The 54,749-nt window shown below is 66.3% G+C and carries 56 protein-coding genes and 1 tRNA gene (1 of these 57 only partly in view); 32 read left to right on the forward strand and 25 right to left on the reverse strand.

Annotated elements, in window-relative coordinates; all coding sequences use genetic code 11:
- The first annotated feature begins 262 nt into the window (after window positions 1-262).
- The 7 genes from RCAP_RS16720 (at window position 263) to RCAP_RS16750 (ending at window position 6,623) form a co-directional block, all read left to right on the forward strand.
- Entirely contained in the window at window positions 263-757 is a 495-nt protein-coding gene (locus RCAP_RS16720) for a hypothetical protein (protein ID WP_013069075.1), read from the forward strand.
- Window positions 758-836: 79 nt separating this feature from the next.
- Complete coding sequence (gene smpB, locus RCAP_RS16725) at window positions 837-1,310, forward strand: SsrA-binding protein SmpB (protein WP_013069076.1); 474 nt, start codon at window positions 837-839, stop codon at window positions 1,308-1,310.
- Between the two features lie 65 nt (window positions 1,311-1,375).
- Complete coding sequence (gene sseA, locus RCAP_RS16730; protein WP_013069077.1) at window positions 1,376-2,233, forward strand: 3-mercaptopyruvate sulfurtransferase; 858 nt, start codon at window positions 1,376-1,378, stop codon at window positions 2,231-2,233.
- Window positions 2,233-3,414 (forward strand): amino acid aminotransferase, encoded by a 1,182-nt coding sequence (locus RCAP_RS16735; protein ID WP_013069078.1) that lies wholly within the window; start codon window positions 2,233-2,235, stop codon window positions 3,412-3,414. Before sseA ends, RCAP_RS16735 begins: the two co-directional genes overlap by 1 nt.
- A gap of 112 nt (window positions 3,415-3,526) precedes the next feature.
- Window positions 3,527-3,988 (forward strand): MarR family winged helix-turn-helix transcriptional regulator, encoded by a 462-nt coding sequence (locus RCAP_RS16740; protein WP_023910737.1) that lies wholly within the window; start codon window positions 3,527-3,529, stop codon window positions 3,986-3,988.
- Window positions 3,978-5,060: an HlyD family secretion protein gene (locus RCAP_RS16745; RefSeq protein WP_013069080.1), complete on the forward strand. Its 1,083-nt coding sequence runs from the start codon at window positions 3,978-3,980 to the stop codon at window positions 5,058-5,060. Before RCAP_RS16740 ends, RCAP_RS16745 begins: the two co-directional genes overlap by 11 nt.
- Before the next feature lie 3 nt (window positions 5,061-5,063).
- Complete coding sequence (locus RCAP_RS16750) at window positions 5,064-6,623, forward strand: DHA2 family efflux MFS transporter permease subunit (RefSeq protein ID WP_013069081.1); 1,560 nt, start codon at window positions 5,064-5,066, stop codon at window positions 6,621-6,623.
- Between the two features lie 57 nt (window positions 6,624-6,680).
- On the opposite strand, the gene RCAP_RS16755 is transcribed toward RCAP_RS16750, so the two are convergent.
- Window positions 6,681-8,042 (reverse strand): ammonium transporter, encoded by a 1,362-nt coding sequence (locus tag RCAP_RS16755; protein WP_013069082.1) that lies wholly within the window; start codon window positions 8,040-8,042, stop codon window positions 6,681-6,683.
- 23 nt (window positions 8,043-8,065) lie between these two features.
- Complete coding sequence (locus RCAP_RS16760; RefSeq protein WP_013069083.1) at window positions 8,066-8,404, reverse strand: P-II family nitrogen regulator; 339 nt, start codon at window positions 8,402-8,404, stop codon at window positions 8,066-8,068.
- 259 nt (window positions 8,405-8,663) lie between these two features.
- Here RCAP_RS16760 and RCAP_RS16765 point away from each other — a divergent pair, with 259 nt between their 5' ends.
- The gene (locus RCAP_RS16765; RefSeq protein ID WP_013069084.1) at window positions 8,664-10,934 is read left to right on the forward strand and encodes a transglycosylase domain-containing protein; all 2,271 of its coding nucleotides are present in this window, start codon (window positions 8,664-8,666) and stop codon (window positions 10,932-10,934) included.
- 50 nt (window positions 10,935-10,984) lie between these two features.
- On the opposite strand, the gene RCAP_RS16770 is transcribed toward RCAP_RS16765, so the two are convergent.
- The gene (locus RCAP_RS16770; protein WP_238530210.1) at window positions 10,985-11,590 is read right to left on the reverse strand and encodes an MlaC/ttg2D family ABC transporter substrate-binding protein; all 606 of its coding nucleotides are present in this window, start codon (window positions 11,588-11,590) and stop codon (window positions 10,985-10,987) included.
- Window positions 11,580-12,326: an MlaA family lipoprotein gene (locus tag RCAP_RS16775; protein WP_013069086.1), complete on the reverse strand. Its 747-nt coding sequence runs from the start codon at window positions 12,324-12,326 to the stop codon at window positions 11,580-11,582. Before RCAP_RS16775 ends, RCAP_RS16770 begins: the two co-directional genes overlap by 11 nt.
- Window positions 12,327-12,549: 223 nt before the next feature.
- Between RCAP_RS16775 and RCAP_RS16780 the strand changes: the two genes are divergently transcribed.
- Complete coding sequence (locus RCAP_RS16780) at window positions 12,550-14,286, forward strand: type I secretion system permease/ATPase (RefSeq protein ID WP_013069087.1); 1,737 nt, start codon at window positions 12,550-12,552, stop codon at window positions 14,284-14,286.
- Window positions 14,283-15,749 carry an HlyD family type I secretion periplasmic adaptor subunit gene (locus RCAP_RS16785; protein ID WP_013069088.1) on the forward strand — a complete coding sequence of 489 codons (1,467 nt, stop codon included), beginning with the start codon at window positions 14,283-14,285 and terminating at the stop codon, window positions 15,747-15,749. Before RCAP_RS16780 ends, RCAP_RS16785 begins: the two co-directional genes overlap by 4 nt.
- On the opposite strand, the gene RCAP_RS16790 is transcribed toward RCAP_RS16785, so the two are convergent.
- Complete coding sequence (locus tag RCAP_RS16790; protein WP_013069089.1) at window positions 15,750-16,916, reverse strand: lytic murein transglycosylase; 1,167 nt, start codon at window positions 16,914-16,916, stop codon at window positions 15,750-15,752.
- Window positions 16,917-17,094: 178 nt separating this feature from the next.
- On the opposite strand from RCAP_RS16790, the gene RCAP_RS16795 reads away from it, so the two are divergent.
- Window positions 17,095-17,445, forward strand: coding sequence for a hypothetical protein (locus RCAP_RS16795; protein WP_013069090.1), 351 nt, complete (start codon window positions 17,095-17,097; stop codon window positions 17,443-17,445).
- A gap of 3 nt (window positions 17,446-17,448) precedes the next feature.
- On the opposite strand, the gene fmt is transcribed toward RCAP_RS16795, so the two are convergent.
- The 3 genes from fmt to def (RCAP_RS16810) are packed head-to-tail and all read right to left on the reverse strand — an operon-like array spanning window position 17,449 to window position 19,382.
- The gene (fmt, locus tag RCAP_RS16800; protein ID WP_013069091.1) at window positions 17,449-18,342 is read right to left on the reverse strand and encodes a methionyl-tRNA formyltransferase; all 894 of its coding nucleotides are present in this window, start codon (window positions 18,340-18,342) and stop codon (window positions 17,449-17,451) included.
- A complete protein-coding gene (gene def / locus RCAP_RS16805; RefSeq protein WP_013069092.1) occupies window positions 18,342-18,851 on the reverse strand; it encodes a peptide deformylase in 510 nt (169 codons plus the stop codon). The genes fmt and def (RCAP_RS16805) overlap by 1 nt, the downstream gene beginning before the upstream one ends.
- Window positions 18,852-19,382 carry a peptide deformylase gene (gene def / locus RCAP_RS16810; RefSeq protein WP_037090894.1) on the reverse strand — a complete coding sequence of 177 codons (531 nt, stop codon included), beginning with the start codon at window positions 19,380-19,382 and terminating at the stop codon, window positions 18,852-18,854. It abuts the gene before it with no gap.
- A gap of 184 nt (window positions 19,383-19,566) precedes the next feature.
- Here def (RCAP_RS16810) and RCAP_RS16815 point away from each other — a divergent pair, with 184 nt between their 5' ends.
- The 6 genes from RCAP_RS16815 to RCAP_RS19725 all read left to right on the forward strand — a co-directional run bounded on the left by RCAP_RS16815 (window position 19,567) and on the right by RCAP_RS19725 (window position 22,690).
- Window positions 19,567-20,745 (forward strand): MalY/PatB family protein, encoded by a 1,179-nt coding sequence (locus RCAP_RS16815; protein ID WP_013069094.1) that lies wholly within the window; start codon window positions 19,567-19,569, stop codon window positions 20,743-20,745.
- An 81-nt stretch (window positions 20,746-20,826) separates the two neighbouring features.
- Window positions 20,827-21,063 (forward strand): GlsB/YeaQ/YmgE family stress response membrane protein, encoded by a 237-nt coding sequence (locus tag RCAP_RS16820; RefSeq protein ID WP_013069095.1) that lies wholly within the window; start codon window positions 20,827-20,829, stop codon window positions 21,061-21,063.
- Window positions 21,064-21,219, forward strand: coding sequence for a hypothetical protein (locus tag RCAP_RS19720; protein WP_013069096.1), 156 nt, complete (start codon window positions 21,064-21,066; stop codon window positions 21,217-21,219).
- A 69-nt stretch (window positions 21,220-21,288) separates the two neighbouring features.
- Window positions 21,289-22,164 carry an SPFH domain-containing protein gene (locus RCAP_RS16825; RefSeq protein WP_031320700.1) on the forward strand — a complete coding sequence of 292 codons (876 nt, stop codon included), beginning with the start codon at window positions 21,289-21,291 and terminating at the stop codon, window positions 22,162-22,164.
- 2 nt (window positions 22,165-22,166) lie between these two features.
- Window positions 22,167-22,439 (forward strand): NfeD family protein, encoded by a 273-nt coding sequence (locus RCAP_RS16830; protein WP_013069098.1) that lies wholly within the window; start codon window positions 22,167-22,169, stop codon window positions 22,437-22,439.
- Between the two features lie 95 nt (window positions 22,440-22,534).
- Window positions 22,535-22,690, forward strand: coding sequence for a hypothetical protein (locus RCAP_RS19725; protein WP_013069099.1), 156 nt, complete (start codon window positions 22,535-22,537; stop codon window positions 22,688-22,690).
- Window positions 22,691-22,758: 68 nt separating this feature from the next.
- Here RCAP_RS19725 and pyrF read toward each other — a convergent pair whose 3' ends face one another.
- Window positions 22,759-23,469, reverse strand: a complete 711-nt coding sequence (gene pyrF / locus RCAP_RS16835; protein WP_013069100.1) for an orotidine-5'-phosphate decarboxylase — start codon at window positions 23,467-23,469, stop codon at window positions 22,759-22,761.
- A 68-nt stretch (window positions 23,470-23,537) separates the two neighbouring features.
- Window positions 23,538-23,741 (reverse strand): hypothetical protein, encoded by a 204-nt coding sequence (locus tag RCAP_RS16840; protein ID WP_013069101.1) that lies wholly within the window; start codon window positions 23,739-23,741, stop codon window positions 23,538-23,540.
- A 204-nt stretch (window positions 23,742-23,945) separates the two neighbouring features.
- On the opposite strand from RCAP_RS16840, the gene clpB reads away from it, so the two are divergent.
- Both clpB and RCAP_RS16850 read left to right on the forward strand, forming a co-directional pair.
- The gene (gene clpB / locus RCAP_RS16845; RefSeq protein ID WP_013069102.1) at window positions 23,946-26,561 is read left to right on the forward strand and encodes an ATP-dependent chaperone ClpB; all 2,616 of its coding nucleotides are present in this window, start codon (window positions 23,946-23,948) and stop codon (window positions 26,559-26,561) included.
- A gap of 170 nt (window positions 26,562-26,731) precedes the next feature.
- Entirely contained in the window at window positions 26,732-27,994 is a 1,263-nt protein-coding gene (locus RCAP_RS16850; protein ID WP_013069103.1) for a DNA polymerase IV, read from the forward strand.
- Here RCAP_RS16850 and RCAP_RS16855 read toward each other — a convergent pair whose 3' ends face one another.
- Window positions 27,995-28,855 (reverse strand): N-formylglutamate amidohydrolase, encoded by an 861-nt coding sequence (locus tag RCAP_RS16855; RefSeq protein ID WP_013069104.1) that lies wholly within the window; start codon window positions 28,853-28,855, stop codon window positions 27,995-27,997. It lies immediately after the preceding gene.
- Window positions 28,856-29,012: 157 nt separating this feature from the next.
- Between RCAP_RS16855 and RCAP_RS16860 the strand changes: the two genes are divergently transcribed.
- Together RCAP_RS16860 and ykgO are read left to right on the forward strand one after the other, a co-directional pair.
- Window positions 29,013-29,087 (forward strand) — tRNA-Val (locus tag RCAP_RS16860).
- Between the two features lie 63 nt (window positions 29,088-29,150).
- A complete protein-coding gene (ykgO, locus tag RCAP_RS16865; RefSeq protein WP_013069105.1) occupies window positions 29,151-29,276 on the forward strand; it encodes a type B 50S ribosomal protein L36 in 126 nt (41 codons plus the stop codon).
- Between the two features lie 73 nt (window positions 29,277-29,349).
- Here ykgO and RCAP_RS16870 read toward each other — a convergent pair whose 3' ends face one another.
- Genes RCAP_RS16870 through RCAP_RS16880 form a run of 3 tightly spaced genes read right to left on the reverse strand, consistent with a single transcriptional unit; the run spans window position 29,350 to window position 31,756 of the window.
- A complete protein-coding gene (locus tag RCAP_RS16870) occupies window positions 29,350-30,000 on the reverse strand; it encodes an HAD family hydrolase (protein WP_013069106.1) in 651 nt (216 codons plus the stop codon).
- Window positions 29,997-30,560 (reverse strand): 16S rRNA (guanine(966)-N(2))-methyltransferase RsmD, encoded by a 564-nt coding sequence (rsmD, locus tag RCAP_RS16875; RefSeq protein ID WP_013069107.1) that lies wholly within the window; start codon window positions 30,558-30,560, stop codon window positions 29,997-29,999. Before rsmD ends, RCAP_RS16870 begins: the two co-directional genes overlap by 4 nt.
- Entirely contained in the window at window positions 30,557-31,756 is a 1,200-nt protein-coding gene (locus RCAP_RS16880; protein WP_013069108.1) for an NAD(P)/FAD-dependent oxidoreductase, read from the reverse strand. The genes rsmD and RCAP_RS16880 overlap by 4 nt, the downstream gene beginning before the upstream one ends.
- 76 nt (window positions 31,757-31,832) lie before the next feature.
- Between RCAP_RS16880 and RCAP_RS16885 the strand changes: the two genes are divergently transcribed.
- Window positions 31,833-32,321, forward strand: a complete 489-nt coding sequence (locus tag RCAP_RS16885; protein WP_013069109.1) for a peroxiredoxin — start codon at window positions 31,833-31,835, stop codon at window positions 32,319-32,321.
- A 145-nt stretch (window positions 32,322-32,466) separates the two neighbouring features.
- Here the strand turns inward: RCAP_RS16885 and RCAP_RS16890 are convergent, their stop codons facing one another.
- From RCAP_RS16890 to smc, 5 genes are read right to left on the reverse strand one after another with little or no spacing between them, the layout of a single operon-like run.
- Window positions 32,467-33,636 carry a GNAT family N-acetyltransferase gene (locus RCAP_RS16890; protein WP_013069110.1) on the reverse strand — a complete coding sequence of 390 codons (1,170 nt, stop codon included), beginning with the start codon at window positions 33,634-33,636 and terminating at the stop codon, window positions 32,467-32,469.
- Window positions 33,637-33,685: 49 nt separating this feature from the next.
- Window positions 33,686-34,444: a glycerophosphodiester phosphodiesterase family protein gene (locus tag RCAP_RS16895; protein WP_023910740.1), complete on the reverse strand. Its 759-nt coding sequence runs from the start codon at window positions 34,442-34,444 to the stop codon at window positions 33,686-33,688.
- Window positions 34,441-34,902 carry a RidA family protein gene (locus RCAP_RS16900; protein ID WP_013069112.1) on the reverse strand — a complete coding sequence of 154 codons (462 nt, stop codon included), beginning with the start codon at window positions 34,900-34,902 and terminating at the stop codon, window positions 34,441-34,443. The genes RCAP_RS16895 and RCAP_RS16900 overlap by 4 nt, the downstream gene beginning before the upstream one ends.
- A 9-nt stretch (window positions 34,903-34,911) precedes the next feature.
- Window positions 34,912-35,370, reverse strand: coding sequence for a YbjN domain-containing protein (locus tag RCAP_RS16905; protein WP_013069113.1), 459 nt, complete (start codon window positions 35,368-35,370; stop codon window positions 34,912-34,914).
- A 54-nt stretch (window positions 35,371-35,424) separates the two neighbouring features.
- Window positions 35,425-38,883, reverse strand: a complete 3,459-nt coding sequence (gene smc, locus RCAP_RS16910) for a chromosome segregation protein SMC (RefSeq protein ID WP_013069114.1) — start codon at window positions 38,881-38,883, stop codon at window positions 35,425-35,427.
- A gap of 185 nt (window positions 38,884-39,068) precedes the next feature.
- Between smc and RCAP_RS16915 the strand changes: the two genes are divergently transcribed.
- Both RCAP_RS16915 and RCAP_RS16920 read left to right on the forward strand, forming a co-directional pair.
- Window positions 39,069-39,425 carry a CidA/LrgA family protein gene (locus RCAP_RS16915; protein ID WP_013069115.1) on the forward strand — a complete coding sequence of 119 codons (357 nt, stop codon included), beginning with the start codon at window positions 39,069-39,071 and terminating at the stop codon, window positions 39,423-39,425.
- Window positions 39,418-40,134 (forward strand): LrgB family protein, encoded by a 717-nt coding sequence (locus RCAP_RS16920; protein WP_013069116.1) that lies wholly within the window; start codon window positions 39,418-39,420, stop codon window positions 40,132-40,134. Before RCAP_RS16915 ends, RCAP_RS16920 begins: the two co-directional genes overlap by 8 nt.
- Before the next feature lie 230 nt (window positions 40,135-40,364).
- Here RCAP_RS16920 and rnhA read toward each other — a convergent pair whose 3' ends face one another.
- The 5 genes from rnhA to RCAP_RS16945 all read right to left on the reverse strand — a co-directional run bounded on the left by rnhA (window position 40,365) and on the right by RCAP_RS16945 (window position 45,062).
- Window positions 40,365-40,826 (reverse strand): ribonuclease HI, encoded by a 462-nt coding sequence (gene rnhA, locus RCAP_RS16925; protein WP_013069117.1) that lies wholly within the window; start codon window positions 40,824-40,826, stop codon window positions 40,365-40,367.
- A complete protein-coding gene (locus tag RCAP_RS16930; protein WP_013069118.1) occupies window positions 40,826-41,428 on the reverse strand; it encodes a LysE family translocator in 603 nt (200 codons plus the stop codon). Before RCAP_RS16930 ends, rnhA begins: the two co-directional genes overlap by 1 nt.
- Before the next feature lie 6 nt (window positions 41,429-41,434).
- Complete coding sequence (ispH, locus tag RCAP_RS16935; protein ID WP_080514704.1) at window positions 41,435-42,385, reverse strand: 4-hydroxy-3-methylbut-2-enyl diphosphate reductase; 951 nt, start codon at window positions 42,383-42,385, stop codon at window positions 41,435-41,437.
- Window positions 42,386-42,447: 62 nt separating this feature from the next.
- Entirely contained in the window at window positions 42,448-43,161 is a 714-nt protein-coding gene (locus tag RCAP_RS16940; protein ID WP_013069120.1) for a response regulator transcription factor, read from the reverse strand.
- Window positions 43,158-45,062, reverse strand: a complete 1,905-nt coding sequence (locus RCAP_RS16945; RefSeq protein ID WP_013069121.1) for a PAS-domain containing protein — start codon at window positions 45,060-45,062, stop codon at window positions 43,158-43,160. Before RCAP_RS16945 ends, RCAP_RS16940 begins: the two co-directional genes overlap by 4 nt.
- A 186-nt stretch (window positions 45,063-45,248) precedes the next feature.
- Here RCAP_RS16945 and RCAP_RS16950 point away from each other — a divergent pair, with 186 nt between their 5' ends.
- The 8 genes from RCAP_RS16950 (at window position 45,249) to RCAP_RS16985 (ending at window position 54,204) form a co-directional block, all read left to right on the forward strand.
- Entirely contained in the window at window positions 45,249-47,411 is a 2,163-nt protein-coding gene (locus tag RCAP_RS16950; RefSeq protein WP_013069122.1) for an AMP-binding protein, read from the forward strand.
- On the forward strand, window positions 47,408-48,226 hold the full coding sequence (locus tag RCAP_RS16955) for an ABC transporter ATP-binding protein (protein WP_013069123.1): 819 nt from the start codon (window positions 47,408-47,410) through the stop codon (window positions 48,224-48,226). The genes RCAP_RS16950 and RCAP_RS16955 overlap by 4 nt, the downstream gene beginning before the upstream one ends.
- Window positions 48,219-49,205, forward strand: a complete 987-nt coding sequence (locus RCAP_RS16960; protein WP_013069124.1) for a branched-chain amino acid ABC transporter permease — start codon at window positions 48,219-48,221, stop codon at window positions 49,203-49,205. The genes RCAP_RS16955 and RCAP_RS16960 overlap by 8 nt, the downstream gene beginning before the upstream one ends.
- A 163-nt stretch (window positions 49,206-49,368) precedes the next feature.
- The gene (locus RCAP_RS16965; RefSeq protein ID WP_013069125.1) at window positions 49,369-49,554 is read left to right on the forward strand and encodes a hypothetical protein; all 186 of its coding nucleotides are present in this window, start codon (window positions 49,369-49,371) and stop codon (window positions 49,552-49,554) included.
- A gap of 49 nt (window positions 49,555-49,603) precedes the next feature.
- The gene (locus RCAP_RS16970) at window positions 49,604-50,680 is read left to right on the forward strand and encodes a branched-chain amino acid ABC transporter permease (RefSeq protein ID WP_013069126.1); all 1,077 of its coding nucleotides are present in this window, start codon (window positions 49,604-49,606) and stop codon (window positions 50,678-50,680) included.
- Window positions 50,681-50,744: 64 nt separating this feature from the next.
- Entirely contained in the window at window positions 50,745-52,031 is a 1,287-nt protein-coding gene (locus tag RCAP_RS16975) for an ABC transporter substrate-binding protein (protein ID WP_013069127.1), read from the forward strand.
- Window positions 52,032-52,081: 50 nt separating this feature from the next.
- On the forward strand, window positions 52,082-52,903 hold the full coding sequence (locus tag RCAP_RS16980; RefSeq protein WP_013069128.1) for an ABC transporter ATP-binding protein: 822 nt from the start codon (window positions 52,082-52,084) through the stop codon (window positions 52,901-52,903).
- An 80-nt stretch (window positions 52,904-52,983) separates the two neighbouring features.
- Entirely contained in the window at window positions 52,984-54,204 is a 1,221-nt protein-coding gene (locus RCAP_RS16985) for a phenylacetate--CoA ligase family protein (protein ID WP_013069129.1), read from the forward strand.
- A 93-nt stretch (window positions 54,205-54,297) separates the two neighbouring features.
- Here the strand turns inward: RCAP_RS16985 and map are convergent, their stop codons facing one another.
- Window positions 54,298-54,749 carry the 3' portion of a type I methionyl aminopeptidase gene (map, locus tag RCAP_RS16990; RefSeq protein ID WP_013069130.1) on the reverse strand. 358 nt of this gene lie beyond the right edge of the window, so the window shows 452 of its 810 coding nt (coding positions 359-810); its start codon lies off the right edge, out of view; it ends in the stop codon at window positions 54,298-54,300.

A 54,749-nucleotide genomic window follows, 5' to 3' on the forward strand; every position in this document is an offset into this window, starting at 1 on the left:
CCTCCGCAACCCCCTTTTTCAAAAATTCCCAAACTTTCTCCCTCAACTCCAAAAATGCCCAGAAAACAAAGGCCCAAACCCCAAGCGACCCAACCCCAGACCCAGCCCTCCCCCGGCAACGCCCCCCCCGAATCCCGCCACCCGAGCGAAAGAATCTCCCCCGAACACCGGAATCAAGGCGCGGGATTGGCACATGCGCGGGAATCTCTATGCTCGACATCGGAGGCTGGGTCAGTCGGACCCGCCCCGAGGGAGATGGAAGATGATGAGACGCGGTTTGCGCAGCCTGATGGTGGCTGCCCTGTGCATGGTGCCTGCGGCCGGGATGGCGCAGGATCTGGTGACGGTCGGGACGGTCGGTGTCTGGGATGTGCTGGTCGATCCGACCATCGGCAACGGCTGCCTGATCAATGCCGAATTCGAGGATGGCTCGGATGTGCGGATCGGCTTCGACCCGGAAAAGGGCAATGGCTATCTGATGGCGATGAATGCCGACTGGGGCGACATCGAGGATGACAAGACCTATCCGGTCTCCTTCGATGTCGATGGCCAGGTCTATCAGGGCGAAGGCAAGGGCCTGCATCTGGACGGGCTGCCCGGGCTCGACATCGCCTTCGACAGCGCCGACTTCCTGATGGACATCGCGCAGAAACAGACGCTGACCCTGTCGAATGCGGAAGGCGAGGTGATGTCGATCGACCTGACCGACAGCTATGCCGCGCTGGAAGCGGCGGTGGCCTGTCAGCAGAATCAGTAAGAGGCTTTGGGGGCGGTGCAGCAGCGCCGCCCCGGCCGCACTGGACAGCCCGCCGCCTCTCGCCTATCTCAGTACCATCATGGCGCAGAAATCCGACCCCAATTCCAAGCTTATCGCCGAGAACCGGCAGGCCCGTTACCATTATGCCATCGAGAGCGATCTCGAGGCGGGGATCATGCTGCTTGGCTCCGAGGTGAAGGCGCTGCGCACCGGCCAGTCGAACATCGCCGAAAGCTATGCCAGCATCGAGAATGGCGAGCTGTGGCTGATCAACTCTTATATCGCCGCCTATCAGCAGGCGAGCGTCTTCGGCCATGAGGAGCGGCGGCACCGCAAGCTTCTGGTCTCGAAGAAGGAGCTGGCGCGGCTCTGGACGGCGGTCGGCCGCGAGGGGATGACGCTGGTGCCGCTGGCGCTTTATTTCAATGATCGCGGCAAGGTGAAGTTGAAGCTGGGCGTCGCCAAGGGCAAGAAACTGGCCGACAAACGCGAAACCGAGGCCAAACGCGACTGGAACCGGCAAAAACAGCGCCTTTTGAAGCAGAACGGATAGGCCCTCTGCCCTTGCCCCGCTGCGCGCGTGCGTCTAAGCACGAAGCGATGACGGGAGGGTGCGCAATGGCTTTGGACGATCCGAAAACACTGGTTTCCACCGACTGGCTCGAGGCGCATCTGCGCGACCCGGATTTGCGGGTGCTCGATGCCTCGTGGTTCCTGCCTTCGATGGAACGCGATGCGAAGGCGGGCTATGCAGCCGCCCATATTCCGGGGGCGCGGTTCTTCGACATCGACGAGATTTCCGACACGCGGTCCGAGCTGCCGCATATGGCGCCGCCGGTCGAGAAATTCATGTCCCGGATGCGGGCGATGGGCGTGGGCGACGGCCATCAGGTGGTGATCTATGACCAGATGGGCATCTTTTCCGCGCCGCGGGTCTGGTGGCTGTTCCGGCTGATGGGCAAGACCGATGTCGCCGTGCTGGATGGCGGTTTGCCGAAATGGCTGGCCGAGGGCCGCGAGACCGAGGACATGGCGCCGATCCCGCGCGACCGGCACATGACGGTGCAGCGCCAGGCGCATCTGATCAAGGATGTGACGCAGGTCGCGCATGCCTCGAAGCTGGGCGATCACGAGATCATCGACGCCCGCCCGCGCGGCCGGTTCCTGGGCACCGATCCCGAACCGCGGCCCGGCCTGCGGTCCGGGCATATTCCGGGCGCGAAGAACGTGCCGTGGAACAGCGTTCTGACCGAGACGAACACGATGAAATCGCCCGAGGACCTGCGCGCGGTCTTCACGGCGGCGGGCGTGGACCTTGCGAAACCGGCCATTGCCACCTGCGGCTCGGGGATTTCCGCCGCCGTGCTGGTGCTGGCGCTGGAACGGATCGGCCACCGCAATCACGCCCTTTATGACGGCTCCTGGGCCGAATGGGGCATGTTCAACGACCTGCGCGTCGCAACCGGAGAAGCATGATGTTCAATTCCCTCAAAGCTCAGGCGCCTGACAAGATCTTGGCGCTGATGGGCCAGTTCCGCGCCGATCCGCGGACGGACAAGATCGACCTTGGCGTCGGGGTCTATAAAGACGCCGAAGGCCGGACCCCGGTGATGCGGGCGATCAAATCGGCCGAAAAGCAGCTTTGGGAAACGGAAACCAGCAAGACCTATACCGCGCTGGCGGGCGAGCCGGCCTTCCATGCCGCGATGGCGGAAATGGTGCTGGGCGCGGGCTATCCGGCGGATCGTCTGTCCTGCCTTGCGACCGTGGGCGGCACCGGCGCCTGCCGTCAGGCGTTCGAGCTGGCGCGGCTGGCGAACCCGGGCTGCACCGTCTGGGTCTCGGACCCGACCTGGCCGAACCACCTGTCGATCCTTGCCTTCATGAAGCAGGACACCAAGCTTTATCGCTATTTCGACAGCGCCGCCCGTGCGGTGGCTTTCGACGCGATGATGGAAGATCTGCAGGCGATCAAGGCGGGCGATGTCGTGCTGCTGCACGGCTGCTGCCACAACCCGACCGGCGCGAACCTGACGCTGGAGCAATGGGCGGCCGTGGCCGACCTTTTGGAAGCCAAGGGCGCCGTGCCGATGATCGACCTGGCCTATCAGGGCTTCGGCGACGGTCTAGAAGAGGACGCCGCGGGCACCCGGCTGATCGCCTCGCGCCTGCCCGAGGTGATGATTGCCGCGTCCTGCTCGAAGAACTTCGGCATCTACCGCGAACGCACCGGCTGCCTGCTGGTCCTGTCCGATGCGGCGTCGAAGGACGTGACGCAGGGCACGCTCGCCTATCTGAACCGGCAGAACTACTCGTTCTCGCCCGATCACGGCGCGCGGCTGGTGACGATGGTGCTGACCGATCCGACCCTGCGGGCGGAATGGATGACCGAGCTTGAGGAAGTCCGCAAGGGCATGCTGGGCCTGCGCGAGCAGCTGGCGGCGGAGCTGCGGCAGCTGTCGAATTCGGACCGCTTCGATTTCGTCGCCCGCCATCGCGGCATGTTCTCGCGGCTGGGCGCCAGCCCCGAGCAGGTCGAAAAGATGCGCGTCGACAATGCGATCTACATGGTCGGCGATTCGCGGCTGAACATCGCCGGGCTGAACGCCAAGACCGTGCCGATCCTTGCCCGGGCGATCATCGCCGCCGGGGTGTGATTTCGCACACAGACTGTGCAAGGGCGGCCCCCCCGGGGTCGCCCTTTTGCATGTTCTGTCACTTGATATCATAAGCACGCTTATAATATACCTGCTCATCTCCACGGGAGGGATGATGAGCGACTGTGACATACCCCGCGAAAGCCTCGGCTTTCTGATGCAGGACGTGACGCGGCTTCTGCGCAAGCGGTTCGAGGGCCAGGCGGCCGCGCTTGGCCTGACCTCGGCGCAATGGCGGCTGCTGGTCAATCTGATGCGGCACGGCCCGCTGCCGCAGGCGCGGCTGGCGGAACTTCTGGAAATCGAGCCGATCTCGCTCTCGCGCCTGGTCGACCGGATGGCCGAGGCGGGCTGGGTGGAACGCCGCCCCGATCCGAATGACCGGCGCATCCGCATCGTCCATGCCACCGACCAGACCCGCGCCCAGATCGGTGCCGCCCGCCACATCGCCGACAGCATCTATGCCGAGGCCTTGGCGGGCCTTCCCCCCGACGCTTCCGAGACGATGACGGCGATGCTGCGCCGGATGATCTGCAACCTTTCGCAACCGACCGAGACCGACCATGACCGCTGAGACGCAAGCCCCGAAGAAATCGCCGAAGAAACTGCTGATGGCCTCGCTGCCGGTCGTGCTGGTGCTGGCGGGCGGCTGGGTCTGGCTCGATTCGGGCCGCTACGAATCGACCGAGAATGCCGCCGTGCAACAGGCGCGGATTTCCGTCGCCTCGGACATCTCGGGCCGGGTGACCGAGGTTTTCGTGAAGGACAACGACCGGGTGACTTCGGGGCAGCCGCTCTTTCGCGTCGATCCCGAGCCCTACCGGATCGCCCTGGCCCAGGCCGATGCGGCGCTGGCCCAGGCACGGTTGCAGGTCGCCCAGCTGCGCGCCGCCTATAATCTGGCGCAGGCGCAGGAACAGGTGGCGCAGGACACCGCCGATTATCTGGCGTCAGAGCTGAAGCGGCAGGAGGCGATCACCGGCCGCGGCGCGGGCACCGAATCGGCGCTGGATGCGGCCCGGCATGATGCCAGCTCGGCGCTGGAAAGCCTGGCGGCGGCGAAACAGGGCGTGGCGGCGGCGCTGGCCGCGCTGGGGGGCGATCCGAAGGTCGAAACCGACACTCATCCGACCGTGATGGCGGCGCTGACCGCCCGCGACAAGGCCGCCTACAATCTGGGCCTGACCGAGGTGAAAGCCCCCGCCGATGGCGTGGTCTACAAGGCCGACAGCTTCAAGCCCGGCCAGTTCGTCGCCGCGGGCGCGGCGCTGTTCTCGCTGGTTGAGACCGGCGACACCTGGATCGAGGCGAATTTCAAGGAAACCCAGATCGGCAAGATGGCCCCGGGCCAAAAGGCCGAGGTGGAATTCGACACTTTCCCGGGCAAGGAGTTCGAGGCGGTGGTCGAAGCCGTCGGCGCGGGCACCGGGGCGGAATTTTCGCTGCTGCCCGCGCAGAACGCCACCGGCAACTGGGTCAAGGTCACCCAGCGCGTGCCGGTCACGCTGCGTCTGACCGGGACGACCGACCTGCCCGCCCTGCGCACCGGGCTTTCGGCCGCCGTGACCGTCGACACCAGGGCGAAGACCAATCTGGACGCGCTGGTGATGCGGGTCGAGGGCCAGCCCGCGACCGCCGGGAACTGAGCCATGCAGGGCCCCGTTCCGGTCAAGCATCACGGGCTGATCACCGCCTCCCTGATGCTGGCCACGATCATGCAGGTGCTCGACACCACCATCGCCAATGTCGCCCTGCCCTCGATGCGCTCGGATCTGGGCGCCTCTTCGGACACGATCAACTGGGTGCTGACCTCCTATATCGTCGCCTCGGCGATCGTCACGCCGCTCTCGGGCTGGATGTCGGAACGCTTCGGCCGGAAAGAGGTCTTCATCGCCTCGGTGGCGGGGTTCGTCGTGACCTCGATGCTCTGCGGTATCGCCTGGAGCCTTGAATCCATGGTGTTCTTTCGCATGGCACAGGGGGTCTTCGGCGCCGCCATCGTGCCCTTGAGCCAGACCTTCCTCCTCGACATCAACCCGCGCGAAAAGCACGGTCAGGCGATGGCGATCTGGGGCGCGGGGATCATGGTCGGGCCGATCATCGGGCCGACGCTTGGCGGCTATCTGACCGAGACGCTGAACTGGCGCTGGGTGTTTTTCATCAACCTGCCTTTGGGCATCATCGCGCTGGCGGGGCTGGCCGCCTATCTGCCGCAGATGCCGCGGCGGGTCCGGCTGTTCGATTTCGTCGGCTTTGCCGCGCTGGGGCTGGGCGTCGGCGCGCTGCAACTGATGCTGGACCGCGGCGGCGAGGTGGACTGGTTCAACTCGGTCGAGATCTGGATCGAGCTGGCGATCTCGCTTTGCGGCTTCTGGGTCTTCGTGATCTGGATCATGGGGGTGGAGCATCCGTTTCTGGACCCGAAGATGTTCGCCGACCGCAATTTCGCCACCGGGCTGGTGCTGATCTTCATCGTCGGCATCGTGCTTCTGGCCTCGCTGGCGCTGTTGCCGCCGATGCTCTCGGCACTCTTTGGCTATCCGGTGATCACCACCGGCATGGTGATGGCGCCGCGCGGCGTCGGAACGATGATCATGATGATCGCGGCGGGCAAACTTCTGCGCATCGTCGATGCCCGCAAGCTGGTGATCACCGGGCTTCTGTTCACCTCCTGGTCGCTTTACATCATGACGGGCTTTGGTCCGCAGATGAACGCGGTGCCGATCATCGTCTCGGGCTTCATTCAGGGGCTCGGGCTGGGGCTGGTCTTCGTGCCGCTCTCGACCGTGGCCTTTGCCACGATCGCACCGCAGTTCCGCGGCGATGCGACGGCGCTGTTCAGCCTTGTGCGCAACATCGGCTCTTCGATCGGGATTTCCATTGTCACGCTTTTGCTGACCCGCAACACCCAGATCAGCCACACCGAGCTGGTCGCCAACATCTCGCTTTACGATCCGAATTTCAGCGGAATGATGAGCGGCGCCGGGGGGGCGATGTTGCAATCGATGACCGCGCAACATGGCGAGGGCGCGTTCTGGGCGGTGGTGAACCAGATCGTCACCGCGCAGGCGGCGATGGTGGCCTATGTCGATGATTTCGAGGCGCTGATGTGGATCACGCTGGCCGCGCTGCCGCTGGCCCTGCTTTTGCGCCGTCCGGTCGCCGCGCCGCCCGGGGTCAGCGCGCCCCCCGCGGCCCATGCGGATTGAGATGGGAAAAGGCCCGGGGCGCAAACCCCGGGCCTTTCGATCTTGCGGACCAACCCCTTACGAGTGGTAGGCGCTTTCGCCATGGGTCGTCAGGTCAAGGCCCTGACGTTCGTCATCGGTGGCCACGCGCAGGCCGGTGACGGCCTTGACGATGTACAGAAGGATGATCGAGCCGATCCCCGCCCAGGCGATGGTCACGACGACCGCCTTGATCTGGATGATCACCTGCGACACGATCGAGAAATCGTCGCCGCCGGTGCCGCCGAAGCCGGGGGCCATCAGAACGCCCGTCATCACCGCGCCGACGATCCCGCCGATGCCATGCACGCCGAACACGTCCAGGCTGTCGTCGTATTTGAACATCGCCTTCACCTTGGTGACGAAGAAGTAGCACACCGGCGAGACGATCAGGCCAAGCAGGATCGCGCCGACCGGGCCCGAGGTGCCGCAGGCCGGGGTGATCGCCACCAGACCGGCGACCATGCCCGAAGCCGCGCCCAGACCCGAGGCCTTGCCGCGGAACAGCGCTTCGGTGGCCGACCAGCTGACGACGGCCGCGGCGGTGGCAACAAAGGTGTTCAGCATCGCCAGCGTCGCGCCCGAGGTCGCCTCAAGGTTGGACCCGGCGTTGAAGCCGAACCAGCCGACCCAGAGCATCATCGCGCCCACCATGGTCAGCGTCATCGAATGCGGGGCCATGTTCTCGCGGCCGAAACCGACGCGCGGCCCCAGAACGATCGCCGCCATCAGACCGGTGATCCCGGCGTTGATATGCACCACGGTGCCGCCGGCAAAGTCGATGGCGCCCCAGTTGAAGATCAGACCCGAGGCATCCCAGACCATGTGGGCGATCGGGAAATAGACCACGGTGACCCAAAGCACGGTGAAGAGGATCACCGCCGAGAATTTCATCCGCTCGGCAAAGGCGCCCACGTAAAGCGCGGGCGTGATCGCGGCAAAGGTCATCTGGAAGGCGATGAACACATATTCCGGCAGCATCACGCCATCGGTGAAGGTCGCCGCCAGGCTGTCGCCGGTCACGCCGGCCAGGAAGACCTTGCCCAGACCGCCCCAGAACGGGTTGGTGCCGCCGCCAAAGGCGAAGGAATAGCCCCAAAGCACCCAGACGATCATCACCACCGAGGTGATCATCGTCGTCTGCATCAGCACGGAGAGCATGTTCTTGCTGCGCACCAGACCGCCGTAGAAAAGCGCCAGGCCCGGAATGATCATGAACAGCACAAGAAGCGTCGAGGTCATCATCCAGGCGACATCGCCCTTGTCGACGATCGGCGCCGCGGCTTCGGTGACGGTGGCAACGGCTTCGGCGACCGGAGCGGCCGCTTCCTGCGCAAAGGCAGGCAGGGCCGCAGCAGCCAGCGCCGCCGCAAGACCCGTCAGTTTGGTCAGATTGTTCATTGTCCCTGTTTCCCCTGTGGTTCTTACAGCGCTTCGTCGCCAGCTTCGCCGGTGCGCACCCGCACGGCCTGATTCACGTCGAGCACGAAGATCTTGCCGTCGCCGATCTTGTCGGTCTTGGCCGCTTTCAGGATCGTCTCGACCACCTCGTCGGCCAGATTGTCGGCCACGACGATTTCAAGCTTCACCTTCGGCACGAAATTCACCGCATATTCGGCGCCGCGATAAATTTCCGTATGCCCCGACTGCGCGCCGAAGCCCTTGATTTCCGTCACCATCATCCCGCGCACGCCGATGCCGGTCAGCGCCTCGCGGACCTCCTCGAGCTTGAACGGTTTGATCGCTGCAATGATGAGTTTCACGTTATGTCCCTTCCTATTGTCAGCCGCTCCGATGCCCGGGGCACCGTTATGAGCGTATCAAGGCGCGGGCAAAGCGCTTCGCACAAGGAAAGCTGCTTAAACCCGCGGCAGTCAAAAACCGATTCCAGCCGAAAAACGCACAAATTGTGCGCAGAGCCTTATATTTAAGCTTTCGAAAAACCGAATCGTGACGCGAGGCGTCTCCACATCCCGTTTTCGGCGGTGTAAGTTGCGCGGCGGAACAGGCACCGGGGCGGAAATGGCAGGAACAGGCGGGCGGCAAAGGCCGCTGGTGGCGGACAGGCGCTACGCATCACGGCAGGCGACGCAGTCCGGGGCGAAGACGCCGCCGCCGGGCAAGCCGAAGACGCCGCGCAAGCCCCGCAGCCCGCGACCGCCGCGGCGGGGCGGCGGCCTCTCCGGGCTGGTGCTGGGGCTGTTCGGCTTCCTGTTCGCGGTGATCTGGGGCGCGGTCTGGCGCGCGACCGCCGTCGTCGGCATCATCCTTGGCCTTGCGACCTTCTATTTCTACAGCCAGCTGCCCGATTACACCGCGCTTCTGGATGGCCGCAACCGCGGCTCGGTCACGCTGATCGACACCAACGGGCAGGTCTTTGCCTGGCGCGGCGAGACCTTCGGCGGCCAGACCACCGCGGAAAACGTCTCGCCCTTCCTGAAGAACGCGATCATCGCCACCGAGGACAAGCGCTTTTACCGCCATTTCGGCGTCAGCCCGCGCGGCATCGCCTCGGCCATCGCGATCAACCTCTCCGAAGGCCGCGGCCCGCTGGAGGGCAACGGCGGCTCGACGATCACCCAGCAGGTGGCGAAGCTTCTGTGCCTGGGCACCGCCTATGATCCGAAACGCTGGAAGACCGAGGCCGATTACGAGACCGACTGCCGCTCCGGCGGGATCAAGCGCAAGATCAAGGAAATTCCCTATGCGCTGGCGATGGAGGTCAAGTATTCCAAGAACGAGATCCTGACGATCTATTTCAACCGCGCCTATCTGGGGGCGGGGGCACGCGGTTTCGAGGCCGCCGCGCAGCGCTATTTCGGGATTTCGGCGACGAATGTGAACCCGCAGCAGGCGGCGATGCTCGCCGGGCTGCTCAAGGCGCCCTCGACCTATGCGCCGACGACGAATCTGAAACGCTCGCAGGAGCGGGCCGGGATGGTTCTGGCGCTGATGCATGAGCAGGGCTATCTGACCGACGCGGAGTGGCAGGACGCCCGCGCCCATCCGGCGACGCTCTCCGAAGCGGCGCAGGCCCGGGCGGGCGGCTATTTCGCCGATTGGGTGATGGACAGCATCCCCGATTACTTCGGCAAGAATGCCACCGCCGATGTGGTGATCCGCACGACGCTGGATCAGCGCATCCAGACCGCGGCGGAAGAGGCGCTGAAATCGATCTTTGACACCAAGGTCAAGGACGGTTCCACCGCCGAGGCGGCGATCGTGGTGATGTCGGCCGATGGCGCCGTGCGGGCGATGGTGGGCGGGCGCAAGACCAAGGTCTCGGGCGCGTTCAACCGCGCGACCCAGGCGAAGCGGCAGACCGGCTCGACCTTCAAGCCCTTCGTCTATGCGGCGGCGCTGGATCTGGGCTGGACGCCGGATTCGATCGTCGACGACGCGCCGCTGACGATCAACGTGCGCGGTTCGGGCCCGTGGTCGCCGAAGAATTACGAAAAGGAGTTCCTGGGGCCGATCCCGATCTGGCGGGCCTTGGCGAAATCGATCAACACCGCGACGGTGCGGGTCAGCCAGTCAGTCGGGCTGGATGCGGTGCGCAAGGTCGCCTCGGATTTCGGTTTCGCCTCGGATCTGGCCGAGGGGCCGGCGGTGGCGCTTGGCGTGTCGGAATCGACGCTGCTGGAAATGACCGGCGCCTATGCCGGGATTTTGAACGGCGGCTCCTCGGTGCGGCCCTATGGGCTGACCGACCTGCGGCTGAAGGGCGAGCAGGAGCCGCTGTTCGGTGCGGAAACCGGCATCGGCGAGCGGGTGATTTCCGAAAAGGCCGCGCGCGAGCTGATGTGGATGATGCATCAGGGCGTCGAGCAGGGCACCGGGATGCGGGCGCGGCTGGACGGGCGGCAGGTGGCGGGCAAGACCGGCACCACCCAGGCGGCCCGTGATGCCTGGTTCATCGGCTTCACCGCCGATTACGTGGCGGGCGTCTGGATGGGCTATGACGACAACCGGCCGCTGACGGGCGTCACGGGCGGCGGTCTGCCCGCGCAGATCTGGCACGAGGTGATGGCCCGGGTCGAGGAAGGCCAGCCGGTGACGCCCCTGCCGATGGCCCTGCCCGAGGAATGGCGCGGCCAGCCCGATCCGCGCAATGTCTATCCGGGGCAGGCCTGGTCCTCGGGCGATCCGATCCCCGAGGGCGGCGTGCCGGTGGTCGATGGCCAGCTGGTGACCTCGGACCGGCCGGTGCCGCAGGCGCCGCAACCGCCCGCCCGGCAGGGGCCGCAATCCTTCGGCGAGGCGATCGATTCGATGCTGCGCCAGCTGTATTAAGCAAAAACGCGGCCCCGAAGGACCGCGTTTCATGCTCTGTCAACGGCCGCTCAGTCGGCCGTTTTCAGATCCGCGATCAGCTGGTCGAGATTGCCGCGCCGGGCGTCGATCATCGCGCCGATTTCCGTGCGCTCGGCCGCGAGCATGTTGACGCCCTCGATGATCATGTTGAAGAACAGGTTCTTGCCCGACTTGTCCGAGACATGCCACAGCACCTCGAAGGGCGCCTCGCCCGGCATGTAGGCGATCGACTTCACCTCGATGAAGCTTTTCACCTTGCGGGCGCCGACGACCTCGAAGCGGGTGGCGCTGAACTCGCGGAAGCGCTTGCCGTATTTGCGCGAGACATAGCCGCGGAAGGCAAGGGTAAAGGCCTGCATCTGCGCCGGGCTGGCCGTGCGCGCCGCCGTGCCCAGAACCGAACGCGCGATCGTCGGCACGTCGGCGTAACGCATGTAGAGGTCTTCGAACATCGCATAAAGCGCCGGGCCGGTCTTGCCCGAGGCGATGGCGGCGTTCACGTCGGTCACCGCCTTGCCGATCAGCGCCTTGGCCTGATCCTCGGTCAAAGCCAGCGCGGCGCCCGGGCGCAGCACGACGGCCGCGACCAGGGCCGCGGCCCCGCCCAGCAGCAGATGGCGGCGATCACTGCGCATAAGGGTCTTCATAGGGGTCCCAGGCCTGTGCATCGTCATTCTCCTTGCCTGCAAGCTGGTGGCGGCGCATCTGCAGATAAAGCAGCCGCGATTGCGCGTAGCTGTCCGCGCTGTCGTAAAGCACCGATTCGATCACGCCGCCGAAGCGCTTGCGGTCGGCGACCTTGCCCGCGACCCGGGTCGCCGAGGCGGCGGTGGCATCGGCGCCTTCCAGCACCTGCCCGACCGGGTTCATCGCGATGTCGACGACCCGGCCCAGCGCGTCGCGCGCGGTCGAGGGACCGTAGACCGGCAGTTCCACATAGACCCCCTCGCCCATGCCCCAGACCGCCAGCGTCTCGCCGAAATCGGTGTCCTGTTCGGGCAGGGCAAAGCTTGTGCCCGCCGGGTCGAAAAGCCCGGCCAGGCCGATGGTCGAGTTGATGACGAAGCGGAACGTGTTCTTCACCGCGGGCTCGGGGCGGCCCTGCAGCAGCGAATTGACCACCTTGCCGGGCAGCGACAGGTTCGAGCCCGCATGCGACACCGCCCGGGTGAAGCCGTTGTCGATGCTGCGCGGCTGACCGGGACGGGCCTTGAACAGCAGCGTGTCGACGCCCTTGTTGAACCCGTGCACCTTGCGGTTGACCCCTTCCATCGGGTCGTTCACTCCGTCGGATCCGGCCGCCTGCGGCCCTCCGGCACAACCGGAAAGCGCAAGACCTGCGATCAGGACGAGGCCAAATCTCTTTTCCATCAACCCCTCGTGTCTTCTCGGGTGCGGCCGGGGCTCGTCTTCGGCGCGCTGCGTCAAGACAGGTGACATCCGTCTCGATTTCGGTAAAACCCCAAGAAGCAATAAGGAGACAGAGGCGCAGAAACAAGGCGCCGCACGCGATTTTGTGGTCCCGATGCGTTAACGTTTTTGCGTTCAGGCAAGATTTGGGCAGAAGGTCCTGTCCCGCGACAATGAGGGCGGAATGAAACGAGATGAACTTGCCGCCGGCAAGGCCGAATTGCGGGCCGCAAGATCGGCCAGCGCGCGTCTGTTGCTGAGTGTGGGCGTGTTTTCCGCTTTCGTGAACCTGCTGATGCTGACCGGGCCGATCTTCATGCTGCAGGTCTATGACCGCGTTCTGGGCGCGCGCTCGGTCGAGACGCTGACGGCGCTGTTCCTGCTGGTGGTCTTCCTGTTCGCGGCGATGGGTCTTCTGGATCTGGCGCGGGCGCGGCTGATGGCGCGGGTGGGGGCGCGGTTTCAGGCCGATCTCGAATCGCGCGTCTTCGAGGCGGCGCTGCGCCGCAACGGCATGGTGCCGAACGATCCGGTGGCGATGGCCGGGCTGCGCGATCTTGACGCGGTGAACAAGCTGCTGGCCTCGCCGGTGTTTCTGGCGCTGTTCGACATTCCCTGGGTGCCGGTCTTCCTCTGCGCGATCTTCATCTTTCACCCCTATCTCGGTTTCCTGTCGATCGCGGGCGGGGCGCTTCTGATCGGGGTGACGCTGCTCAACCAGTCGGTGACGGCAAAACCGCTGCAGACCGCGACCGGGGCGCAGATCGGCTCGGACCGGCTGGCCGACCAGCTGCGCGACGAGGCGGAACTGGTGCAGGCGCTCGGCATGCGCGGGGCCTCGTTCCTGCGCTGGCGCAAGGCGCGCGAACGCGCGGTCGATGCGATGCTGAGCGCCACCGATCTGGGCGGCAGCTTTTCCACCTTCACCAAGACCTTCCGCGCCTTCCTGCAATCGGCGATCCTTGCCATGGGCGCCTATGTCGTTCTGAGGGGCGAGATGACCGCCGGGGCGATGGTGGCGGGCTCGATCCTGATGGGGCGGGCGCTCGCGCCGGTCGAACAGGCGGTGGGGGGCTGGGCGCTGGTCGCCCGCGCCCGCGAGGGCTGGGGACGGCTGGCGGTGCTGCTGACCTCGATCCCGCGCGAGATGCCGCGCACCCCCCTGCCGCGTCCGCGCGCGCTGCTCGAGGCGCAGGCGCTGACGGTGGTGCCGCCGGGCACGCAAAGCGCCACCCTGCGGGCGGTGTCCTTTCGCGTCGAGCCCGGGCAGGCGCTTGGCATCATCGGCCCCTCGGGGGCGGGAAAATCGACGCTGGCGCGGGCGATCTGCGGCGTCTGGCGGCCTGCCAATGGCGCGATCCGGCTTGATGGCGCGGCGCTGGATCAATACGATCCGGACGTGCTGGGCGGGCTGATCGGCTATCTGCCGCAGCGGGTGACGCTGTTCGACGGCACGATCGCGGAAAACATCGCCCGGCTGTCGCCCACCCCCGACCCCGAGATGATCGTCGATGCCGCGAAACGGGCGGCGGCGCATCAGCTGATCCTCGATCTGCCCGAGGGATATGACACCCGGGTTTCGCAGGCGGGCGGCCGGCTCTCGGGCGGGCAGATCCAGCGCGTCGGCCTGGCCCGGGCGCTTTACGGCAACCCGGTGCTGCTGGTGCTCGACGAGCCGAATGCGAATCTCGACAACGAGGGCTCGATGGCGCTCAACACGGCGGTGCGGGGGATGAAGGCGGCAGGCGGCGCGGTGCTGATCATGGCGCACCGGCCCGCGGCGATTGCGGAATGCGACACGCTTCTGGTGCTGGAAGCCGGGATGCGGCGGGCGTTCGGCCCGCGCGAGGACGTGTTGAAAGCGATGGTGCAGAATGCCGCCGATCTGAGCCGCGGCGCCGGACCGGGAGGAGTGGCATGACCCGCAAGCCGAATTCCGAGGCCGAGGCATCCGAGGCGGCGGCGGCCCTGCGCCGGGCAATCCCCAGCCGCAAGCCCCCCGCCCCCCTCGGCCCGACCGCGTTGCAGGCGGCAGAGACCGGCCTTCCCGCCCCGGCCCGCCGGAGCGAACCGGAAGCCCCCCCCCCGGCCGAGGCGCGGATCTCGCCCCGGGTGGCGCTGCTGATCGGCTATGTCACGCTTGCGGTTCTGGTCGGGGGCTTCGGGCTTTGGTCGGTGGTCTCCTCGATCGCGGGGGCGGTCATCGCCTCGGGGCAGATCGAGGTCGATCAGCACCGGCAGGTGGTGCAGCATCCCGATGGCGGCGTGGTCGCCGAAATCCATGTGCACGAGGGCGATAGCGTCAGCGCCGGGCAGCTGTTGATCCGGCTTGACGGCGATCTGGTGCGGTCGGAACGCGCCATCGTCGAGGGGCAGTTCTTCGAGCTGCTGGCCCGGCGCGGGCGGCTGGAGGCGGAACGGGCGGATGCGCCCGAGATCCGGTTCCATCCCGAACTGCTCGAGGCGGCCCAGACCCGTCCCGATGTGGCCGAGCTGGTCGAGGGGCAGCGGCGGCTGTTCGAGGCGCGGGCGCAGACCCTGCGCAAGGCGCTTGATCAGGTGACCAAGCGCGCCGAGCAGACCCAGGCGCAGATCGGCGGCATCGAGGCGCAGCGCATCGCCACCGAGGAACAGGAAGCGCTGATCGCGCGGGAACTGGCCGATCAGCAGCAATTGCTGGACAAGGGGCTGGCGCAGGCCAGCCGGGTGCTGGCGCTGCAGCGCGAGGCGGCCAGTCTGGCCGGCGAGGTCGGCGCGCTGGTGGCGCAAAAGGCCCAGGCCGAGGGCAAGGTGACCGAACTGGATCTGGAGGCGCTGCGGCTGACCTCGCAGCGGCGCGAGGATGCCGAAACCGAGCTGCGCGACATCGGCTACCGGGAGCTGGAACTGGCGGAACGGCGCCGGTCACTGACCGAACAGATCGAGCGGCTGGACATGCGCGCGCCGGTGGGCGGGATCGTCTATGCGATGACGGTGACGACGCCGCGCGCGGTGATCCGGGCCGCGGAGCCCGTGCTTTACATCGTGCCGCAGGACCGGCCGCTGCTGGTGGCGGCAAGGATCTCGCCGATCAACATCGACGAGGTGCGAATCGGGCAGCCGGTGGCGCTGCGGTTTCCGGCCTTTGCCAGCCGCACGACGCCTGAGCTGTTCGGCCAGGTGACGCAGATCTCGGCCGATGCGCTGATCGACGAGGCCTCGCGGCTGTCCTATTTCCGCGCCGAGGTGATGCTGAACCCGGGCGAGGCGGACAAGCTGGGCGCGTTGCAACTGCTGCCCGGCATGCCCGCCGAGGTCTATATCCGCACCGGCGACCGCAGCCCGCTGGCCTATCTGACCAAGCCCTTCACCGATTATTTCACCCGCGCCTTCCGCGAGGATTGATCAGAGCCGGTCCAGCAGCGCAGGCGTCGGCCAGGCATCGGCGGGCAGGCCCAGACGGCCCTGTTCGATCTGCACGGCCTCGCGGGTCTTTTCGCCCAGAATGCCGTCGATCGGGCCGACATCATGGCCGCGCGCCTGCAGCCGCGCCTGCAGCGCCTTCATCTGCGCGGGCGCCAGACCGGGTTCGGCCGCGCGCGGATCGACCCGGGGGGCGCCCTCCAGCCGCGTCGCGAAATAGGCGGCGGTGGTGACATAGACGAAGCTCTTGTTCCATTCGAAGAGCACGCGGAAATTCGGATAGGCCAGGAAAGCCGGGCCCTTGCGCCCCATCGGCAGCAGCACCGACCCCTGCGCGCCCGCGAATTGCCCCGACCGCGGCACCACCCCCATCCGCGCCCAATCGGCGGTGGACAGGCTGCGGTCAAGCCCGGTCTGCGCCCAGTCCATGTCCGCAGGCACGATGATTTCCTGCAACCAGGGCTCGCCCGGGCGCCAGCCCATCGACGCGATCATCTTCGCCCCCGACATCAGCGCATCGGCGCTGGAGCCCTTGAGGTTCACATGCCCGTCGCCATCGCCATCGACGCCGTTGCGCAGGATGTCGGCGGGCAGCATCTGCACCTGCCCGATCTCGCCCGCCCAGGCGCCGATGGTCCGTTGCGGGTCGAAATCGCCGCGCGCGTAAAGCTCGGCCGCGGCCAGAACCTGCGGGCGGAACAGATCCGGGCGGCGGCAGTCATGCGCCAGCGTCACCAGCGCATCGCGGGTGTTGAAATCGCCCTGCACCTTGCCGAAATCGGTCTCGAGCGCCCAGAACGCCAAAAGCACCCCGCGCGAGACGCCGTATTGGCGTTCCGCGGCGTCAAAGACCGACGCGTATTTCTGCGCCATCGCCGCGCCTGTCTGCAGCCGGTTCTTCGAAATCACCGAAGCCTGAAAATCGAGGAAGCTTTTCCGGAACACGCCCTGCGCCCGGTCGGCTTTCAGCACCCGGCCATCCTGCCGCACGCCCGCGAAAAACGAATCGGCCGTCGCGGCGGAGAGGCCGTTGCGCTGCATCTCGGCCTTCAGCCCCGCGACGAAGCCGGAGAAGTTTCCGCCGCATTCGGCATGGGCGGCAAGGGGCAGGCACAGGCTGAACAGCAATGGGGCAAGAGGGGATCGCATCGGCTTCTCCGGAAAGGATCTTTCCGCAGGGTAATCGGCACCGGGCCGCGGGGCAACCGGGCGTTGCGTTTACGGCACGTCAGCGCGGCGTCATACCGTATTCACTTGATTTTTACGTCTCACATCACACACTTGGCACGAGGGTTGCCCAGGGAGGGGTGACCCGCTGGAGGGTAAGATGGAGTTCTTGTCGAAGGAAATTCTGGCCGGCTTGCGCGAGGCGACCCGGCGCGACAGCAAACGCCCGGCGCGGCTGACCGTGCATGCCGGGGGCCGTGTCTGGCCGATCCTGAAACGCTGGTCGGGCGGCTTTTCGCTGGATGCGGCGCAGGTCACCAATCTGCGCGGCCATGTCCAGATCTTCGACGGCGAACGCCCCGTTGCCACCGCCCTGATCGTCGCCGCCGAGGTGGATGGCTTCGAGCTGATCTGTTCGACCAAGCGCGAAACCCCGGTGCGCCATGGTCCCGCGCTGGATTTCGAACGCGAGGACCGCACGCCGCCGCTGGGCTTCATGCCCCCCGCGTAAACGTCAAAGCCGCGCGGGCAGCGCCAGACCTTTGAGAATTTCGGCGGAGGGCATCGGTTTCTTGCCCTCCCGTTGCGCTTCCAGCACCCGAAGCGCCCCCGTGCCGCAGGCGATGTCGAAGCCGTGCAGCACCGTTCCGGGGTCACCGCAGCCCTCGGCTGGTTCGGCCCGCAGCAGCTTCACCCGCTCGCCCGCCACCTCGCACCAGGCCCCCGGAAAGGGCGAGAGCCCGTTCACCAGCCGCACCAGCTCTGCCGCCGGGCGGGTCCAGTCGATCTTCGCCTCGGCCTTGTCGATCTTGGCGGCATAGGTCACGCCCGCCTCGGACTGCGCTTCGGGGGTCAGATCGTCGAGCCGTTCGAGCGTCTCGCAGATCATCCGCGCGCCCATCGCACTCAGCCGGTCATGCAATTCGCCCGTCGTTTCGGTCGCGCCGATGGTCAGGGCCTCGCGCAGCAGCACCGGGCCGGTATCCAGCCCCGCCTCCATCTGCATGATGCAGATCCCGGTTTCCGCATCGCCCGACAGGATGGCGCGATGAATCGGCGCCGCCCCCCGCCAGCGCGGCAACAGCGAGGCGTGGATGTTCAGACAGCCGCGCCGGGGCGCATCCAGAATCGCCTGCGGCAGGATCAGCCCATAGGCAACGACAACCGCGATATCGGCGTTCAGCGCGGCGAAAGCCTCGCGATCCTCGGGCGCCTTGAAGTTCAAGGGATGGCGGACCGACAGACCCAGGGCCTCGGCGCGGGCCTGCACCGGCGAGGGCCGCAAGGCCTTGCCACGCCCGGCGGGCCGGGGCGGCTGGCTGTAGACGGCCACGACCTGATGCCGGACGGCGAGCGCCTCCAGCACCGGCACCGAAAATTCGGGCGTTCCCATGAAGATGACGCGCATCAGGCTTTCTTCGCGAATTTGGCCGATTTCGCCACCAGCATCTTGCGTTTGAGCATGCTGAGGTGATCGACATAGGTCTTGCCGTTCAGATGGTCGATCTGGTGCTGCACCGAGGTCGCCCAGAGATGGACGAAATCGCGCTCTTCAATCTCGCCCGCCGCATTCAGGAACCGCACCGTCACCGCGCGCGGCCGCGAAATCGTCGCCCAGACGCCGGGCAGGTTCGGGCTGGCCTCGTCATGCTCGCGCATCTGGCCCGAGGCATGCAGCACCTCGGGATTGGCCATCAAGATCGCCTGCCCCCGCGCTTCCGAGGCATCGACCACGGCCAGCCGCAGCATCACCCCGATCTGCGGCGCGGCCAGACCGACACCCTGCCCCGGCATCGCCTCCATCGTGTCGACCATGTCGGCCCAGATCGCGCGGATCTCGTCGGTGATCGCCTCGACCGGCGCGGCGGCGGTATGCAACCGCTTGTCGTCAAAACGAATGAAGGGACGGACGGCCACTTAGCCCCGCCCCTCGCGCGCCCATTCCCGCTTCAGCTTTTCCAGCTTGCGGGTGACCATCTGCCGCTTCAGCGGCCCCAGATGATCGATGAAGAGCTTGCCGTTCAGGTGGTCAAGTTCATGCTGCGCGCAGGTCGCCCAGAGCCCGTCGAACTGTTCCTCGTGCATCTGGCCGTCAAGGCCAAGCCAGCGCATCCGCACCTCTTTCGGGCGGGTCACATCGGCATATTGCTCCGGCAGCGAGAGGCAGCCTTCCTCGTGCACGTTCTTTTCCTCGGAGACCCAGGTGATTTCCGGATTGATCATCACCATGGCTTCGGGGAAACCGGTCTTTTCCTTCGCGCAATCCATCACGAAGATGCGCGACATGACGCCGATCTGCGGCGCGGCCAGGCCGACGCCGGGGGCATCATACATGGTTTCCAGCATGTCGTCGGCCAATTGGCGAATGGTGTCGTCCAGCGCTGCGACGGGGTCGCAAAGCTTCTTGAGCCGGGGATCGGGATGGATCAGGATGGGGCGCGTTGTCATGCGCATTTTTTATTGGATGCGGGCCGGTCGCGCAATGGCGACCTTTGCGCGCAGGGTCGTTCTGCAAAATGGCAAAATTTCGGGAAGAAGTTCCAAATATTACATCTTCACTGGAACATTGGACCGGAATATCAATCACATCAAGAACGATGCCCCAAACCTGCCATACGCTCAGGAGCCTGCCATGACCGCCCTTCCCGACTTCGACGAAGTCATCGACCGCATCGGCACCCATTCGGTGAAATGGGACTGCATGGAGAGCCTTTATGGCGTTTCCCCGCAGGAGGGAATCGCGATGTGGGTGGCGGACATGGACTTTCGCCCGCCGCAGGCGGTGCAGGACGCGCTGCAGACGCTGCTGCATCAGGGTGTTTATGGCTACTGGGGCGACGAGCGCGCCTATCAGGCCGCGATTCAATGGTGGATGGCGAACCGGCAAGGCTGGAAGATCCAGCCCGAATGGATCTTCACCACGCATGGGCTGGTGAACGGCACGGCGCTGTGCCTGCAGGCCTTCACCCAGCCGGGCGATGGCGTCGTTTTGATGACGCCGGTCTATCACGCTTTTGCCCGGGTCATCCGCGCTTCGGGGCGCAGGGTGGTCGAATGCCCGCTGGTGCAAATCGACGGCCGCTATGAAATGGATTTCGACGCCTGGGAGGCGAAGATGGACGGGACGGCGAAGATGCTGATCCTGTGTTCGCCGCACAATCCGGGCGGGCGCGTCTGGACCGAGGCCGAGCTGAAGGCAACGGCCGACTTCGCGCGGCGCCACAACCTGATCCTTGTCTCGGACGAGATCCACCATGATCTGGTGATGCCCGGGCACCGCCACATCCCGATGGCGGTGGCCGCGCCCGATCAGCCGGTGGTGATGATGACGGCGACGACCAAGACCTTCAACATCGCGGGCGGCCATTCCGGCAATGTGATCATCGCCGATCCGGCGCTGCGGGCGCGGTTTGCGGCCACCATGGCGGCGCTCGGGATCTCGGCGAACAGCTTCGGCATCGCCATGGCCACCGCCGCCTATTCCCCCGAGGGCGCCGCCTGGGTCGATGCGCTGAACACCTATCTGGACGGCAACCGCCACGCCTTCGACGCGATCGTGAACACGATCCCGGGCGTCAGGTCGATGCCGCTTCAGGCCACCTATCTGGCCTGGGTCGATTTCTCCGGCACCGGCATGGACACGGCCGAATTCATCGCGCGGGTGGAAAAGACCGCGAAGATCGCCGCCAATCACGGCGCCACCTTCGGCCTTGGCGGCAACGGCTTCCTGCGCTTCAACCTCGCCACGCCGCGGGCGCGGGTGATCGAGGCGGCCACCCGGTTGAAACAGGCCTTCGCCGATCTGCAATGACCGCGACCGCATGCCTGACGGGGGGCCTTTCCAACCGCCCTGCCCGCGCCCATATTGCGCGGGCATGAACGGGAGGCCCCCATGCCCATCATCACCTTTCTGATCATCGGCACCGCCGCAGGCTATCTGGCGACGCGGCTGATGAAAGTGAACACCGACATTCCGACGACCATCGCCCTTGGCATCTTCGGCGCGCTGATCGGCGGCTTCGTGCTGCGGTTCCTGATCTCGATCATGGGGCTGATGGCGGGTTTCGTCGGCGCCGTTCTGGGCGCCATGGTGCTGATCTGGGCCTGGCAGACCTGGGGCCGCCGCTAGATGTGGGGCCCCTTCCTCGGCTTTGCCGGCACCGCGTCCTTGCGGCTGATCTGGGCGCTTGCGGCGATCGGGATCTGGCTGATGAGCCGCCCGGGCGGTTGGGCCGTCGTCGTCGTCGCCATCCTGGTCGGCCTGAAACTCGTCCCCGAGCCCTGACCCCTTCCCAGCCCGGCGTCGGCCCCCCATATTGGAGCCAGTTTCAAACCGGAGGCTCCCTTGGACCCGATCACTCCTTCCGATTTCATCGGCGGCAATGCGATCATGCTGGCCGTCGCCTTTTTCCTGATCCTGTCGATTTTCCTGGGCGTGCGGATCGTGCCGCAATCCGAAAAACACGTGGTCGAGCGGTTCGGCCGGTTGCGCGCCGTGCTGGGCCCCGGCATCAACTTCATCGTCCCCTTCCTTGACCGCGTCGCGCACAAGGTCTCGGTGCTGGAACGGCAGCTGCCCACGACGCGGCAGGATGCGATCACCGCCGACAACGTGCTGGTGCAGGTCGATACCTCGGTCTTTTATCGCGTCATCGAGCCGGAAAAGACCGTCTACCGGATCCGCGACATCGACGCCGCCATCGCCACCACGGTTGCCGGGATCGTGCGCTCGCAGATCGGGCAGATGGAGCTTGATACGGTGCAGTCGAACCGCTCGCAGCTGATCACCCATATCCGCGACAATGTCTCGAATGTCGTCGATGACTGGGGGATCGAGGTGACCCGGACCGAGATTCTGGACGTGAATCTGGACGAGGCGACCCGGGCCGCGATGTTGCAGCAGCTCAACGCCGAGCGGGCGCGGCGCGCGCAGGTGATGGAGGCCGAGGGCCGCAAACGGGCGGTGGAGCTGGCGGCGGATGCCGATCTTTACGCCGCCGAACAGGCCGCCAAGGCGATCCGCGTCACCGCCGAGGCCGAGGCTTTCGCCACCTCGGTGATCGCCGAGGCGATCGCGAAGAACGGCCTTGAAGCGGCGCAATATCAGGTGGCGTTGAAACAGGTCGAGGCGCTGGCCAAGGTCGCGACGGGCGCGGGCAAGCAGACGGTGCTGCTGCCGACCTCGGCGATCGAGGCCTTTGGCGAAGCCTTCAAGATGTGGAAGAAGTGATCATGTGGTGGCAAGAACCCTGGGTCTGGGTGGTGGCGGCGGCGGTGATGGGCGGCGCCGAAATGCTGCTGCCGGGCTTTTTCCTGCTTGGCTTCGCCGCCGGGGCGCTTTTGGTGGCGGGTCTTCTTTGGCTTGGGCTTCTGGGCGGCAGCCTGCCCGCGCTGATTCTGGTGATGACCGTCGCGGCGATCGCGGTCTGGCTGATCGCGCGCAAGCTGGCCGGGGTCCGGGCGGGGCAAACGCGGATCTGGGATCGGGACATCAACGAAAACTGAAAAATTGTCACATTCAGGAAGTGGAATTGATCTAAGTTATGGACGACTCGGTTGCTGCGGCGTAGAGACGCAGGTGGCAAATCAGGAGAGATGACATGTATGATGATTTCCCGAAAGAAGCGAAAAGCTTCAAGTACTTCCTTGTTAGCGTAACCGTTTGTCTGGTCGGCCTTGTGGCCTGGCTCTCCTTTGCCCAGCCGATGGGTCTTGGACACGGGGCCGGGGCGGCGGAGGCTTCCACCCACCAGTGACGGATGTCACATCATGCACGAAAACGGCGGCCCGGTCGGAGCCGCCGTTTTCGTTTGCGCCTGCGAGATCAGATCCCGGCGATCTCGCGCAAGATCGCCTGCGCGGCGGCCTGCGGATCGGCGGCCTGCCAGATCGGACGGCCGACCACCAGATGATCGGCGCCCGCCTGCAACGCCGCAGCCGGGGTTTCGACCCGCTTCTGATCGCCCAGCGCCGCCCCCGCGGGCCGCACGCCCGGGGTGACGATCAGCTTGCCCGCCGCCTCGGGCAGGGCGCGGATCAGCGCCGCTTCCCGGGGCGAGGCAATCACCCCGTCCGCCCCGGCCAGAAAGGCCCGCCCGGCGCGTTCGACGACCAGATCGGCCACGGCGCCGTCGCGGATCAAGGCGGCATCCAGATCGGCGCGATCCAGCGAGGTCAGGATGGTGACGGCCAGGATCTTCAGATCCTTGCCCGCAGCGCCCTGTTTCGCCGCCGTCACCACATGGGGGTCGCCATGCACGGTCAGGAGATCCAGATCATAGCGGGACAGACCGCGCACCGCCGCTTCGACCGTCGCCCCGATGTCGAACAGCTTCATGTCGAGGAAGATCTTCTTGCCCTGCTCGCCCTTCAGCTCATTCGCGAGCGCCAGCCCGCCGCCGGTCAGCATGCCAAGGCCGATCTTGTAGAAACTGACCGAATCGCCCAGTTGTTTCGCCAGCTCCAGCCCCGCAAGGGCGTTCGGAACATCCATCGCGACGATCAGGCGATCATCGGCGGGAAGAAGATCGGTCATGGCAGCCCTCCTGCGGTGCAAACGCCGGGGTTTTGCCCCTGATGCCGCAGGCGGTCAAGCGAATTGGGTCAGACGATCCCGCCGCGCCGCCGCGCCTCGCGGGTCAGGGCCCGGACCAGCCGCCGGTGCCCCATGTCGGGCGTGGCCTGCACCCGCACCGGAACCCGCATGGGCGCCGGCAGGCCGGGGGCGAAGAACTCCACCACCGCTTCGAACTGACGAAGCGCGGCGTTGTAGATCAGATGCGCGATGCGGACGGCGACATGCTGCATGGGATGACCTCGCGTGTTGAGCCTTCAGCATGAACGTGAAGTCTTGGCGAATGGTTTCCAACCCTGGCTCACGGGAATTTTTTTCGCGACCCGCCGCCTCCTCTTGAACCGCGAAAATCGCCCAACCACCTTTGCAGCAAGACCCGGGAGCGGCGTGCCATGGTGGGCGCCAGGATCTCGGGGGCTTTACCAAGGAGAGACCCGATGAACATGGAGAAGTTCACGGAACGGTCGCGCGGCTTCCTGCAGGCGGCGCAGACGATCGCGATGCGCGAGGGCCATCAGCGGGTGGTGCCCGAACATCTGCTCAAGGCGCTGATGGATGACGATCAGGGGCTTTCGGCCAATCTGATCAAGCGCGCCGGGGGCGAGCCCGCCCGGGTGCAGGAAAGTGTCGATCTGTTCGTCTCGAAGCTGCCGAAAGTCTCGGGCGGCGACGGACAGGTCTATGTCGAACAGGCGCTGGTGCGGGTTCTGGACGAGGCCGAGAAACTGGCAAAGAAAGCGGGCGACAGCTTCGTTCCGGTGGAGCGGATGCTGATGGCCTTGGCGATGGTGAACACCCGCGCCAAGGATGCGCTCGATGCGGGCGCGGTGACGGCGCAAAAGCTGAACACCGCGATCAACGACATCCGCAAGGGCCGCACCGCAGACAGCGCCAATGCCGAGCAAGGCTATGATGCGCTGAAGAAATATGCCCGCGACCTGACCGCGGCCGCCGAGGAAGGCAAGATCGATCCGATCATCGGCCGCGACGATGAAATCCGCCGCACCATGCAGGTGCTGTCGCGTCGTACCAAGAACAACCCGGTGCTGATCGGGGAACCCGGCGTGGGCAAAACCGCCATTGCCGAGGGGCTGGCGCTTCGCATCATCAACGGCGACGTGCCCGAAAGCTTGCGCAACAAGAAACTCCTCGCGCTCGACATGGGCGCCTTGATCGCGGGCGCGAAATACCGCGGCGAATTCGAGGAACGGCTGAAGGCGATCCTGAAGGAAATCGAGGCCGCGGCGGGGGAAATCATCCTCTTCATCGACGAGATGCACACGCTGGTCGGCGCGGGCAAATCCGAAGGCGCGATGGATGCGGCGAACCTGATCAAACCGGCGCTGGCGCGGGGCGAGTTGCATTGCGTCGGCGCCACTACGCTCGATGAATACCGCAAATATGTGGAGAAAGACGCGGCCTTGGCGCGGCGGTTCCAGCCGGTGATGGTGAATGAGCCGACGGTCGAGGACACGATCTCGATCCTGCGCGGCATCAAGGAGAAATACGAGCTGCACCACGGGGTGCGGATCTCCGATTCGGCGCTCGTCGCGGCGGCGACGCTCTCGCATCGCTACATCACCGACCGCTTCCTGCCCGACAAGGCGATCGACCTGGTCGACGAGGCGGCCTCGCGTCTGCGCATGGAAGTCGACAGCAAGCCCGAGGAACTTGATGCGCTGGATCGCCAGATCCTGCAGATGCAGATCGAGGCCGAGGCGCTGAGACGCGAGGATGACAGCGCCTCGAAGGATCGTCTCGAGAAACTCGAGAAGGATCTGGCCGATGTGCAGCAGCGCGCTGCCGAGATGACGGCGAAATGGCAGGCCGAGCGGGACATGCTGGAGGCCTCGCGGTCGGTCAAGGAGCAGCTCGATCAGGCCCGGGCGGCGCTGGAACAGGCCAAGCGCGAGGGCAATTTCGCCAAGGCGGGCGAGCTGCAATATGGCCGCATCCCGGAGCTGGAACGGGTGCTGGCCGAGGCCGAGACCGTGGCCGAGGGCAAGATGGTCGAAGAGGCCGTCCGCCCCGAGCAGATCGCCGAGGTGGTGGAACGCTGGACCGGCATTCCGACCTCGAAGATGCTCGAAGGCGAGCGCGAGAAGCTCTTGAAGATGGAGGAGGAACTGCACAAGCGGGTGATCGGGCAGGATGCCGCGATCACCGCGGTGGCCAATGCCGTGCGCCGTGCCCGCGCCGGGCTGAATGACGAGAACCGGCCGCTCGGCTCGTTCCTGTTCCTCGGGCCGACCGGGGTGGGGAAGACCGAACTGACGAAGGCGGTCGCGAATTATCTCTTCGACGACGACGCGGCGATGGTGCGGATCGACATGTCGGAATTCATGGAGAAACACTCCGTGTCCCGGCTGATCGGCGCCCCGCCCGGCTATGTCGGCTATGACGAAGGCGGCGTGCTGACCGAAGCCGTGCGGCGGCGCCCCTATCAGGTGGTTCTGTTCGACGAGGTGGAAAAGGCGCATCCCGATGTCTTCAACGTGCTGTTGCAGGTGCTCGACGACGGCATGCTGACCGATGGTCAGGGCCGCACCGTCGATTTCAAGCAGACGCTGATCGTGCTGACTTCGAACCTCGGAAGCCAGGCGCTCAGCCGCCTGCCCGAGGGCACGGACGGCTCCGAGGCCAAGGCCGAGGTGATGGAGGCGGTGCGGATGCATTTCCGCCCCGAATTCCTGAACCGGCTGGACGAGATGGTGATCTTCGACCGGCTGACGCGCGAGAACATGGACGGGATCGTGACGGTCCAGCTCAAGCGGCTGGAAGCGCGGCTGGCGCAGCGCAAGATCGCGCTGGCGCTGGACGAAGCGGCGCTGAAATGGCTGGCCGACGAGGGCTACGACCCGGTCTTTGGCGCCCGGCCGCTGAAACGGGTGATCCAGCGCGCGCTGCAGGACCCGCTGGCCGAGCTGATCCTGGCCGGGACGGTGAAGGACGGCGAGACGCTTCCGGTGACCGCCGGTCCCGACGGGCTGGTGGTCGGCGGCAAGGTCTCGGCCAGCCAGCGCGTCCAGACCGAACCGCGCGTGCTGAACTGATACGGGAGTGGGGGCTCTGCCCCCGCTTCGCTCCCCCCGGGATATTTGGGCAAGGTAAAAGCATTGCCCTTTATCTTGCCTCAGATATCCCGGGGGTGAATTTTGGCGCAGCCAAAAGAGGGGCAGCGCCCCCTCCCCCACGGCCGGGTCCTGCGTTAGAATTGATCACCATGCCCGCGCTTTGCCGTGATTGCCTTGCCACCTTCGACACCGCCCCCGCACGCTGTCCGCGCTGCGGGCGACCGCGTCTGCTGCGTCATCCCGAGCTGTTCACCCTTTCCGTCGCCCATGTCGATTGCGACAGTTTCTATGCCTCGGTCGAAAAGCTCGATGACCCGAGCCTGGCCGACAAGCCGCTGATCGTCGGCGGTGGCACCCGCGGCGTCGTCACCACCTGCTGCTACATCGCCCGCATCGCCGGGGTCCGCTCGGCCATGCCGATGTTTCAGGCCCGCAAGCTCTGCCCGGAGGCGGTGGTGCTGCGCCCGCGCAAGGACCGCTATGCCGAGGTCTCCGCCCTGATCCGGGCGAAATTCGCCGCGCTCACGCCGCTCGTCGAACCGCTGTCGCTGGACGAGGCGTTTCTGGACCTGACCGGCACCGCCCGGCTGCATCATGCGGCCCCCGCCGTCAGCCTGGCCCGGGTGATCCGCGAGATCGAGACCGAAATCGGCGTCACCGCTTCGGTCGGGCTCTCGCACAACAAGTTTCTGGCGAAGATCGCCTCGGATCTCGACAAGCCGCGCGGCTTTTCGGTGATCGGGCGGGCCGAGACGGAGGCCTTCCTGCGCGACAAGCCCGCCTCGATCCTCTGGGGCGTGGGCGAGGCGACGCGGGCGGCGCTGGCGCGCGCGGGGCTGCGCAGCCTCGCCGAGATCCGCCGCGCCGGTCAGGATGCGCTCGAAAGCCGGTTCGGCGCCACCGGGCTGCGGCTTTACGAACTGGCGCAGGGGATCGACCGCCGCCGCGTCATCCCCGATGCCGAGATCAAGTCGGTCTCGCACGAGACCACGTTTGACAGCGACATTTCCGACCGCGACCGGCTGGCCGACATCCTGTGGACGATGTGCGAAAAGGCCGCCGCGCGGATGAAGGCGAAGGGGCTCGAGGGCCGCACGGCGACATTGAAGCTGCGGCGGCGGGATTTTTCCGCGCTCAGCCGTCAGGTCAGGCTCGAGGAACCCTCGCAGCTGGCCGACACGCTGTTTCGCGCGACCGAGGCGCTGCTGCGGACCCTGCCCGAGCCGGGGCCGTTCCGGCTGATCGGCGCGGGCTATTCCGACCTGTCCCCGGCGGGCGGCCGCGATCCGATCGGCGATCTGCTCGATCCGCAGGCGACGGCGCGAGCGGCGGCGGAACGGGCGGCGGATGCGATCCGGGCGAAATTCGGCGCCGAGGCGATCCGGCTGGGCCGCGGCCTGACCAAAGACTGATCACTCTGCCGCCATCCGGGCATCGCCGCGGATCAGATCGGCCAGTTCGACGAAGACCGCCCCGATCGCCTGGGCGAAACGGTCGAACCCGGGCAGGGGTTCGATCCGTTCCTCGTCCATGTAAAGCGCCCGGGCAATCTCGATCTGCAGCACCTCGACCCCCTCGGCGGGGCGGCCGTAGCGCTGCGCCACATAGGCCCCGGCAAAGGGGCTGTTGCGCGCCACCCGCAGCCCGGCGCGGCGAAAGGCCTGTTCGACGGCCAGACTGGTCTCGGCCCGGGCCGAGGCGCCGAAGCGGTCGCCCAGCACGATGTCCGGCCCCGGACCGCCGCTGGCGGCCTCGCTCGGCATCGAATGGACGTCGAACAGCAGCGCCCGGCCGAATCGGGCATGGCGGTCGCACAGAAGCCCCGAAAGCTGGCCGTGATAGGGGCGCCAGATTCGGGCCAGCCGGTCTTCGGCCTCGGCGCGCGGGATCTTGCCGCGGAAAATCTCGCGCCCGCCGGCGACGACGCGCGGAATCACCCCCAGCCCGGTCAGCACCCTTGCCCCGCCCGAGCCCCGGGTCACCCCCTCGATCAGCGCCGGATCCAGCTCGTCCTCGGCCCGGTTGAGATCGACGAAAGCACGCGGATAGACCGCCTCGATCAGCGTTGCCCCGGCCTTTGGCACCCGCGTCAGAAGCCTGTCCACAAAGGCATCTTCCGAAGATCGCAGCCGCAAAAGGTCAAGCTGGGCGCGGCGGGTGAAATCGGCCGGATAGAAGCGGCCCGAATGCGGCGACGCGAAGACGACCCCGGAACTCAGCGTTTCGGGCAGGTGCAGCCGATAGGGCTGGATCGATGCGGAAACCTCGGCCATGGGCCCTCCTTCGAAAGAAAGACTACACCGAATTCTTTTCCTGCCAAAAGGCCCTTGAAAGCCGGAACGACTCCTTTTATAGACCCCCAGACCGACGCGGTTGCAGTCAGGTTCCTTGCTACGGAAGGGGACGCGGCAGCAAACGGCGAAAGTTTCCGGGCGGTTAGCTCAGCGGTAGAGCACTACGTTGACATCGTAGGGGTCACTGGTTCGATCCCAGTACCGCCCACCATTCACCGCCCCTTCGGGGGCATTCGTTTTCAAGGCGCACGTCGCCGCGAACAGGAGAAGACCGATGAAGGTCCGCAACTCGCTCCGCTCGCTCAAGCAGCGTCATCGCGATTGCCAGATCGTGCGCCGTAAAGGCCGCGTCTACGTGATCAACAAGACGCAAAAGCGCTTCAAGGCCCGTCAGGGCTGAGGCCGCCTTCGAGCAGTTCAAAAGGCCGCTGGGGAAACCCGGCGGTCTTTTTCTTTGGCGGTCCGGATCAGCCTCAGGCAAGGCCGATCAATCCGGGCAGCGCGGCCAGATCGGTGAAGATCTCGGCCCCGGCCGCCCGCAGCGCCGCGGAATCGCCCTGCGGCGCATAGCCAAGGCAGCGCATCCCGGCCGCTTGCGCCGCCTGCGCCCCGGGGCCGCTGTCCTCGACCACCACGCAATCAGCCGGGGCAACGCCCAGAAACGCCGCCGCCGTCAGGTAAAGATCCGGGGCCGGTTTCGGGCAGCCCAGATCCTGGCCGGAAAACAGCCGATCCTGCAGCCGCGCCCAAAGCGCCGGATGGCGGCCAAGGCTGGCCTGCATCTTCGCGCGCCGCCCGTTCGAGCCGACGGCATAGGCAATCCCCGCCGCATCCAGCCGGTCAAGCAGCGATTCGACGCCCGGCATCAGCTCTGCCCGGTCGCGCAACATCGCGTAAAGCCGGGCGTAAAACGCCTCGCACCAGCCGGGCCCCAGCCCCGCGCCCATGTCGTTCGCCACCCGCTGCACCCGTTCCAGCGTGCCGCCCAGAAACAACGCCTCCATCTGCGGGATCGTCAGATCCAGCCCATGCGCCGCCAGATCTTCCTGCAGCGCCAGAAAGGTCATCGGCTCGCTGTCGACCAGCACGCCGTCACAGTCGAACAAAACGGCTTTCACGCTCATGCGGGCATCCGGGCCAAGGTCACGATGGTGTCGCCGTAGCGGCGCTGGTCGATCTGGCCGAGCGGTTCCGGCACGACCGGCACGGTGTTTTCCTCCCACACGACCATCGCGCCGGGGGCGATCCAGCCGTTGGCCAGACAGGAGGCCAGCGCCTTCTCCCCCAGCCCCTGCCCATAGGGCGGGTCGAGGAAGACCAGCCCGTAACCGGCACCGCGGCAGAGCCCCATGGCCGTCGCATCGCGGCGCCAGATGTCGGTCACGCCCATCGCCCGCATCAGCTCGACATTCTTGCGAAGCAGCACCCGCGCCGCCGTGCCGTCATCGACAAAAGCCACCCGGGCGGCGCCGCGGGACAAGGCCTCCAGCCCCAAGGCCCCGGTGCCCGCGAACAGATCCAGCACCCGCGCCCCCGGAATCGGATTGCCATGGGTGCCGTTGATCAGAAGGTTGAAGATGCTCTCGCGCACCCGGTCGGTGGTCGGGCGCAGATGCGCGGCCCTGTCGCCCTCGCCCACCTCGGCCAGTTTCAGGCCCCGTTTTTCGCCGCCGATGATTCTCATGCCATCAGCGCCTTGAGATCGCTGGCCATTTCGACCTGTTCGGGCGTCACCGCCTTGCCCCCCTCGATCAGCCGCTTGCCGATCATGTAGGCGCGCGGCGCATCCAGCGCATCGACCGCAATCAGCCGACCTTCGCGGAAATACCAGAACGATTGTCCCTCCGCGGTGCGGGTCACCACCCGGTCATGGCCGGTGCAAAGACCCGCGATCTGCAGCTTCGAGGCAAACTGATCCGACCAGAACCAGGGTTTCGGCTGATAGGCCTTGCCCGCGCCCAGCATGTTTTCCGCCACCAACTCGCCCATGTCGATCGCATTGCCGACCGATTCGATCCGCATCCGCCCCTCGGGCCCCGGCAGCGCGGCACAATCGCCCGCCGCCCAGATGGAGGGGTCACTGGTGCGGCCAAATTCATCGACCGCGATCCCCTCGTCGATCAAAAGCCCCGCCGCTGCGGCCAGATCGGTGCGCGGATCGACCCCGATGCCGACGACGATGAAATCGGCGGGCAGGATGCGGCCATCGGCCAGTTCGACGCCGCTTACCCGGCCCTCGCCCAGCACCCGGGTGATGCCGATGTCTTCCAGAATCTCGACCCCATGCGCCCGGTGCATCTCGCGGATCGCATTCGCCGTTTCCACCCCCGCGACGCGGCGCAGGATGCGGGCGCGGGTATGCACCAGCTTCGCGGTCAGGCCCCGCTTGCAGGCCACCGCCGCAGCTTCAAGCCCGATATAGCCGCCGCCCACGACGACCAGATTGCGCCCGGGCACGAATTCATCCGCCATCGCCTGGGTGTCGGCCAGATCGCGCAGGGTGTAGATGCCCGAAAGCCCCTCGGCCCCCATCTCGGCGGGAAGGTGGCGCGGCACCGCCCCGGTGCACAGCGCCAGATGATCGTAAGGCAACCGCTCGTCGCCGATCAGCACGGCTTTCGCGGCGCGGTCGATGCCGGTGACCCGGGTGCCCACGCGCAGCGTCACCCGGTTCGCCGCATACCAGTCATCGCCGCGCAGCGTAAGCCGCTCCAGCGGCATCTCGCCCAGAAGATAGGCCTTGGACAGCGGCGGGCGCTGATAGGGGGGCACCGGCTCCTCGCCCAGAATGGTCACGTCGCCGTCGTATCCCAAAGCCCGGGCCTTCGCCGCCAGAGAGGCCGCCGCCTGCCCGCCGCCCACAATCACGATGCCGCTCATGCTCTTCCTCTGGTCATGTCCCTTCCCGCCCCTATATCCCTGATGCACAGCCCGTGCCAAGCGAAGGGAGAACGCAATGACACTGACGGTTGGGGAGAAACTTCCCGCGGCAACGCTTTTGAAGATCGGCGCCAATGGCCCCGAGGCGGTCGATCTGGCGGCGCTGACCGCGGGCCGCAAGGTGGTGATCTTCGCCGTGCCGGGCGCCTATACCGGCGTCTGCACCACCGCCCATGTGCCCAGCTTCATCCGCACCAAACCGCAATTCGGCGCCAAGGGCGTGGACGAGATCCTTTGCGTCTCGGTCAATGATCCCTTCGTCATGGCCGCCTGGGGCGAGGCGACGGGGGCCACCGCCGCCGGGATCACCCTGCTCGCCGATGCCGAGGCCGCCTTCACCAAGGCGATCGGCATGGCGTTTTCCGCGCCGCCGGTCGGGCTGATCGACCGCTCGGCCCGCTATGCGATGCTGGTGGAAGATGGCGTGGTGAAAGTGCTGAACCGCGAGGAAAGCCCGGGCGTCTGCGAACTTTCGGCGGGCGAAGGCCTGCTCGCGGCGCTCTGACCCGAGGGGCGCAGGGCGTATTTGGACCAAGAAGAAACCCCGGTCTTCTTCTTGGCAAAAATACGCCCCTTTCCGCGGCCGCAGCCCTCGCAACCCGGGGGATTTGCGTATTTGGACCAGGAAAAGCCCGCTGCTTTTTCTTGGATTAAATACGCTCTTCTTCCCGATAGGGGCCAAGCTCCGCCAGCGCATCGGCTTCCTCGGCCACCGCCGCGCGCTCCTGTTCCAGATAGTCGGCGACGGCCCGGCGGAAGCCGGGATGCGGGATGTGATGCACCGAATGCGTCACCGTCGGCAGGTAGCCGCGCGCCAGCTTGTGCTCGCCCTGCGCCCCCGCCTCGACCCGGGCAAAGCCCTGCGCAATCGCCCAGTCCACCGCCTGATGGTAACACAGCTCGAAATGCAGGAAGGCGTAGTCCTCAAGACAGCCCCAGTAGCGGCCATATAATGTGTCGCGCCCGATGAAATTGAGCGCCCCGGCCACGGCGCGGCCGTCCTTTTCCGCGACGACCAGAAGCACCGCATCGCGCATCTCGTGCAGCGCGTCAAAGAAGGCGCGGGTCAGATAGGGGCGGCCCCATTTCCGCGCCCCGGTATCCAGATAAAAGGCCCACATCGCCTCCCAGTGGCGGTCCTCGATCGCCGCGCCGGTCAGGGCCCGGATCGTGCCGCCAAAATCCTGCGCCCGCGTGCGCTCCTTGCGCAAAGCCTTGCGCTTGCGCGAGGCGAGCGTGGCCAGGAAATCCTCGTATCCGCCATAGCCGCGATTTTCCCAATGAAACTGCACGCCGGTGCGGTGCAGCCAGCCTGCCGAGCTGGCCGCTCCGGCCTCGGCCTCGGTGCAAAAGGTCAGATGCGCCGAGGAATGGCCCCCCCGCCGCGTCAGTTCCGCCATCGCCTGCAACAGCGCCGCCTGCCCGATCTCCTCCTGCCCCGGACGGCACAAAAGCCGCCGCCCGGTGACCGGGGTGAAGGGCACGGCGCCCTGCAATTTCGGATAATAGCTGCCGCCCGCGCGATGCCAGGCCTCGGCCCAGGCATGATCGAAGACATATTCGCCCTGCGAATGGCTTTTTCGGTAAAAGGGCGCGACGGCGATCACCGCCCCCGCATGCCGCGCCAGCAGATGATGCGGCGTCCAGCCCGTGCCCGGCCCGACCGAGCCGGAAGCCTCGAGCGCCGCAAGGAAGCGATGCGTGGTGAACGGATCGCGGGGGCGGCCGCCATCCGCGGCCTCGGGGCAGGCGCAGGCATCCCATTCCGCCGCCGGAACCGAGGAAATCCCTGCCAGAACGTTGACTTCGACGCTGTCCAAGAGCTTCCCCCCGCATCTTTCCCCAAAGGTGGGGCGCAGGGGGAAAGGGTCAAGCTTCATAGCCCTCGAAGGTGATGTTATGCGCGATCTTGCGCGCTTCGGCCTCGGCCTTTGGCGTGCGGATCGTCCAGCACAGGATCGCCGCGCCCTGCGCCTTCAGCGTCGCGACCCGGGCCGAGCCCAGATCCGCCGCCTCGTGCGAAATGAAGGACGCCCCCACCCGCTCGTAATCGGGAATGCCCGCCAGATGCGCGCGCACCTTGGCGGGCAAAAGCGGCCAGTCGGCGGCGGTATAGGCCGAGGTCGTCAGCCCCACCGGCACGCCGGGCAGGTGCCGGTGAAAGGCCGCCACCGCATGCGGGTTGAAGGACATCACCGCGACCGGCCCGGCATAGCCCGCCAGAACCTGCGCGGTGGCGGCCTCGAGCGGGCCGACATCGGGGCCCATCGCGCCATCCTGATCCTTGATCTCGATCAGCAGCGGCACCCGGCCCGCGACGATCTCCAGCACCTCGGCCAACGTCGGAATACCCTCGTCCCCGCCCGAAAGCGGGATCTCGGCCAGTTCCGCCGCACTCAACCCGCGCAGCCGGCCCGGAACTCCGGTCAGGCGGCGCAGGTCGTAATCGTGAAACACCATCGGCACCCCATCGGCCGAGGGCTGCAGGTCGATCTCGATGCCGTAGCCCGCAGCCACCGCCGCCCGCACCGCGGCGCGGCTGTTTTCCGGCCGCCCGGCGGCACGGTCATGCAACGCGCGATGCGCGATCGGACGGGTCAGGAAAGCCGCGGGCAGGGGCTGCATCATTCGACCTCGAAGATCGCTTCGATCTCGACCGCGACGCCGAAGGGCAGCGAGGCCGCCGAGACGGCGGAACGCGCGTGACGACCGGCCTCGCCGAAGACCTCGACCATCAGATCGGAACAGCCGTTCACCACCTTGGGCTGGTCGGTGAAATCGACGGTCGAATTGACGAAGCCCACCAGCTTCACCACCCGCTTGATCTTGTCCAGATCGCCCACCGCGGCGCGGGCCTGCGCGATCAGCGCCAGACCGCAACGACGCGCGGCGGCGGCGCCCTCTTCCACGCTCATGTCGGCGCCCAGCTTGCCCTTGATGAAGCCGTCCGGCCCCGAGGAGACCTGCCCCGAAACGAAGATCTGATTGCCGGTGCGGACAAAGGGCACGTAATTCGCGGCGGGCGCGGGGGCGTCGGGAAGCGTGATGTTGAGCGCGCTCAGACGCGCTTCGATTGCGGATGCCATGAAGTCCTCTTACCAGTTGATATGCGTGCGGAAGTCATCCAGCAAGCTGCGCCAGATGTCGATGGTGTCGGTGAAATTCTTGCCCCCCACCCCATCCTTGTCGAGGTTGACATCATATTCGATCACCGCATTGCCGTCGCCATCCACATAGGCGCGGCCAAAGCGGGCCTTCTGGTTCCAGCTGTTCAGAACCGCATATTTCAGCGGTTCCGGGGTCAGGAAGGCCGCCGAAAACGCGACCGAGCTGCAGTCCCGCGCCTTGGTGCAGCCATAGAAATAGACGTCGAATTTCGTGTCATCGACCGAGCTTGACAGCATCGGATCGCCCTGATCATCGGTGCCGGGCTGCGGTTTCAGACCGTAATCCTGCAGGAAAGCGGCCACCACATCCGGGTCGGCCATGACCTGCGCCTGCGCGGGCAGCGCGGCCAGCAGGGCAATGAAAGCGGGAAGAAGCGGACGGATCATCGGGGCCTCCTTTCGGCAAGGATTGTCCGATTGTCCCCTCCGCATCAAGCCCCGTCAGGCCACCAGCTGCTCGGCCTTTTTCAGATCGACAGACACAAGCTGGCTGACCCCCTGTTCCTGCATCGTCACGCCGAACAGCCGGTCCATCCGGCTCATCGTCACCGCATGGTGGGTGATGATCAGGAAGCGGGTGTCGGTGCGCCGCGTCATCTCGTCCAGAAGATCGCAGAACCGGGTGACGTTCGCATCATCCAAGGGCGCATCGACCTCGTCGAGCACGCAGATCGGCGCCGGATTGGCCAGAAAGACCGCAAAGATCAGCGCCATCGCGGTCAGGGTCTGTTCACCCCCCGACAGCAGGCTGAGCGTCGAGAGCTTCTTGCCCGGCGGCTGGCACATGATTTCAAGGCCCGCCTCCAGCGGGTCATCGCTTTCCACAAGCTGCAGACTGGCCGAGCCGCCGCCGAACAGATGCGTGAAGAGCGTGCGGAAGCTTTCGTTGACCTGTTCGAAGGCGGTCAGCAACCGCTCGCGCCCCTCGCGGTTCAGCCCGGCAATCCCCGAACGCAGCTTGCGGATCGCCTCTTCCAGATCGGTCTTTTCCTTGGCCAGCCCGTCATGTTCGCCCTGCACCTCGCGCAGGTCTTCCTCGGCGCGCAGGTTGACGGCGCCCAAAGCCTCGCGGGCGCGTTTGAGCCGCGCGACCTCGATTTCCAGCGCTTCGGCAGCGGGCATCTTTTCGGGATCGGCCGCCAGCGTGTCGAACAAAGCCTGCGGCGTCAGATCGGTGGCCTCCTCGATGCGTTCGGCGGCATGGGCCTGGGTTTCGCGGGCGGCATCCAGCCGCGCCTCGGCCCGGGCCTTGCCCTCGCGCGCCTCACCGGCGGCGCGTTCGGCATCGCGTTCCGCCATCTGCGCCTGCCGCAGCGCCGCTTCCGCCCCGGCCAGCCGGTCCGAGGCCGTCGCCCGGCGCTCCTCGGCGGCCTCGATCGCGGAATTCAACTCGTCGCGTTTCGCGGCCAGTTCCTCGGGCGCGGCGGCGGCATCTTCGAGTTCCCCCACCGCATCTTCGCGCCGCGACGCGAGTTCGGCAGACCGCTTCTCGGCCGTCTCCAGCCGGTGCCGCCAGCCGGAGATTTCCTTGGTGATCTCCTGCCGCCGCCGCAACCGGGCCTCGCCCTCGCGGCGGATCTCGTCATGGGCGGCGCGGCGGGTCAGCATCGTCACCCGCGCGGCTTCGACCGTCAGCTTGATCGCCTCGACCTCGCCGCGGGCGGCATCCAGATCGGGCAGCGCCGCCAGCTGCGCCTCGGCCTCGGCCAGGGCGAGCCGCGCTGATCCGGCCTCGTCGCCGTAGCGTTTCACCGCCATCCGCGCCGCTTCCAGCTTGCCCGCGGAAATCGAGCGATCGGCTTCCGCACGGCTGAGCGCCCGCCCGGCCTCGGCCAGCCTTGTATCGGCCGCCCGGCGGGCCTCGCGGGCGCGGGCATCGGCCGCCGTCGCCTCGGCGAGCGTCCGGCTGAGCGCCTCATGCGCCTGCCGCGCCCCCTCGGCCCGGGCCGCGACCTCTTCCAGATCGCGTTTCAACTCCACCAGACGGTTGAGCTGGCGCAGGCGCAAGGCCGCCGCCGTCGGCGCATCCTCGGCCCCGGCGCGAAAGCCGTCCCAGCGCCACAGATCGCCCTGAAGCGACACCAGCCGCTGCCCGGGCAACAGCGTCGGTTGCAGCCGCGCCCCCTCGGCGGCATCGGCCACAAGCCCGATCTGCGCGATGCGACGGCGCAGCACGGCGGGCACCTCGACATGGGCCGACAGCGGCTCGACGCCCGCGGGCAAGGGCTGCACCGCGTCGTAATCGGGCAGCACGCCCCAGCCGGACCGGGCCCCCGCCTCCACCTCGGGCGCGCGCAGATCATCGGCCAAAGCCGCGCCCAGCGCCGCCTCGTAGCCGCTTTTCACCCGCACCCGATCGAGCAGCTGATGCCCGCTTGCCGCTTCGCGTTCGACAAGCCGCGCCAAGGCCGCCACTTCGGCCCGCAGCGCCCCGGCCTCGCCCTCGGCCTCGGAGCGCACGGCCCGGGCGGTGCTTTCGCGCGCCTGCACCTGCCCGCGCGCCTCATCCGCCGCAAGCAGCGCTTCCTCGGCCGCTTCGGCCTGATCCTGCGCCTCTTCCTGCGCGCTCTGGGCGGCCTCGAACGCATCCTCGGCCCGTTCCAGCGCCTCGGCCGCCGTCTCGGCGGCATCCGAGGCCCGCGCCGCCTCGGCTTCGGCCTTGGCCACGGTCGCGCGGTTGTCCGACACCAGCCGCGTCACCGAGCCATGCCGCGCCGCCAGCCGCGCCACATCCTCGGTGCCTTCGCTCAGCAGCGCCTCGCGCTCGGCCAGAACCGCCGCCGCCTCGGCCGAGGCTTCGGCGGCCGCTTCCAGCTTGTCCTCCTGCCCCTCGGCGGCCTTGATCAGCTGGCCCATTTCCCAGTCGAGCCGGGCAATGGTTTCGCCCGCATCGCGGTTCAGCCCGGCTTCGCGCTCCATGTCGCGGTCCAGCTGCGCGATGCGCGATTTCAGACTGTCGATCCGCGCCGCCGCCTGCGCCTCGGCGTCCGAGAGCGCATCGCGTTGCAAGACCAGCCGTTGCAGGATCGCCCCGGCAATCGTCTCCTCCTCGCGCAGGGGCGGCAGGGCGTCTTCCTGCGCCACCCGCGCCTTGGCCGCCGCGCGCGAGGCCAGTTCCGCCTGCGCCGCCCCCATCATCGCCGAACGCAGCGCGTTTTCCGCCTCGGCCCGGGCCAGATCGGCCTCGCGCCAGCGCCGATACAGCAGCATCCCCTCGGCCCGGCGCAGCTCGTTGCCGATCTCGCGATAGCGCACCGCCTGCCGCACCTGCCGCGACAGCGAGGCAAGCTGCGTGCCCAGCTGTTCCAGCACGTCATCGACGCGCGCCAGGTTCTGCTCGGCCCCGGACAGCTTCAGCTCCGCCTCGTGGCGCCGCTGATAAAGCCCGGAAATCCCGGCCGCCTCTTCCAGAATCCGGCGGCGCGCTTTCGGCTTGGCATTGATCAGTTCGGAGATTTGCCCCTGCCGCACCAGCGCCGGGCTGTGCGCCCCGGTCGAGGCATCGGCAAACAGCATCTGCACGTCGCGGGCGCGGACATCCTTGGTGTTGACCTTGTAGGCAGAGCCCGCGTCGCGGGTGATCCGGCGCACGATTTCCAGCACATCGCTGTCGTTGAACCCCGAAGGCGCCAGCCGTTCGCTGTTGTCGATCGAGAGCGAGACTTCCGCGAAATGCCGCGCGCCGCGGGTGGCGGCACCGGCAAAGATCACATCCTCCATCCCCTCGCCGCGCATCGCGGTGGGGCGGTTTTCGCCCATCACCCAGCGCAAGGCCTCCAGCAGGTTCGACTTGCCGCAGCCGTTCGGCCCCACGACGCCGGTCAGGCCGTCGTGGATCACAAGATCGGTCGGGTCGACAAAGCTCTTGAAGCCGTTCAGTCGCAGGCGGGTGAAACGCAAGGGGCACCGATTCCAGATTGAGGGTCCGCCAGTTTGGGTTTTGGCACCGGCCAAGTCAACGCCACCCCCCTCACCTTCCGGCGAGCCCCCGAGCTTATCCACAGAATCACGGGGTTTTCGCTTGCATGGCCGGACGACAGGCTTAAACTGGTTCTAAATTCTGACCAATATCAAGGAAATCTCCGATGGTTCCGGCTCTGGCGATCATTCTGGCGTTCCAACTGGCGGGCGAGGTGATCTCGCGCGCGGGGCATTTGCCGCTGCCGGGGCCGGTTCTGGGGATGCTGGGGATGGTGGCGGCGTTGTCGGCCAGCGAAAGGCTGCGCGCGATGATCCGGCCGGTGGCGCAGGGGTTGCTGTCGCATCTGTCGCTTTTGTTCGTGCCTGCGGGCGTGGGGGTGGTGGCGCATCTGCCGGTGCTGGCCGCGCAGGGTCCGGCGCTGGCGGTGGCGCTGGTCGCCTCGACGCTGCTGGCCATCGTCGTCGGCGCGGTGACCTTCACCCTTGTCGCGAAACTGATGGGAAGCCTGCCCGATGAATGACGCGGCGCTGATCTGGTCCTATCTCGCCTCGCAGCCGCTGTTGTGGCTGACGGCGACGCTGTTTGCCTATTGGGCGGGGGACAGTCTGTATCGGCTGGCCCGGCGCAATCCGGCCGCCAATCCGGTGATGCTGGCGGTGATTTTTCTGGCCGTGCTGCTTGGCATCACCGGCACGCCCTACCGGGAGTATTTCGAGGGCGCGCAATTCGTTCATTTCATGCTGGGTCCGGCGACGGTCTGTCTGGCGGTGCCGTTGCAGGCGAATCTGAAGGCGATCCGCAAGGCGGTGGTGCCGATTGCGGCGGCGCTGCTGGCCGGGTCCTTCACCGCCATCGTCTCGGCTTTGGCGATTGCGAAGATGTTCGGGGCCGAGGCCGGGCTTCTGGCGACGCTGGCGCCGAAATCGGCGACGGCGCCGGTGGCGATCGGGATTTCCGAGGCCTTGGGCGGGCAGCCGACGCTGACCGCGGTTCTGGTGCTGCTGACCGGCATGATCGGGGCGATTTTCGTGACGCCGATGCTGAACGGGCTGGGGCTGCGGGACTGGCGCGCGCGGGGCTTTGCGACCGGGGTGGCGGCGCATGGGATCGGCACGGCGCGGGCCTTTCAGGTGCATGACACGGCGGGGGCTTTCGCCTCGATCGGGATGGGGCTGAATGCGGTGCTGACGGCGTTCCTGGCGCCGCTGGTGCTGCCGTGGTTTTTATGAGCGGCTATCCTTGACCGAGGCCATTGCCGAGGTCAAGCGCACCCTCTCCCCGTGACCGCCGAGGGCCCCAAGGCACTCGGCCAGCGCCCGCCCCGCCCATGGCGGGCGCTTTCGCGCCGCCGGGGCGGGACGCTGGCCTCTGCCGTGCTTGGGGATGCGGTCCTGCCGCAGACGGGGTCGCAACGGGCGGGGAAAAGCGGTGCTTTTCCCCGCCCGAAACACCGTTTCACTCAGCCCTTGGCGGGCTTGTAAGGCGCCATGCCCGCCCGGGCCAATTCATCGGCGCGTTCGTTTTCCGCATGGCCGGCGTGGCCCTTGATCCATTTCCAGACCACCTTGTGCCGCGCCTGCGCCGCATCCAGCCGCTGCCACAGATCGACATTCTTCACCGGCTTCTTGTCCGCCGTCTTCCAGCCGTTGCGCTTCCAGCCATGCATCCAGCTTTCGATGCCGTTCTTCACATAGGCCGAGTCGGTGGTGATCGTCAGCGCCGAGGGCCGCGTCAGCGCCTCAAGCGCCGAAATCGCCGCCATCAGCTCCATGCGGTTGTTGGTCGTATCGGCCTCGCCGCCGGAAAGCTCCTTTTGCTTCAGGATCTTGCCATCCGCCATCGCGCGCATCAGCACGCCCCAGCCCCCGGGCCCCGGGTTGCCGCTGCAGGCCCCGTCCGTCCATGCGTAAAGATCCGACATCAGGCGCGCTCGAAAGCCAGCCGGACGCCCAGCGCCGCAAAGGAGGCCGCGAAGGCCCGGCGCATCCAGGCCATCACCGCCGGGCGGCTCAGGATCGCCTGCCGACCGGAGGCCGCCAGCGCGGTATAGCCAAGGAAGGTCAGGAAGGTGAGAACGGCAAAGACCACGCCCAGTTCCGCCATCACGAAAGGCCCGTCATTCACCGCCATGAACTGCGGCAGGAAGGCCACGAAGAACAAGGGCAGCTTCGGGTTCAGAAGGTTCAAGACGATCCCGCGCCAGACCAGCTGCGCCACCGATTGCGGCGCGGCAGCCTCCAGCGCCAGCCCGCCCGTGCCCTTCAGCGTGCCCCAGGCCATGTAAAGCAGATAGGCCACGCCCGCATATTTGATCGTCTGAAACAGCAGCGCCGAGGTGTGCAGCACCGCCGCCAGCCCCCCCAGCGCCACGGCCAGATGCACCAGCGTCGCGATGGTGCAACCGAGCGAGGCCCAGAGCCCCGCCCGAAACCCCTGCCCCAAGGTCGAGGAGAGCGTGTAGACGACCCCGATTCCCGGAACCAGACAGACGATGAAAGCCGTGAACAGGAACTCGGGGGACATGGGACCTCAATTGTCGTGGCGGAAGATCCGCGGGGTCTTGAACTCTATCCGCTCTTTCGCGGTTTCGACAAGCTCCACCGTCAGATCATAGCGGTCGCGGAAGGCCTCGATCACCTCGTCGACCAGAACCTGCGGCGCCGAGGCCCCGGCGGTCAGGCCCACTTTCGTCAGCCCCTCGAGCGCCTCCCATTGGATTTCCGAGGCGCGTTCGACCAGATGCGAGACGGCGCAACCGGCGTTCCGCCCCACCTCGACCAGACGTTTCGAGTTCGACGAATTCGGCGCGCCGATGACCAGAAGCGCCTCGATCTTCTCGGCCAGCGCCTTCACTGCCGCCTGCCGGTTCGTCGTAGCGTAGCAGATGTCATCCTTGCCCGGACCGACGAGCGACGGGAACCGCGCCTGCAGCGCCGCCACCACCTCGGCCGTGTCATCGACCGACAGCGTCGTCTGGGTGATCCAGGCGAGCTTTTCCGGGTCGCGCACCTCAAGCGTCGCCACATCGGCGGCGGTCTCGATCAGCAGCACCTCGCCCTCGGGCAGCTGCCCCATCGTGCCGATCACCTCGGGGTGGCCCTTGTGGCCGATCATCACGATCTGCAGGCCTTCCTCGGCGTGGCGTTCGGCTTCCAGATGCACCTTGGAGACCAAGGGGCAGGTCGCATCGACATAGATCATGTTGCGCCGCTCGGCCTCGGCCGGGACCGCCTTCGGCACGCCATGCGCGGAAAAGATCACCGGCCGGTCGACCGGACATTCGTCCAGCTCCTCGACGAAAACCGCCCCCTTCGCCGCCAGCGTATCGACCACGAATTTGTTGTGGACGATCTCGTGGCGCACATAGACCGGCGCCCCCCATTTCTCGAGCGACATCTCGACGATCTTCACGGCCCGGTCGACGCCCGCGCAAAAGCCACGGGGGGCGGCAAGGAAAAGGGTAAGGGCAGGTTTCATGATGCGCTCCGTATTCACGGGTCCAGAGGTAATGCCGCGCAGCCCCGCCGTAAAGTGCGACCCGTTTACGTCCAGCGCACCTCGCCCAGAAAGATGTAGCCCGCGCCGTAGATCGTCTTGATCAGGCGCGGGTTCTTCGGGTCTTCGCAAAGCTTCGTGCGCAGCCGCGAGATTCGCACATCCATCGCCCGGTCAAAGCTTTCGCCCGCCGCGCCACCCAGGCTTTCCTGCATTTGCGCCCGCGAAATCAGCCGGTTCGGGCTTTCGAGGAAAAGCCGCAAGACCTCTCCCTCGGCATGGGAAAAGGGCGTCTCGGCGCCATGCGCGTCGATCAGCACATAGCGGTCGAAGGCCGCCTTCCAGCCCGCAAAGACCGCGACCTGCGCCGCCGGTGCGGCTTCGGAGCGCGGACGACGCAGACGGGCGCGGATGCGGGCCACCACCTCGGCCGGATCGAAGGGCTTGATGATGTAGTCATCGGCGCCCAGTTCAAGGCCGGTCACCCGGTCCTGCACCTGCGCCCGGCCCGAGATGATGATGATCGCCGCCCCCGATTCGAGTGCCAGCCGATGCACCAGCGCCAGACCGTCACGGTCGGGCAGGCCCAGATCAACCAGACAGACATCGGGTTGGCAGCGCTTCAGCCCGGCCTCGAATTCCGTCGCCCGGGCATAGGCGCTGGTGCGGAACCCGGCCTCTTCCAGCGCATCGACCAGCATGCGGCGGATCTCGGGCTCGTCATCCAGCACGGCGACAAGGGGGGCTTGCGAATGGGTCATCGGCGCACTCCGGCGATCAGCGCGGCCAGTTCCGCCGCGACGAAGGGTTTTTGCAGCACCGGGCAGGGCGCGGCGGCGCGCAGCCGACTGCCCGGCGGCAGCGAGGTCATCAAAAGCATCGGCACCCGGCCCGACAGATGATGCGCAAGGTCGATCCCGGTGCCCTCGCCCGCCAGCTGGATGTCCGAGAGGATCAGGCCGATCTCCGGCAGGATCGAGAGCGCCTCGGCCTCCTCGACCGAGCCCGCCTCCAGCACCGAATGACCAAGGCCGCGCAGCATCTCGCGCACCGAAAGCCGGATATCGGGGTCATCCTCGACCAGCAGGACCAGCATCGGCGTCGCATCGGTTTCCGCCAGACGCAGCGGCAGGCGCAGGCTCACGCAGGCGCCCGGCTCGCAATTCTCGATCCGCACCGTGCCGCCCGCAAGTTTCGTCTGATCATAGACCATCGACAGCCCAAGGCCCGAGCCCTGCCCGCCCTTCGTCGTGAAGAACGGATCCAGCGCATGGGCCAGGGCCTCGGGGGAAAAGCCGGGGCCGGTGTCACTGACATGCACCTCGACCCAGGTGTCCTGCACCGGATGCGCGGCAATCCGGATCGCCCCGCCCTTCGGCCCCATCGCGTCGCGGGCGTTCAAAAGCAGATTGAGCAGGCTGTCCTGCAACGGCCCGGGATCAAGGACGATCGGCGCCTGCAGACCGTCGATATCGATATCGACCAGCACCGCGGGGCCCAGCGTCGGCGCCGCCATCGTCACCAGATCGGCGATCAGCGCAGGCAGGTTCACCGCCTGCGGCCGCAACTCGCGCTTGCCCGAAATCGCCGCGATCCGGTCGAGCAGCGTGCCCCCCCGCCGCGCCGCCGAAAGCGTCGCCCGCACGGCATCGCGGCCCTCGGGCGGCAGGCCCTCGATGCGCATCATCCGCCCCTGCAGGCCCAGGATGATCGTCAGCAGATTGGCAAAATCATGCGCCATCCCCGAGGTGATCTGCGCCGCCAGTTCGCGTTTGGACGCCTGCGCCAGCGCCGCCCGGGCCTGAGTCTCCTCGGTCACGTCGGTGGACAGGATATAGACGCCCTGCACCCCGTTGCCCGCCCCGCGATCGGGCGTCAGCGCGATGCGGATGCGCCGCCCCGAGGGTTCATGGGTGATCTCGATCACATTCGCCTCACCGGCAAAGGCCCGTTCGAAGCCGGGCAGGATGCGGCGGAACGTGTCCTCGCCCAGAACCTCGGCGGCGGTATGGCCGACCGGATCATCAAGCGAGCCCGGCATCACCGAGGTGACGCGCCGGTTCGAGAACGTATAGACGAAATCCGACCCCATATGGGCGATATGGGCGGGCATCATTTCGGTGACCTGCCGGATCCGCGCGGCGGTGCGGCGCAATTCGCGCTGCGCCTCCTCAAGCGCGGCATTCGTCGCCGCCAGTTCCCGGTTTGCCGCCGCAAGCTGTTCGGCATGGGTCAGGACCTGTTCGGAGAGTTCCTCGGAGCGGGCATGCAGCAGGGCCTCCTGCCGCTTCGTCTCGGTGATGTCGGTATAGACGGTGATCCAGCCGCCCTCGGCCAGGGGGGCGCCCTCCACCGCGATGGTCCTGCCATTGGCGCGCTGGCGCTCCATGTAATGCGGGGTGAAGGCCCGCGCCTGTTCGACCCGCGCCGCCACCCAGGCGCCGATGTCGCCCACGGCGCCGTAATCGCCGCGTTCGGCCAGCCAGCGAATGGTGTCGGCAAAGCTGGTGCCCGGTTCGGTCAGATGTTCGGGCAGGTCGAACATCAGCTGATATTGCCGGTTCGAGACCGCCAGCCGCAGATCGCTGTCAAAGATCGACAGCGCCTGCCCGATCAGGTTCAGCCCCGCCTGCGTCAGCCGTGCCCGCGCATCCTCGGTCATCGCCCGTCCTCCCCGTCCCATCGCTAGCACCTTCTGCGCGCTTCGCAAGCGCCGGATTCAACCGGAAAGGATTCGCAAGGTTTGGGAAAAAGTCCCGAAACTATTCACCGCAAATTTCGATCCCGGGGGTCGCGTCGGGAAAGAGTCGCGGCCCTGCACGCCGGAAAGCCGGTGCAGGGGGGAAGAATGGCAGATCAGGATCAGGGGGCGACGGCGCAGTCGATCCCGGCGCTTCTGGCGCTGAACGTCGAAAGGTATGGCAGCCGTCCCGCCTATCGCGAGAAGGAATTCGGCATCTGGCAGGTCTGGACCTGGGCCGAGGCGGCCGAGGAAATCCGCGCGATGGCGATGGGGTTTCTGAGCCTGGGGGTGGAACGGGGCGATCACGTCGCCATCATCGGCCGCAACCGTCCGGCGCATTACTGGGCGATGGTGGCGGCGCAGATGTGCGGCGCGGTGCCCGTGCCGCTCTATCAGGACGCCGTGGCCGAGGAGATGGCCTATGTGCTCGATCACTGCGGCGCCCGCTTCGTGGTCTGCGGCGATCAGGAACAGGTCGACAAGGTGGTCGAGGTCGAGGATCGCATCCACCACATCCAGCATGTCATGTATACCGACAAGCGCGGCATGCGGAAATACGACCATTCCCGGATGAACCATCTGGCCGATATCGTCGCCGAGGGGAAGGCCGGGCATTTCCGCTATGAAGGCGAGCTGGACAAGCGCATCGCGGAACTGACCGCGGACAGCACCTGCGTGATGCTCTACACTTCGGGGACGACCGGCAAGCCCAAGGGGGTGGTGCTGTCGAACCGCAACATCATCGAGACCGCCCGCGCCTCGGTCGCCTTTGACCATCTGGGCTGCGACGAGGATGTGCTGGCCTATCTGCCGATGGCCTGGGTGGGCGATTTCATCTTTTCCATCGGTCAGGCGATGGTGGCGGGCTTTTGCGTGAACTGCCCCGAAAGCCCGGCGACGATGATGACCGACCTGCGCGAAATCGGGCCGACCTATTTCTTTGCGCCCCCCCGCATCTTTGAGACCATGCTGACGAACGTGATGATCCGGATGGAGGACGCGGGCGATCTGAAACATGGGTTGTTCAAGCATTTCATGGACTTCGCCAAGACCACCGGGGAAACCTACGGGATGCCGCGGTATCGGGTGAAACGCTCGAAACCGACGCTGCGGCGGCGCTGGCGCTGGGCCTGGCGCTATGCGATGGGGATCGGCTTTTCGGTCGAGACGATGGTGGAAAACGCGGTCCGGCTGGCCTTGGTGCGGCTGCGCCACCCGCTCGCGCATCGCAAGCATTTCCACGCCCGGGGACCTTTGCTGAACCTTTATCCGCAGCCTTTGCGCGATTACTTCAACTACCGCACCGGCGAGGTGACGATCTTTTCGCCCTTGAAGAACACGCTCGGCCTGAGCCGCGTCCGCGTCGCCTATACCGCGGGCGAGGCGATCGGCCCCGAGATCTTCGAATTCTACCGCTCGATGGGCATCAATCTGAAACAGCTTTACGGCCAGACCGAGGCCTCGGTTTTCATCACCCAGCAACCCGACGGACAGGTGCGCGCCGATACGGTGGGCGTGCCGAGCCCCGGTGTCGAGGTGAAGATCGGCGAGACGGGCGAGGTCTTTTACCGCTCGCCCGGGACCTTTGTCGAATATTTCAGAAATCCCGAAAGCACGGCCTCGACCAAGGATGCCGAGGGCTGGGTGGCGACGGGCGACGCCGGTTTCTTTGAACCCGGCACCGGGCATCTGCGCATCATCGACCGCGCGAAAGACGTGGGGAAAATGGCGGACGGGCGGCTGTTTGCACCGAAATACGTTGAAAACAAGCTGAAGTTCTATCCCTCGATCCTGGAGGCCGTGGTCTTCGGCAAGGATCGCGACCGCTGCACCGCCTTCATCAACATCGACCTGACCGCGGTCGGCAACTGGGCGGAACGCAACAACATCGCCTATGCCAGCTATCAGGAACTGGCCGGTCACAGCCAGGTCTATGCGATGATCCGCGAGCATATCGACGCGGTGAACCGCTCGGTCGCGCAGGATCCGATGCTCTCGGGCTGCCAGATCCACCGCTTCCTGATCCTGCACAAGGAGTTGGACGCCGATGACGGCGAGATGACCCGCACCCGCAAGGTCCGCCGCAATGTCGTGGCCGAGAAATACGCCGATCTGATCGCCGCGCTTTATGACGGGCGGGACAGGATCACCACCGAAACCGAAGTGACCTACGAGGACGGGCGCAAGGGGGCGATCAGGGCCACGCTCCGCATCGAGGATGCCACCGTCGCGCCCGAGGCGCGCATGCAGAAAGAGGCCGCGGAATGAAGGACATGGGCGAAGGCTATACCACCCCCGACGGCCGCCGGATCGGCCCCGTGCTGATGGAGCTGCGCAACATCACCCTGCGCTTTGGCGGGGTGGTGGCGATCAAGGACATCAGCTTCGACATCCGCGAAGGCGAGATCCGCGCGATCATCGGCCCGAACGGCGCGGGCAAAAGCTCGATGCTGAACGTGATCTCGGGCTTTTACGTGCCGACCGAGGGCGAAGTCTGGTTCCGCGGCGAAAAGCGCGGTCCGATGAAACCCTATCAGGTGGCGCGGCTGGGCATTGCCCGCACCTTCCAGAACATCGCGCTTTTTGACGGCATGTCGGTTCTGGACAACATCATGACCGGGCGGCTGACGCTGATGCATGCGGGCCTGTTCAGCCAGGCCCTTTGGTGGGGCAAGGCCGCCGCCGAGGAAGACGAGCATCGCGAAAAAGTCGAAAAGATCATCGACTTCCTTGAAATCCAGAATATTCGGAAAACTCCGGTCGGGCGCCTGCCCTATGGGCTGAAGAAGCGGGTGGAACTGGCCCGCGCCTTGGCGGCGGAGCCGAAGATCCTGCTTCTGGACGAGCCGATGGCCGGGATGAACGTCGAGGAAAAAGAGGACATGTGCCGCTTCATCCTGGATGTGAACGACGAATTCGGCACGACGACGGTCTTGATCGAACATGACATGGGCGTGGTGATGGATCTGTCCGACCGGGTGGTGGTGATGGATTACGGCCGCAAGATCGGCGACGGCCCGCCCGAGGAAGTCCGCAACAATCAGGACGTCATCGACGCCTATCTGGGGGTGGCCCATGCTTGAGCAGCTGACCTATGCCTCGGAGGCCGCGCTGAACGGGCTGATGGCCGGGGTGATGTATTCGCTTGTCGCCCTTGGCTTCGTCCTGATCTACAAATCCTCGGGCGTGTTCAACTATGCGCAGGGCGTGATGGCGCTTTTCGCGGCGCTGACGCTGGTCGGCATCCAGAACGGACAGGTGCCCTTCGCGCATCTGATCAATGCAATGACCGGCGGCCATCTGGAGACCTTTGGCTGGCAGGTGCCCGCGGTGCTGGCGATCCTGCTCACCATCGGCGTGATGGTGGGCATGGCGATCGCGATCGAGAAACTGGTGCTCAAGCATCTGGTCAATCAGGCGCCGATCATCCTGTTCATGGCGACGATCGGGCTGGCCTATTTCCTCGAAGGTTTCGGCGACGTGATGTGGGGCGCCGATATCAAGACGCTGGATGTCGGCCTGCCGCAGGGGATCAACGAGACGGTGGAAAGCCTGACCGGCGCCTGGTTCGGCTATGGCTTCTTCATCGACAATCTCGACATCGTCGCGGCCGTGGTGTCCGTGGCGCTGGTGGCGGCCCTGACCGTGTTCAGCCAGTATTCGAAACAGGGCCGGGCGCTGCGCGCCGTCGCCGACGACCATCAGGCGGCGCTTTCGGTGGGCATCTCGCTGCGCTTCATCTGGATCCTGGTCTGGTCGATCGCGGGCTTTGTCGCGCTGGTGGCCGGGATCATGTGGGGCTCCAAATCCGGGGTGCAATTCTCGCTCTCGCTGATCGCGCTGAAGGCGCTGCCGGTCCTGATGCTGGGCGGCTTCACCTCGATCCCCGGCGCCATCGTCGGCGGGCTGATCATCGGCATGGGCGAGAAACTGTTCGAGTTCTTCATCGGTCCGATGATCGGCGGCGCCACCGAAAACTGGTTCGCCTATGTGCTGGCGCTGATCTTCCTCGTGTTCCGGCCGCAGGGCCTGTTCGGCGAGCGGATCATCGAGAGGGTGTAAACTAAAATGGACACTTTGACGCAGATTAGGGTTGAACAGGGGGACAAGGTGCGACATTCTGTCAGCGATCCGGCGCGCTGGGATGATTCCTGCCGGGGACACGCACTGCATCACGCGCCCCTTGCGGTTGAGGAGGCGCCCGGGGACGGGGGGCCCCATATCGATGACCAGAAAAGCCTGTTCCGTCGCCTTCACCATCGGCTGGGCCTCTGCCCTGACCTTCGGCTGGATCGCGCTGGCCGCACCGCCGGACGAGCCGGCCTCGACCCGCACCATCAACATGATCCTTGCGGCCTTCGGGGCCGGGGCCGGCCTCTGGTCCTGGATGCGCGTGCGCCGCGACATCTGACGGGGGCGCCCAGCAGCCTTCCCCGTGCCATCACCGGGGGGAGGCTCTGATGTTTTACCGCGAAGCAGGCGATTTCAAGACAAGCTACCGCGCCGACAGCCAGACCTTTCCGATCCGTCTGGACCGGATGGGATATTTCGCGGCGCTGGCAACAGCTTATTGCGTCGTGCCCTTTTTCATCGACGATTACTGGGCGAATGCGGTCTTCGTGCCCTTCCTGATCTATGCGATCGCGGCGATCGGGCTGAACATCCTTGTGGGCTATGCCGGGCAGGTCAGCCTTGGCACCGGCGGCTTCATGGCGGTCGGCGCCTATGCGGTCTACAAGCTGATGACCGCCTTTCCCGAGGTGCCGATCCTGATCCACGTCCTGCTGGCGGGCGGCATCACCGCCTGCGTCGGCGTGCTGTTCGGCCTGCCGTCCTTGCGGATCAAGGGCTTTTATCTGGCCGTCGCGACGCTAGCGGCGCAGTTCTTCCTCGTCTGGCTCTTCAACAAGGTGCCGTGGTTTTACAACTATTCCGCGTCCGGCCAGATCACCGCGCCCGACCGCACCATGTTCGGCGTCTTCATCACCGGGGCGCAGACGACGGCGGCGGCGAAATACCTGTTCTGTCTCGTCCTCCTGACACTTGTCGCCCTGATGGCGCGCAATCTGACGCGCGGCACCATCGGGCGCAAATGGATGGCCATTCGCGACATGGACATCGCCGCCGAGATCATCGGGGTCAATCCGCTGTCCGCCAAGGTCACTGCCTTTGCCGTCTCGTCCTTCTTCATCGGCATCGCCGGGGCGCTTTTGTTCTCGGTCTACCTCGGCGCGGCCGAGGTGGGCGAGGCCTTCGGGATCAACAAATCGTTCCTGGTGCTGTTCATGGTGATCATCGGCGGGCTCGGCTCGATCTTCGGCTCCTTTGCCGGGGCGGCGTTCCTGGTCCTGCTGCCGGTGTTTCTCAAGAACGTGCTGGTCGGCGGCCTGGGCTGGCCCACCGATGTCGCCGCGCATCTGGAGCTGATGATCGTCGGTGCGCTGATCGTGGTTTTCCTGATCGTCGAACCGCACGGGCTGGCGCAGCTGTGGCGCATTGCCAAGGAAAAACTGAGACTTTGGCCCTTCCCACATTGAGGGGCCGGGAAAGACCCGGGCAACCGGTTGAAAACAAACAATACGTTACTGGGAGGATAGACGTATGAAAAAGAGCTTTGCAGCCCTTGCGGCGGCGGCCATGCTGGCCACGACCGGCCCCGCTCTGGCCGATCTGACGGTGCCGAACCTGAGCTATCGCACCGGCTCCTATGCCGCGAACGGCATCCCCTATGCCGATGGTTTCGCCGATTACTTCACGCTGCTGAACGAGCGCGACGGCGGCATCGGCGGTGAAAAGGTCGCCGTGCCGGAATGCGAGACCGCCTACAACACCGAAAAGGGCGTCGAATGCTATGAAAGCACCAAGGGACAGGCGGCGCTGGCCTATAACCCGCTCTCGACCGGGATCACCTATCAGCTGATCCCGAAGGTCACAGCGGATCACCATGTGCTGTATACCCCGGGCTATGGCCGCACCTCGGCCGCGAATGGCGCGGTGTTCGAATGGGTGTTCAACTATCCGGCCAACTACTGGGACGGCGCCTCGGTCGCGGTGAAATACATGCTGGCGGAAAACGGCGGCGATCTGACCGGGAAAAAGATCACGCTGGTCTATCACAACTCGGCCTATGGCAAGGAACCGATCCGCACGCTGGAAGAACTGGCGAAGAAGCACGGCTTCACCCTGTCGCTGCTGCCGGTCGATCCGCCCGGGCAGGAGCAGAAATCGCAATGGCTGCAGATCCGCCGCGACAAGCCCGATTATGTCATCATGTATGGCTGGGGCGTGATGAACCAGGTCGCGATCCAGGAGGCGGTGAACATCAAGTTCCCGATGGATCACATGATGGGGATCTGGTGGTCGGGCTCTGAAAACGACGTCGGCCCGGCGGGCGCGGGGGCGAATGGCTACAAGTCGATCAGCTTCCACGGCGTCGGCGCCGAGTATCCGATCTATGCCGATCTGAAGAAATATGTCTTCGACGCGGGCAAGGCGGCGGGGGCGGGCGATCAGCTGGGCACCGTGCTTTATTCGCGCGGGATGTATGCGGCGATGATCATTTCCGAAGCGATCCGCACCGCGCAGGAAAAGACCGGCAAGGCCTCGGTGACGCCCGAGGAGGTCCGCGACGGGTTTGAGACCCTGAACCTGACCGAGGCGCGTCTGACCGAGCTTGGCCTGCCGGGCTTTGCCCAGCCGATCGCCGCCAGCTGCGCCGATCACGGCGGCCCGGGCACGGCGATGATCCTGCAATGGGATGCCTCGGCGAAGAAATGGTCCGCCGTCTCGGACTGGATCGAGGCCGATGCCGAGGTGCTCGATCCGCTGATCGCCGAGGACTCGGCCGCTTTCGCCAAGGAATCCGGCATCGCCGAGCGTTGCAAGTAAGCCCCTGCCCCCGGCCTTCGGGCCGGGGGATTTCGCCCCGGAGGATGACCATGTTCGATGCCGCCAAGACCGAGACGCTCCTTGAAGTGAACAACATCGAGGTGATCTACAACCACGTCATCCTTGTGCTGAAGGGCGTCAGCCTGTCGGTGCCCAAGGGCGGGATCACCGCGCTTCTGGGCGGCAATGGCGCGGGCAAGACGACGACGCTGAAGGCGATCTCGAACCTTCTGCACTCCGAACGCGGCGAGGTGACGAAGGGCGCGATCCTTTACCGCGGCGAGCGGGTGCAGGACATGTCCCCCGCCGATCTGGTGCGCAAGGGCGTCATCCAGGTGATGGAGGGGCGGCATTGTTTTGAGCACCTGACGGTCGAGGAAAACCTGCTCACCGGCGCCTATACCCGCAAGGATGGCCGCGCCGCGATCGCGCGCGATCTGGAGATGGTCTATGCCTATTTCCCGCGCCTGAAGGAGCGGCGGAAATCGCAGGCGGGCTATACCTCGGGCGGCGAGCAGCAGATGGTGGCGATGGGCCGGGCGCTGATGTCGCGGCCGGAAACGATCCTTCTGGACGAACCCTCGATGGGGCTGGCGCCGCAGCTGGTCGAGCAGATCTTCGAGATCGTGAAGGCGGTGAACGAGGGCGAAGGCGTGACCTTCCTTCTGGCCGAGCAGAACACCAACGTCGCGCTGCGCTATGCGCATTACGGCTATATCCTCGAAAGCGGCCGTGTGGTGATGGACGGCCCGGCACCGCAATTGCGCGAAAACCCGGATGTGAAGGAATTCTATCTGGGCATGTCGGATGACGGCCGCAAAAGCTTTCGCGATGTCCGCTCCTATCGCCGCCGCAAGCGCTGGCTTGCCTGACAACCGTTTGATCAACAACATTTGCTGCGCAGCATTCTGCACCGCAGCATTCTTCGGACAAGCCGCAGAAAGGCGCCGCGATGAGCCGCTATTACGATGTTCTGGAAACCCGTTCCGCCGATGAACGCGCGGCGGCCTTGAGCCGCGATCTGCCGCAGGCGGTGGCGCGCGCGCTGTCGGCGCCGGGGTTGGCAGCGCATCTGGGGGGGGTCGATGCGGCGGCCGTCACCTCGCTTGACGCTTTGGCGAAACTGCCGGTGCTGCGCAAATCCGACCTGAGCAGCGCACAGAAGAAATCCCCCCCCTTCGGCGGCATGACGCCGCGCACCGCGCGCGGCTTCGCGCATATCTTCCAAAGCCCCGGCCCGATCTATGAACCCGGGGAAACCTCGGCGGACTGGTGGCGGATGGGGCGCTTCCTGCATGCCGCGGGCGTCGGCCCGGGCGACATCGTGCAGAACTGCTTCGGTTACCACCTGACCCCCGCCGGGATGATCTTTGAATCCGGCGCGCGGGCCGTGGGCGCCGCCGTCCTGCCCGCGGGCACCGGCCAGACCGAATTGCAGGTCCGCGCCGCCGTCGATATCGGCACGACGGTTTACGCAGGCACGCCCGATTACCTGAAGGTGATCCTCGACAAGGCCGCCGAGATGAACGAGGCGCTGACGATCAGCCGCGCCGTGGTCGGCGGCGGGGCGCTGTTCCCGAGCCTGCGCAAGGAATATGCCGACCGCGGCATCGCCTGCCTGCAATGCTATGCGACGGCCGATCTGGGCAACATCGCCTATGAAAGCCCGGCGCTGGAGGGGATGATCGTCGATGAGGGCGTGATCGTCGAGATCGTTCGCCCCGGCACCGGCGATCCGGTCCCCCCGGGCGAGGTGGGCGAGGTTGTCGTCACCACGCTCAACCCCGATTATCCGCTGATCCGCTTTGCCACCGGCGATCTCAGCGCCGTCCTGCCCGGGATGTCCCCTTGCGGGCGCACCAACCTGCGCATCAAGGGCTGGATGGGCCGCGCCGATCAGACGACGAAGATCAAGGGCATGTTCGTGCGCCCCGAACAGGTCGCGGCCTTCGTCGCCGCCCACCCCGAGGTCACCCGCGCCCGCGTCATCGCCACCCGCGAGGGCGAGATGGACGCAATGACGGTGCGGATCGAAACCGAGGCCCGCGACCCCGCGCGTTACGCCACGGGCGTCATCGAGGCGCTGAAACTCAAGGGCACGGTCGAGCTTGTCGCCCCGGGCAGCCTGCCCAACGACGGCAAGGTGATCGAGGATCTGCGCAAATACGACTGACCCGCCACCCGTTTCACCTTGGTGCAAATATCCCGGGGGGGCTGCGCAGCAGCGGGGGCAGCGCCCCCTCCCCGGCCCGTCACAGGCGCAGCTTCAGCCCCAGGTCGGGTGGAACCGGTTCGCGGGGCTCAGCGTGAAGATCTCGCAGCCGTCGGCGGTCACGCCCACCGAATGTTCGAACTGCGCCGACAGCGACTTGTCGCGGGTGACCGCGGTCCAGTCGTCCGACAGCACCTTGGTTTCGGGGCGGCCCAGGTTCACCATCGGCTCGATGGTGAACATCATGCCTTCCTCCAGCACCGCGCCCGCACCCTTGCGGCCGTAATGCAGCACGTTCGGCGGCGCGTGGAAGACCCGGCCCAGCCCGTGGCCGCAGAAATCGCGCACGACGCTCATCCGTTGCGCCTCGACATAGGCCTGAATCGCATGGCCGATGTCGCCAAAGGTGTTGCCCGGCTTCACCTGCTCGATCCCCAGCATCAGCGCATCATGGGTGACCTGAATCAGCCGCTCCGCCTTGCGGGTCAGATTGCCCGCCACATACA

The sequence above is a fragment of the Rhodobacter capsulatus SB 1003 genome (genome assembly GCF_000021865.1).
Classification (GTDB): Bacteria; Pseudomonadota; Alphaproteobacteria; order Rhodobacterales; family Rhodobacteraceae; genus Rhodobacter; species Rhodobacter capsulatus_B.

Coding starts and splice junctions, on each gene's coding strand:
- RCAP_RS16895 (WP_023910740.1), bottom strand. CDS start 34,444: ATGATGCAGCCCCTGCCCGCGGCTTTCCTGACCCGTCCGATCGCGCAT.
- RCAP_RS16920 (WP_013069116.1), top strand. CDS start 39,418: ATGAATGACGCGGCGCTGATCTGGTCCTATCTCGCCTCGCAGCCGCTG.
- RCAP_RS16830 (WP_013069098.1), top strand. CDS start 22,167: ATGTGGTGGCAAGAACCCTGGGTCTGGGTGGTGGCGGCGGCGGTGATG.
- RCAP_RS16900 (WP_013069112.1), bottom strand. CDS start 34,902: ATGGCATCCGCAATCGAAGCGCGTCTGAGCGCGCTCAACATCACGCTT.
- RCAP_RS16955 (WP_013069123.1), top strand. CDS start 47,408: ATGAAGGACATGGGCGAAGGCTATACCACCCCCGACGGCCGCCGGATC.
- RCAP_RS16885 (WP_013069109.1), top strand. CDS start 31,833: ATGACACTGACGGTTGGGGAGAAACTTCCCGCGGCAACGCTTTTGAAG.
- RCAP_RS16780 (WP_013069087.1), top strand. CDS start 12,550: ATGAAACGAGATGAACTTGCCGCCGGCAAGGCCGAATTGCGGGCCGCA.
- ykgO (WP_013069105.1), top strand. CDS start 29,151: ATGAAGGTCCGCAACTCGCTCCGCTCGCTCAAGCAGCGTCATCGCGAT.
- pyrF (WP_013069100.1), bottom strand. CDS start 23,469: ATGACCGATCTTCTTCCCGCCGATGATCGCCTGATCGTCGCGATGGAT.
- RCAP_RS16795 (WP_013069090.1), top strand. CDS start 17,095: ATGGAGTTCTTGTCGAAGGAAATTCTGGCCGGCTTGCGCGAGGCGACC.
- RCAP_RS16940 (WP_013069120.1), bottom strand. CDS start 43,161: ATGACCCATTCGCAAGCCCCCCTTGTCGCCGTGCTGGATGACGAGCCC.
- RCAP_RS16745 (WP_013069080.1), top strand. CDS start 3,978: ATGACCGCTGAGACGCAAGCCCCGAAGAAATCGCCGAAGAAACTGCTG.
- RCAP_RS16945 (WP_013069121.1), bottom strand. CDS start 45,062: ATGACCGAGGATGCGCGGGCACGGCTGACGCAGGCGGGGCTGAACCTG.
- RCAP_RS16770 (WP_238530210.1), bottom strand. CDS start 11,590: ATGCGCAGTGATCGCCGCCATCTGCTGCTGGGCGGGGCCGCGGCCCTG.
- RCAP_RS16720 (WP_013069075.1), top strand. CDS start 263: ATGATGAGACGCGGTTTGCGCAGCCTGATGGTGGCTGCCCTGTGCATG.
- RCAP_RS16755 (WP_013069082.1), bottom strand. CDS start 8,042: ATGAACAATCTGACCAAACTGACGGGTCTTGCGGCGGCGCTGGCTGCT.
- RCAP_RS16840 (WP_013069101.1), bottom strand. CDS start 23,741: ATGCAGCATGTCGCCGTCCGCATCGCGCATCTGATCTACAACGCCGCG.
- RCAP_RS16765 (WP_013069084.1), top strand. CDS start 8,664: ATGGCAGGAACAGGCGGGCGGCAAAGGCCGCTGGTGGCGGACAGGCGC.
- RCAP_RS16740 (WP_023910737.1), top strand. CDS start 3,527: ATGATGAGCGACTGTGACATACCCCGCGAAAGCCTCGGCTTTCTGATG.
- RCAP_RS16790 (WP_013069089.1), bottom strand. CDS start 16,916: ATGCGATCCCCTCTTGCCCCATTGCTGTTCAGCCTGTGCCTGCCCCTT.
- RCAP_RS16975 (WP_013069127.1), top strand. CDS start 50,745: ATGAAAAAGAGCTTTGCAGCCCTTGCGGCGGCGGCCATGCTGGCCACG.
- RCAP_RS16880 (WP_013069108.1), bottom strand. CDS start 31,756: ATGAGCGGCATCGTGATTGTGGGCGGCGGGCAGGCGGCGGCCTCTCTG.
- RCAP_RS16930 (WP_013069118.1), bottom strand. CDS start 41,428: ATGTCCCCCGAGTTCCTGTTCACGGCTTTCATCGTCTGTCTGGTTCCG.
- RCAP_RS16960 (WP_013069124.1), top strand. CDS start 48,219: ATGCTTGAGCAGCTGACCTATGCCTCGGAGGCCGCGCTGAACGGGCTG.
- RCAP_RS16855 (WP_013069104.1), bottom strand. CDS start 28,855: ATGGCCGAGGTTTCCGCATCGATCCAGCCCTATCGGCTGCACCTGCCC.
- smpB (WP_013069076.1), top strand. CDS start 837: ATGGCGCAGAAATCCGACCCCAATTCCAAGCTTATCGCCGAGAACCGG.
- RCAP_RS16980 (WP_013069128.1), top strand. CDS start 52,082: ATGTTCGATGCCGCCAAGACCGAGACGCTCCTTGAAGTGAACAACATC.
- sseA (WP_013069077.1), top strand. CDS start 1,376: ATGGCTTTGGACGATCCGAAAACACTGGTTTCCACCGACTGGCTCGAG.
- RCAP_RS16785 (WP_013069088.1), top strand. CDS start 14,283: ATGACCCGCAAGCCGAATTCCGAGGCCGAGGCATCCGAGGCGGCGGCG.
- fmt (WP_013069091.1), bottom strand. CDS start 18,342: ATGCGCGTCATCTTCATGGGAACGCCCGAATTTTCGGTGCCGGTGCTG.
- RCAP_RS16735 (WP_013069078.1), top strand. CDS start 2,233: ATGTTCAATTCCCTCAAAGCTCAGGCGCCTGACAAGATCTTGGCGCTG.
- RCAP_RS16820 (WP_013069095.1), top strand. CDS start 20,827: ATGCCCATCATCACCTTTCTGATCATCGGCACCGCCGCAGGCTATCTG.
- RCAP_RS16905 (WP_013069113.1), bottom strand. CDS start 35,370: ATGATCCGTCCGCTTCTTCCCGCTTTCATTGCCCTGCTGGCCGCGCTG.
- RCAP_RS16775 (WP_013069086.1), bottom strand. CDS start 12,326: ATGGAAAAGAGATTTGGCCTCGTCCTGATCGCAGGTCTTGCGCTTTCC.
- RCAP_RS16965 (WP_013069125.1), top strand. CDS start 49,369: ATGACCAGAAAAGCCTGTTCCGTCGCCTTCACCATCGGCTGGGCCTCT.
- RCAP_RS16750 (WP_013069081.1), top strand. CDS start 5,064: ATGCAGGGCCCCGTTCCGGTCAAGCATCACGGGCTGATCACCGCCTCC.
- RCAP_RS16815 (WP_013069094.1), top strand. CDS start 19,567: ATGACCGCCCTTCCCGACTTCGACGAAGTCATCGACCGCATCGGCACC.
- RCAP_RS16850 (WP_013069103.1), top strand. CDS start 26,732: ATGCCCGCGCTTTGCCGTGATTGCCTTGCCACCTTCGACACCGCCCCC.
- RCAP_RS16915 (WP_013069115.1), top strand. CDS start 39,069: ATGGTTCCGGCTCTGGCGATCATTCTGGCGTTCCAACTGGCGGGCGAG.
- def (WP_037090894.1), bottom strand. CDS start 19,382: ATGACAACGCGCCCCATCCTGATCCATCCCGATCCCCGGCTCAAGAAG.
- RCAP_RS19725 (WP_013069099.1), top strand. CDS start 22,535: ATGTATGATGATTTCCCGAAAGAAGCGAAAAGCTTCAAGTACTTCCTT.
- RCAP_RS16870 (WP_013069106.1), bottom strand. CDS start 30,000: ATGAGCGTGAAAGCCGTTTTGTTCGACTGTGACGGCGTGCTGGTCGAC.
- RCAP_RS16985 (WP_013069129.1), top strand. CDS start 52,984: ATGAGCCGCTATTACGATGTTCTGGAAACCCGTTCCGCCGATGAACGC.
- RCAP_RS16950 (WP_013069122.1), top strand. CDS start 45,249: ATGGCAGATCAGGATCAGGGGGCGACGGCGCAGTCGATCCCGGCGCTT.
- rnhA (WP_013069117.1), bottom strand. CDS start 40,826: ATGTCGGATCTTTACGCATGGACGGACGGGGCCTGCAGCGGCAACCCG.
- RCAP_RS16970 (WP_013069126.1), top strand. CDS start 49,604: ATGTTTTACCGCGAAGCAGGCGATTTCAAGACAAGCTACCGCGCCGAC.
- RCAP_RS19720 (WP_013069096.1), top strand. CDS start 21,064: ATGTGGGGCCCCTTCCTCGGCTTTGCCGGCACCGCGTCCTTGCGGCTG.
- rsmD (WP_013069107.1), bottom strand. CDS start 30,560: ATGAGAATCATCGGCGGCGAAAAACGGGGCCTGAAACTGGCCGAGGTG.
- clpB (WP_013069102.1), top strand. CDS start 23,946: ATGAACATGGAGAAGTTCACGGAACGGTCGCGCGGCTTCCTGCAGGCG.